At 64.6% G+C, this 55,644-nt stretch carries 59 protein-coding genes (1 of these 59 cut by a window edge); 32 read left to right on the top strand and 27 right to left on the bottom strand.

Features of this window, described 5'->3' with window-relative positions; translation table 11 throughout:
• Positions 1-10: 10 nt before the first annotated feature.
• The 12 genes from ACWKSV_RS18550 (at position 11) to ACWKSV_RS18605 (ending at position 9,107) form a co-directional block, all read left to right on the top strand.
• Positions 11-529 (top strand): hypothetical protein, encoded by a 519-nt coding sequence (locus ACWKSV_RS18550; RefSeq protein WP_483666928.1) that lies wholly within the window; start codon positions 11-13, stop codon positions 527-529.
• Between the two features lie 113 nt (positions 530-642).
• Positions 643-1,170, top strand: a complete 528-nt coding sequence (locus ACWKSV_RS18555) for a hypothetical protein (RefSeq protein ID WP_033967159.1) — start codon at positions 643-645, stop codon at positions 1,168-1,170.
• A gap of 165 nt (positions 1,171-1,335) precedes the next feature.
• Positions 1,336-1,857 carry a DUF736 domain-containing protein gene (locus tag ACWKSV_RS18560; RefSeq protein ID WP_033967161.1) on the top strand — a complete coding sequence of 174 codons (522 nt, stop codon included), beginning with the start codon at positions 1,336-1,338 and terminating at the stop codon, positions 1,855-1,857.
• Between the two features lie 321 nt (positions 1,858-2,178).
• A complete protein-coding gene (locus tag ACWKSV_RS18565; protein ID WP_052192542.1) occupies positions 2,179-2,637 on the top strand; it encodes a hypothetical protein in 459 nt (152 codons plus the stop codon).
• A 187-nt stretch (positions 2,638-2,824) separates the two neighbouring features.
• Complete coding sequence (locus tag ACWKSV_RS18570) at positions 2,825-3,301, top strand: DUF736 domain-containing protein (protein ID WP_024310589.1); 477 nt, start codon at positions 2,825-2,827, stop codon at positions 3,299-3,301.
• 268 nt (positions 3,302-3,569) lie between these two features.
• Entirely contained in the window at positions 3,570-3,836 is a 267-nt protein-coding gene (locus ACWKSV_RS18575; protein WP_010409116.1) for a type II toxin-antitoxin system Phd/YefM family antitoxin, read from the top strand.
• A 136-nt stretch (positions 3,837-3,972) separates the two neighbouring features.
• Entirely contained in the window at positions 3,973-4,230 is a 258-nt protein-coding gene (locus ACWKSV_RS18580; protein ID WP_062126514.1) for a hypothetical protein, read from the top strand.
• A 690-nt stretch (positions 4,231-4,920) separates the two neighbouring features.
• Positions 4,921-5,259 (top strand): single-stranded DNA-binding protein, encoded by a 339-nt coding sequence (locus ACWKSV_RS18585; protein WP_010409121.1) that lies wholly within the window; start codon positions 4,921-4,923, stop codon positions 5,257-5,259.
• 137 nt (positions 5,260-5,396) lie between these two features.
• Complete coding sequence (locus ACWKSV_RS18590) at positions 5,397-5,870, top strand: hypothetical protein (RefSeq protein WP_231472237.1); 474 nt, start codon at positions 5,397-5,399, stop codon at positions 5,868-5,870.
• Between the two features lie 561 nt (positions 5,871-6,431).
• A complete protein-coding gene (locus ACWKSV_RS18595) occupies positions 6,432-7,436 on the top strand; it encodes an SLOG family protein (protein ID WP_010409124.1) in 1,005 nt (334 codons plus the stop codon).
• A gap of 161 nt (positions 7,437-7,597) precedes the next feature.
• Positions 7,598-8,215: a hypothetical protein gene (locus ACWKSV_RS18600; RefSeq protein ID WP_483666929.1), complete on the top strand. Its 618-nt coding sequence runs from the start codon at positions 7,598-7,600 to the stop codon at positions 8,213-8,215.
• 337 nt (positions 8,216-8,552) lie between these two features.
• Entirely contained in the window at positions 8,553-9,107 is a 555-nt protein-coding gene (locus ACWKSV_RS18605) for a hypothetical protein (RefSeq protein WP_010409130.1), read from the top strand.
• A gap of 180 nt (positions 9,108-9,287) precedes the next feature.
• Here ACWKSV_RS18605 and ACWKSV_RS18610 read toward each other — a convergent pair whose 3' ends face one another.
• Complete coding sequence (locus ACWKSV_RS18610) at positions 9,288-9,506, bottom strand: hypothetical protein (RefSeq protein ID WP_010409132.1); 219 nt, start codon at positions 9,504-9,506, stop codon at positions 9,288-9,290.
• A gap of 635 nt (positions 9,507-10,141) precedes the next feature.
• On the opposite strand from ACWKSV_RS18610, the gene ACWKSV_RS18615 reads away from it, so the two are divergent.
• From ACWKSV_RS18615 to ACWKSV_RS18675, 13 genes are all read left to right on the top strand, one after another.
• The gene (locus ACWKSV_RS18615; protein ID WP_154651477.1) at positions 10,142-10,315 is read left to right on the top strand and encodes a hypothetical protein; all 174 of its coding nucleotides are present in this window, start codon (positions 10,142-10,144) and stop codon (positions 10,313-10,315) included.
• A complete protein-coding gene (locus ACWKSV_RS18620) occupies positions 10,308-12,827 on the top strand; it encodes a type IV secretion system DNA-binding domain-containing protein (RefSeq protein ID WP_483666930.1) in 2,520 nt (839 codons plus the stop codon). Before ACWKSV_RS18615 ends, ACWKSV_RS18620 begins: the two co-directional genes overlap by 8 nt.
• A 3-nt stretch (positions 12,828-12,830) precedes the next feature.
• Positions 12,831-15,905 carry a MobF family relaxase gene (gene mobF / locus ACWKSV_RS18625; RefSeq protein ID WP_483666931.1) on the top strand — a complete coding sequence of 1,025 codons (3,075 nt, stop codon included), beginning with the start codon at positions 12,831-12,833 and terminating at the stop codon, positions 15,903-15,905.
• Complete coding sequence (locus ACWKSV_RS18630; RefSeq protein WP_010409139.1) at positions 15,902-16,144, top strand: hypothetical protein; 243 nt, start codon at positions 15,902-15,904, stop codon at positions 16,142-16,144. Before mobF ends, ACWKSV_RS18630 begins: the two co-directional genes overlap by 4 nt.
• 270 nt (positions 16,145-16,414) lie before the next feature.
• On the top strand, positions 16,415-17,188 hold the full coding sequence (locus ACWKSV_RS18635) for a type IV secretion protein (RefSeq protein WP_241762958.1): 774 nt from the start codon (positions 16,415-16,417) through the stop codon (positions 17,186-17,188).
• A complete protein-coding gene (locus tag ACWKSV_RS18640; RefSeq protein WP_010409145.1) occupies positions 17,175-17,936 on the top strand; it encodes a hypothetical protein in 762 nt (253 codons plus the stop codon). Before ACWKSV_RS18635 ends, ACWKSV_RS18640 begins: the two co-directional genes overlap by 14 nt.
• 91 nt (positions 17,937-18,027) lie before the next feature.
• Positions 18,028-18,237 (top strand): hypothetical protein, encoded by a 210-nt coding sequence (locus ACWKSV_RS18645; protein WP_010409146.1) that lies wholly within the window; start codon positions 18,028-18,030, stop codon positions 18,235-18,237.
• Between the two features lie 26 nt (positions 18,238-18,263).
• Entirely contained in the window at positions 18,264-18,593 is a 330-nt protein-coding gene (locus tag ACWKSV_RS18650) for a hypothetical protein (RefSeq protein WP_010409148.1), read from the top strand.
• Between the two features lie 10 nt (positions 18,594-18,603).
• Positions 18,604-19,443 carry a CsgG/HfaB family protein gene (locus ACWKSV_RS18655; RefSeq protein WP_016509815.1) on the top strand — a complete coding sequence of 280 codons (840 nt, stop codon included), beginning with the start codon at positions 18,604-18,606 and terminating at the stop codon, positions 19,441-19,443.
• Positions 19,440-20,594 carry a nuclease-related domain-containing protein gene (locus tag ACWKSV_RS18660; RefSeq protein ID WP_010409151.1) on the top strand — a complete coding sequence of 385 codons (1,155 nt, stop codon included), beginning with the start codon at positions 19,440-19,442 and terminating at the stop codon, positions 20,592-20,594. Before ACWKSV_RS18655 ends, ACWKSV_RS18660 begins: the two co-directional genes overlap by 4 nt.
• Complete coding sequence (locus tag ACWKSV_RS18665) at positions 20,591-21,088, top strand: hypothetical protein (RefSeq protein ID WP_483666932.1); 498 nt, start codon at positions 20,591-20,593, stop codon at positions 21,086-21,088. Before ACWKSV_RS18660 ends, ACWKSV_RS18665 begins: the two co-directional genes overlap by 4 nt.
• Positions 21,085-21,576: an SGNH/GDSL hydrolase family protein gene (locus ACWKSV_RS18670; protein ID WP_010409155.1), complete on the top strand. Its 492-nt coding sequence runs from the start codon at positions 21,085-21,087 to the stop codon at positions 21,574-21,576. Before ACWKSV_RS18665 ends, ACWKSV_RS18670 begins: the two co-directional genes overlap by 4 nt.
• Before the next feature lie 96 nt (positions 21,577-21,672).
• Complete coding sequence (locus ACWKSV_RS18675) at positions 21,673-22,077, top strand: hypothetical protein (RefSeq protein ID WP_010409157.1); 405 nt, start codon at positions 21,673-21,675, stop codon at positions 22,075-22,077.
• Here ACWKSV_RS18675 and ACWKSV_RS18680 read toward each other — a convergent pair.
• On the bottom strand, positions 22,062-22,493 hold the full coding sequence (locus ACWKSV_RS18680) for a response regulator (RefSeq protein ID WP_483666933.1): 432 nt from the start codon (positions 22,491-22,493) through the stop codon (positions 22,062-22,064). The genes ACWKSV_RS18675 and ACWKSV_RS18680 overlap by 16 nt on opposite strands.
• Positions 22,494-22,868: 375 nt before the next feature.
• Here ACWKSV_RS18680 and ACWKSV_RS18685 point away from each other — a divergent pair, with 375 nt between their 5' ends.
• Complete coding sequence (locus ACWKSV_RS18685; protein ID WP_021320008.1) at positions 22,869-23,129, top strand: hypothetical protein; 261 nt, start codon at positions 22,869-22,871, stop codon at positions 23,127-23,129.
• 108 nt (positions 23,130-23,237) lie between these two features.
• On the opposite strand, the gene ACWKSV_RS18690 is transcribed toward ACWKSV_RS18685, so the two are convergent.
• The 5 genes from ACWKSV_RS18690 to ACWKSV_RS18710 all read right to left on the bottom strand — a co-directional run bounded on the left by ACWKSV_RS18690 (position 23,238) and on the right by ACWKSV_RS18710 (position 29,990).
• Entirely contained in the window at positions 23,238-23,912 is a 675-nt protein-coding gene (locus ACWKSV_RS18690) for a tyrosine-type recombinase/integrase (RefSeq protein WP_483666934.1), read from the bottom strand.
• Between the two features lie 207 nt (positions 23,913-24,119).
• Entirely contained in the window at positions 24,120-25,253 is a 1,134-nt protein-coding gene (locus ACWKSV_RS18695; RefSeq protein WP_053556533.1) for a hybrid sensor histidine kinase/response regulator, read from the bottom strand.
• Positions 25,250-25,774, bottom strand: coding sequence for a chemotaxis protein CheB (locus ACWKSV_RS18700; RefSeq protein ID WP_236727401.1), 525 nt, complete (start codon positions 25,772-25,774; stop codon positions 25,250-25,252). The genes ACWKSV_RS18695 and ACWKSV_RS18700 overlap by 4 nt, the downstream gene beginning before the upstream one ends.
• Positions 25,775-25,812: 38 nt before the next feature.
• Entirely contained in the window at positions 25,813-26,682 is an 870-nt protein-coding gene (locus ACWKSV_RS18705; RefSeq protein WP_081799108.1) for a CheR family methyltransferase, read from the bottom strand.
• Positions 26,667-29,990, bottom strand: a complete 3,324-nt coding sequence (locus ACWKSV_RS18710) for a response regulator (protein WP_231733310.1) — start codon at positions 29,988-29,990, stop codon at positions 26,667-26,669. Before ACWKSV_RS18710 ends, ACWKSV_RS18705 begins: the two co-directional genes overlap by 16 nt.
• Positions 29,991-30,362: 372 nt before the next feature.
• On the opposite strand from ACWKSV_RS18710, the gene ACWKSV_RS18715 reads away from it, so the two are divergent.
• From ACWKSV_RS18715 to ACWKSV_RS18735, 5 genes are all read left to right on the top strand, one after another.
• Positions 30,363-31,534 (top strand): IS3 family transposase gene (locus ACWKSV_RS18715; RefSeq protein WP_156458509.1). Its coding sequence is split into 2 segments (ribosomal slippage): positions 30,363-30,615 and positions 30,615-31,534, totalling 1,173 coding nucleotides; the frame shifts between segments, so codons are not numbered across the junction.
• A 420-nt stretch (positions 31,535-31,954) separates the two neighbouring features.
• Positions 31,955-34,219, top strand: a complete 2,265-nt coding sequence (locus ACWKSV_RS18720; protein ID WP_081799113.1) for a catalase — start codon at positions 31,955-31,957, stop codon at positions 34,217-34,219.
• Positions 34,220-34,239: 20 nt separating this feature from the next.
• Complete coding sequence (locus ACWKSV_RS18725; protein ID WP_036527633.1) at positions 34,240-34,701, top strand: BLUF domain-containing protein; 462 nt, start codon at positions 34,240-34,242, stop codon at positions 34,699-34,701.
• Positions 34,702-34,730: 29 nt separating this feature from the next.
• Complete coding sequence (locus ACWKSV_RS18730; RefSeq protein WP_051586985.1) at positions 34,731-36,443, top strand: FAD/NAD(P)-binding protein; 1,713 nt, start codon at positions 34,731-34,733, stop codon at positions 36,441-36,443.
• A gap of 598 nt (positions 36,444-37,041) precedes the next feature.
• Positions 37,042-37,854: a hypothetical protein gene (locus ACWKSV_RS18735; RefSeq protein ID WP_053556528.1), complete on the top strand. Its 813-nt coding sequence runs from the start codon at positions 37,042-37,044 to the stop codon at positions 37,852-37,854.
• 84 nt (positions 37,855-37,938) lie between these two features.
• Here the strand turns inward: ACWKSV_RS18735 and ACWKSV_RS18740 are convergent, their stop codons facing one another.
• From ACWKSV_RS18740 to ACWKSV_RS18760, 5 genes are all read right to left on the bottom strand, one after another.
• Positions 37,939-38,133 carry a hypothetical protein gene (locus ACWKSV_RS18740; RefSeq protein ID WP_483666935.1) on the bottom strand — a complete coding sequence of 65 codons (195 nt, stop codon included), beginning with the start codon at positions 38,131-38,133 and terminating at the stop codon, positions 37,939-37,941.
• Complete coding sequence (locus ACWKSV_RS18745) at positions 38,108-38,260, bottom strand: hypothetical protein (RefSeq protein ID WP_310106994.1); 153 nt, start codon at positions 38,258-38,260, stop codon at positions 38,108-38,110. The genes ACWKSV_RS18740 and ACWKSV_RS18745 overlap by 26 nt, the downstream gene beginning before the upstream one ends.
• A 47-nt stretch (positions 38,261-38,307) precedes the next feature.
• Positions 38,308-38,589 (bottom strand): HU family DNA-binding protein, encoded by a 282-nt coding sequence (locus ACWKSV_RS18750; protein ID WP_126014085.1) that lies wholly within the window; start codon positions 38,587-38,589, stop codon positions 38,308-38,310.
• A 43-nt stretch (positions 38,590-38,632) separates the two neighbouring features.
• Positions 38,633-39,256, bottom strand: coding sequence for an SOS response-associated peptidase family protein (locus tag ACWKSV_RS18755; RefSeq protein WP_066760145.1), 624 nt, complete (start codon positions 39,254-39,256; stop codon positions 38,633-38,635).
• A gap of 68 nt (positions 39,257-39,324) precedes the next feature.
• A complete protein-coding gene (locus ACWKSV_RS18760) occupies positions 39,325-39,690 on the bottom strand; it encodes a hypothetical protein (protein ID WP_483666936.1) in 366 nt (121 codons plus the stop codon).
• Between the two features lie 107 nt (positions 39,691-39,797).
• Here ACWKSV_RS18760 and ACWKSV_RS18765 point away from each other — a divergent pair, with 107 nt between their 5' ends.
• Entirely contained in the window at positions 39,798-40,076 is a 279-nt protein-coding gene (locus ACWKSV_RS18765; RefSeq protein WP_483666937.1) for a hypothetical protein, read from the top strand.
• Here the strand turns inward: ACWKSV_RS18765 and ACWKSV_RS18770 are convergent.
• The 15 genes in view from ACWKSV_RS18770 to ACWKSV_RS18840 are tightly spaced (at most 24 nt apart) and all read right to left on the bottom strand, a layout consistent with a single transcriptional unit that may run on beyond the window.
• Positions 40,057-43,314, bottom strand: a complete 3,258-nt coding sequence (locus tag ACWKSV_RS18770; RefSeq protein WP_483666938.1) for a conjugal transfer protein TraG N-terminal domain-containing protein — start codon at positions 43,312-43,314, stop codon at positions 40,057-40,059. The two genes, ACWKSV_RS18765 and ACWKSV_RS18770, sit on opposite strands and share 20 nt — an antisense overlap.
• Positions 43,315-43,338: 24 nt before the next feature.
• Positions 43,339-44,781 (bottom strand): conjugal transfer protein TraH, encoded by a 1,443-nt coding sequence (locus tag ACWKSV_RS18775; protein ID WP_007406347.1) that lies wholly within the window; start codon positions 44,779-44,781, stop codon positions 43,339-43,341.
• The gene (traF, locus tag ACWKSV_RS18780; protein WP_066282994.1) at positions 44,781-45,689 is read right to left on the bottom strand and encodes a conjugal transfer protein TraF; all 909 of its coding nucleotides are present in this window, start codon (positions 45,687-45,689) and stop codon (positions 44,781-44,783) included. The genes ACWKSV_RS18775 and traF overlap by 1 nt, the downstream gene beginning before the upstream one ends.
• A gap of 1 nt (position 45,690) precedes the next feature.
• Complete coding sequence (locus ACWKSV_RS18785) at positions 45,691-46,098, bottom strand: hypothetical protein (protein WP_007406345.1); 408 nt, start codon at positions 46,096-46,098, stop codon at positions 45,691-45,693.
• Positions 46,095-48,230, bottom strand: a complete 2,136-nt coding sequence (locus tag ACWKSV_RS18790) for a conjugal transfer protein TraN (protein ID WP_126027388.1) — start codon at positions 48,228-48,230, stop codon at positions 46,095-46,097. The genes ACWKSV_RS18785 and ACWKSV_RS18790 overlap by 4 nt, the downstream gene beginning before the upstream one ends.
• A gap of 3 nt (positions 48,231-48,233) precedes the next feature.
• On the bottom strand, positions 48,234-48,977 hold the full coding sequence (trbC, locus tag ACWKSV_RS18795) for a type-F conjugative transfer system pilin assembly protein TrbC (RefSeq protein ID WP_066674860.1): 744 nt from the start codon (positions 48,975-48,977) through the stop codon (positions 48,234-48,236).
• Positions 48,978-48,986: 9 nt separating this feature from the next.
• Positions 48,987-50,000 carry a conjugal transfer pilus assembly protein TraU gene (gene traU / locus ACWKSV_RS18800; RefSeq protein WP_066282719.1) on the bottom strand — a complete coding sequence of 338 codons (1,014 nt, stop codon included), beginning with the start codon at positions 49,998-50,000 and terminating at the stop codon, positions 48,987-48,989.
• A complete protein-coding gene (locus ACWKSV_RS18805) occupies positions 49,997-50,443 on the bottom strand; it encodes a hypothetical protein (RefSeq protein WP_007406338.1) in 447 nt (148 codons plus the stop codon). Before ACWKSV_RS18805 ends, traU begins: the two co-directional genes overlap by 4 nt.
• Positions 50,440-50,727: a hypothetical protein gene (locus tag ACWKSV_RS18810; protein ID WP_007406328.1), complete on the bottom strand. Its 288-nt coding sequence runs from the start codon at positions 50,725-50,727 to the stop codon at positions 50,440-50,442. Before ACWKSV_RS18810 ends, ACWKSV_RS18805 begins: the two co-directional genes overlap by 4 nt.
• Positions 50,724-51,383, bottom strand: coding sequence for a type-F conjugative transfer system protein TraW (traW, locus tag ACWKSV_RS18815; RefSeq protein WP_024310619.1), 660 nt, complete (start codon positions 51,381-51,383; stop codon positions 50,724-50,726). The genes ACWKSV_RS18810 and traW overlap by 4 nt, the downstream gene beginning before the upstream one ends.
• On the bottom strand, positions 51,380-51,973 hold the full coding sequence (locus ACWKSV_RS18820; protein ID WP_024310620.1) for a S26 family signal peptidase: 594 nt from the start codon (positions 51,971-51,973) through the stop codon (positions 51,380-51,382). The genes traW and ACWKSV_RS18820 overlap by 4 nt, the downstream gene beginning before the upstream one ends.
• Complete coding sequence (locus ACWKSV_RS18825; protein WP_024310621.1) at positions 51,957-52,637, bottom strand: TrbI F-type domain-containing protein; 681 nt, start codon at positions 52,635-52,637, stop codon at positions 51,957-51,959. The genes ACWKSV_RS18820 and ACWKSV_RS18825 overlap by 17 nt, the downstream gene beginning before the upstream one ends.
• Positions 52,630-53,004, bottom strand: a complete 375-nt coding sequence (locus ACWKSV_RS18830; RefSeq protein WP_024310622.1) for a hypothetical protein — start codon at positions 53,002-53,004, stop codon at positions 52,630-52,632. Before ACWKSV_RS18830 ends, ACWKSV_RS18825 begins: the two co-directional genes overlap by 8 nt.
• The gene (gene traC, locus ACWKSV_RS18835) at positions 53,001-55,565 is read right to left on the bottom strand and encodes a type IV secretion system protein TraC (protein WP_007406319.1); all 2,565 of its coding nucleotides are present in this window, start codon (positions 55,563-55,565) and stop codon (positions 53,001-53,003) included. Before traC ends, ACWKSV_RS18830 begins: the two co-directional genes overlap by 4 nt.
• 5 nt (positions 55,566-55,570) lie before the next feature.
• Positions 55,571-55,644, bottom strand: the 3' portion of a protein-coding gene (locus tag ACWKSV_RS18840) for a conjugation transfer protein (RefSeq protein WP_010409254.1). It continues 712 nt past the right edge of the window; 74 of the gene's 786 nt are visible here — the last part of the coding sequence; the start codon falls outside the window, past its right edge — the gene reads right to left on this strand; its stop codon occupies positions 55,571-55,573.

Consider the following 55,644-nt stretch of genomic DNA (forward strand, 5'->3'; position numbering starts at 1 on the left):
GGACCAGCCCATGTATCGCGTCCATTATTTCGACACCAGCGAAGCCGCGCATGACGCCTGTCTCGATGACGGTCCCTGCATCGAGGAAGGCGACGCTCTCGCCATCCTGTCGGAGGGCGTCATCGGTCTCGCCTCGACCGATCCGATCGCCGTCACCCTCGACCCCGGCGCACTGCGCATCGTCCGCCCGATGGCGATGGACGTGCTGCTAGCAGAACTCGTCCACGGCGCCTCCCAGATCCGCCGCGCGGTCGCGACCGCCCTCCTGCACCATTTGCCCGTGCAGCCCCATTTCCTCGCCTTCGTCGCGCCGGCGCTGCCCTATCCCTATCCGCAGACCGTCGTCGCGCTCTCGTTCGACGATATCATGCTGACGATCGATGCGATCCACCACCGTATCACGGCGCTCGAACGCCGGTTGGGGACACTCGAATCCGACAGCGCGCACGCCTTCTTCCTGCAACGCTCGATCGATCATCTGTCGGCCGCCCGGAAGCGCCTCATGCGACATCCGCGACCGCCTCGCTGAACGGCACGGCATCGCCTCGCGACGATGCCGGCACCGGCTGCGCCGGAAGGAGAGAGGGACCGGATCGGCATCCTGGACATGGGGTCCGGGCATTTTGCCGAAAGGTCACGATCATGTGCATCGATCCCAACGCCGAGCCCGTCGCCTTCGCGCTCGACACCAAACTCTGCCACCTCCTGCCCACGCTGACCGAGCCGCACCGCGAAGCCATCGCCCAGGATCTCGCGCGCACCGCCATCTTCATGGCGACCGCAATGGCGGCCGACATGGCGCAGGACGCGGTGAACGGCCTCGTGCCGATCCCGAAGATGCCGACGCTCGGCAAGCCGCCCGCACCCGCGCTGGTCCCACAGGCGCAAACGCCGCGCGATACCGTGCTGCTGACCCCCGCGGTCGCGCCCGTCGTCACGATCAAGGCCAAAACGACCGACGTCACCGTCGCCGGCTTCGACCAGCGTCAAGGCTACACGTTCGGGATCGACAACAAGTCCGACCGGCTGATCGACATCCGCCACGCCGGCAAATGCTGGTGCATCGATCCGAGCGACGAGGCGACCGACGTCGTCAGCCGCGCGATCGGCGCGCTCGCCGCGGCGCACGCCGATATCGGCACCGCGCTCACCGACCAGCTCGCCCACTGAGCACCGACATCGTCCGCCTGCCGCACGATCCACCGTCCGCGTGAAGACGCGGTCGGTGAGGGGCGCTCATCGCGCCCTGCCCGGCCGAAGGGCCGGGGAGGGGAGGAGGATTGAAGATCGGTGTCGAGGACATGGGGTCCAGCACGACATCACAGGAGACACGTCATGAACATCGGTCAGATCAAGCAGAACGACGCGGGCATTTTCATGGGCCGCATTTCCACCCTCGCCGTCGCGATGACGATCGCGCTCAAGCCGGTCCAGTCGTCCAACCCGCGCGCGCCGCGCTACGAGATCCACGCGCTCACCCCGGGCCGGACGTGGGTGCAGGTCGGGGCGTTCTTCGAACTCACCTCGAACAACACCGGCGAGGCGTTCCTGAACGGCCGCATCGACGATCCGTCGCTCGCCGCGCCGCTGCAGGTCTCGGCCTTCCGCCAGGACGACGGCTCGTACAACGTCGTGTGGCAGCGCGCCCAGAAGCGCCGCGATGTCGGTGCCGCGCTCGGCGTCAAGGCGGATGACGATCTGTCGCCGCCGTTCGGCGCCGATGGCGGCCCGGTCGGCAACGGCCCCGATCACGATGCGGGCACCACCGACAACGGCCTGGGCGAAACCACCGCCCCGGTCGAGGAGCCGGTCGGCAAGGGCCGCGGTCGCCGCCAGCGCGTCGCCGAGGACGCCTGATCCACCCCCGGTGCCGTGCACTCCCTCACGGCACCGCATGGCGCACGGGCGCGCCCCCTTTCGCTCCCGCACGCCGAAACTCGGGGCGACGCCGGCACACGGCGTCGCCCTTTTTTTGCTTCATGGGCTCCAGTCCCGATTCAACACCGTATCGGATCGATAATTTAGCTATTCCTTCGCTTTATCGCCGTATAAGCACAGGATATCGCAGTTCGAACCTGGGCCACGCTCAAGGGAAGGGGGTGATGAATGGATAGCCGGGCGAATGGTGATGACACCGCTCGCGGGACCGGCACGTCCACTTCATCACGAGGTCCCGACATGGCCGACCGCGTCTCCGTCTCCATTACGATCGGGGGGAAACTTCCCGCCGATCGACTGCCCGAACTGTACAAACTCGCCGATTTCTACGGCCTCTCGACCGAATGGGGGGGAGAACCGCTTGAATCCGTTACATCCGGCGAACCCCTGCGCCTCCATGCTCACGAGGTCCAGAACGGCAATATCGAGGATATCGAGGACTTCTGCTGCACCAACGACCTTCCGTTCAGGACGTGGTCGGGAGGCTCGCCCGGGTCGTTCTCGCCCGAGGTTCGGGTCTGGCCAGGTCATGGTCCGCGCGCGATATTCTCGGCCGACGACAACGAAAGCGTCGTGCTGACGCTTCAGGAATACAATGCTCTAGGTGACCTCGCCGCGATCGGTGAGCACTTCCGGTTGGGTGGCTTCAAACCGCCTGCGCTCTCCATCGTCCCGGGAAAGCCTGAGACCGATAGCTAACAGCGCCATCGGCACATCCTCCTGACCTAGCCCGATCCGCGTCCCGCACGCACCACCGTCCGCGTGAAGAACGCGGTCGGTGAGGGGCGCTCATCGCGCCCTGCCCGGCCGAAGGGCCGGGGAGGGGAGGAGGATTGAAGATCGGTGTCGAGGACATGGGGTCCAGCACGACATCAGGAGACACGTCATGAACATCGGTCAGATCAAGCAGAACGACGCGGGCATCTTCATGGGCCGCATTTCCACCCTCGCGGTCGCGATGACGATCGCGCTGAAGCCGGTCCAGTCGTCCAATCCGCGCGCCCCGCGCTACGAGATCCATGCGCTCACCCCGGGCCGGACGTGGGTGCAGGTCGGCGCGTTCTTTGAACTCACCTCCAACAACACCGGCGAGGCGTTCCTCAACGGCCGCATCGACGATCCGTCGCTCGCCGCGCCGCTCCAGGTCTCGGCCTTCCGCCAGGACGACGGCTCGTACAACGTCGTGTGGCAGCGCGCCCAGAAGCGCCGCGACGTCGGTGCCGCGCTCGGGGTCAAGGCGGACGATGGCGAACCCGCGCTGCCTTTCACCGCCGATGGCCGTGACGTGGCGACCTCGGGCGCAGGCGATGACACCGGAGACGGGCTGGGTGCCAGCACCGCGCCGGTCGACGAGAGGGTCTGACCGGCATCGGGCGGCGCTGACGCGTCGCCCGTATCGCCACCTCGACGGGGATCGCTTCATCGCCGAAGCGGTCCCTGTTGCCGTTAGTGCCTGTTGCAGCCGCGCGGTCCGTGGTGTACGGATTGTCTTCCGTTTTACGGAAGATACGGATTCCCATGTAACAGAAAGATGGCCGTTACAACATTGGCAGGACCAGATGAGGGTCCCATCCTGGAGGGACGCAGGGCTTAATCGATCCCCGGCCGCGTAACGAAAGATGAGGGAAACCATGACCCCTACAATCGAAAAGGCCAGATCGACCGACGTGTCGAAGCGGTTCGGCTTCTATTACGACGAGGCGATGACGCATCCGATCGCAATCGAGCGCAACGGCGCTGCCCGCGTGGTCATGCTACCCGCCTCCGAGTTCGAACGCTTGTCCCGCCTCGATCACCTCGCGCTCTCGCCGCAGGAGTTGAGCGATGAAGCCATCCACGCCATCAGGACCGCGACGCCCAGCGCCGGGTCCGTCCAGAACGATCAGTACGTCGATTGAACCGCAAGCCGGTGACCTGATCTGGTATTTCTACCTCTGGCGGCATGAACATAACCGGGGCGACGAGGACGGCTCGAAACTCCGCCCCTGCATGGTGGTTGGCAGCTATCGCTCAGCCGGAAGGCTCCGTGTCCTGATGGTGCCACTGACGACGCGCGATTATTCACCGGCTGCATCCATCCCTCTGCCGCCGCGATTCATTGAGGCCTTCGGCCTCGATGACCGATCACGCATCGTGTGGGACGACGTGAACGATTTCGCATGGGTCGGACCCGACGTTCGCGCCGGTAACGACGGTAGCACCATCATCGCCGAGGTGCCGAGCCGCATCGTACAACGTGTCGCGGCGCTGATCGTCGAGCATCGGATCACCCCCACCCGGCGAACCGAGTAGGCGATCGATCCTCGCCAACCCGAAGGGCGGCGCCCGCAGACACAGCCCGGTTCGCTGGCCGAGTGGAAAGATCATCACGATCGGCGATGATCCCGCAGCCGGGCGGCGCGTAAAGCCGTCGCTGTTCTGCCAGCGGGTATCGGCAGGCGTTTGCCCCCTATGGCGATGAGGACGCCCAGGTCCGATGCGGTTGCCGGCGATCGCCCTGGCGAGGGTCGGCCGTCGGGCGACCTTGCGGCATCCGGTCTCCTTGCCGGTGCGTCGTCGCCCGGGCGCGGCCGTCCTTGTCGAGCTTCGGAGCGGCACCACGTCGGTCAGCGAGCGACGCTGGCGGCACGCCTGCCTTCGCGCCGGGTCGTTCGGGGGTACGGGTCAGGCGACCGACATGAGCGGTTCACGAGGTTTGTCCATGGCAATGCCTGCGGGAACCTTGGGCTGATCGACGGCCCATCCGCCGTTTCGTGTCACCTGCGCCGCGCCCCGGGGCCTCGCAACCCCTTTGGCAGGGCCGTGTTGCCGCGCTTCGCGCGGCTGCCCGCACCACCCCTGCAAAAGGGGTTCCCCTCCGGTCGACCAGGCCCGCCGCCTGCGCGCCGGCCCAGCTCGCCCTCCGGTGCGACGCCCCGAACCGCGACGCCCTTCAGGTGACACCGGCGGACGGACCGCCGACCAACCCAAGGAGGCAATGCCATGAACAACGTGAACCTCGTCGGCCGCCTGACCCGCACCCCCGAACTGCGCGAAGTCAATCGCGCCACCAGCGTCGCGACCATCTTCGTGGCGACCGATCGCCCGAAGCTCAACAAGGACGGCCACACCTACAAAGGCGACGACGGCTTCACCGTCAAGGAGACCGAATACCACAAGGTCACCTGCTTCAACGGCCTCGCCAAGGCGATCGCCGGCAACCGCAAGAAGGGCGACCTCATCGCCATCGAGGGACGCCTGCACTACACCCGCTGGCAGGACAGCGACGGCAACGACCGCTACGGCTGCGAGATCATCGCCGATCGCGCCGAGTTCTACTGACCGGCCAGCGAACCGGGCGGCGCCTGCGGGCGTCGCCCTTCGCGCATGCTTCTTCATCGCCAGCTCGGACGCTTCGGCCACGTTGCTTCGCACCGCGGCCTTGCGCCCGCGCGCGCTCACCTGAAAGGTCCGGCACCATGACCGTCCAGCGCGACATGTTCGACGGCGACCCGTTCGCGCCCGAGCCGATACCTACGGCACCGGACCCGGTCGCTCGGGTCGACGAGCCGGCACCCGCCGGCGGCGACCACGACGGCAATGCCGTCGCGCTCGCCCCGCTGGCGGTGCCGTGCGGCTTCCGCAACCGTCGCAATGAACCCTGCCGGCGTCTCGCCGAGCGACCCATCCTGATGAACGGCCAGCCCTTCGTCCATCGTGGTCACCAGCTGCTCCAGTGTCCGCGTTCCTGCTGGCTAGACGATGACAGCGCGGTCGAGCCGGACATTGCTGACCGGATCGGTGAAGATATCCGGTTCGCAACCGAACCGGATATCCAGACCGACCCGCACGGCGAGGACCCCGATGCCAACCGCGATCCAGACGACCCGGGAATCCAGGAGATGCCGGATTACGATGCCGGGGATGACGGTGGCGAGTATGAATGGGACTGATCCTGCTGATCCTGCTGTGCTGGCTGTGGGACGGCCGTAGAGGGGCAGGGCGGGGCGTCCCGCCTTGTGGGCGGGACCGGGCTCTATTCGGCCCTGGCGGGCCTCACGGAGCCCCCTGGCGGGGTCTCCGCCCTGCGGGTGACGATCCCTATGCCGGCGCCGGGCGTCCTGCGCGCGGGCGGCGGCAGCTGGCTCGCCCTCCCGGGCTCACTGGCGCTGCCTTTGCGGCGCTGCGCCGTGCCGGCGCATCACCGCCGCCCGTGCTCGGTCCGACCCGGCGTGCCCACCACAACATAATATTTTCTCTCTCTGTGATGAGGAAGTCTGGCATGCGGGGTTGGCGGGCCGTCAAGGACGCGCGGTCCCCCCAATTTTCACGCACCCTTCCGTCTCCGCTTCGCTCCGCCTCCAGGGCACGAGAAAATCGGCTCCCCCGCGCGCGAGCGTTAACCGGGGTCCGCGACCCTGCGGGCCGCGGCTTCCCGGTTAACGTCCCTGACCGCCCTGACCGCCGCATGCCGGATGAGATTCCTCACCGAGAGAAGGTGAGATTTTCAACTCATGGAGGCTATCATGACCAAGTACAGCAACTTCAACGACATGGGCCGCGCGATCAACGAGCGCCGCGCCGACGAGCACACCACCGAGACCTATCAGGGGGCGTTCATCGAGGCGAGCGAGATGGCGAAGCTTTCCATCGTCAGCGAAGCCGAGAAGCTGGACATGCCCGACCCGGAGCAGGCCGCACACGCCGTCGAGCAGATGCTGGCGACGATGTTCGACGTGTTCCGCGACACTCGCATGGAGGAGTTCGCCGCCGACCTCGCATGGGGCTTCGTCAACAGCTTCCACATGGTGGCCAAGCGCATCGAGGGCCGTGAGGATGACGCCGCCAAGAAACTTGGCGACCTGGTGCGCAGCTACGACCCCTCGGAGATCTACGCGGTGGAGCTCGAAGAGACCCAGCTGCTCTGCCAGACCCTCGAGAATTGCGCCGAGGCGATGCGCTGCATGCGGGACCACGCCGGGAACGTGTATCGCGTCGAGACCGGACGGCCCTTCTCGACCGTCCGCGGCAGCAGGGTGTCGTCCAAGCTGACCGCCTCGATGATCGACGGTGCCGACTATCTGGCGGCACGCGCGGCAAAGCGTCGGGACGAGCACAACCCGAGCGGCCCGATTGTCGCCTTCTCGGGCGGCATGGAATGGCACGACCACGAGCAGCTCTTCGAACGCCTCGACCAGATCAAGCGTCGCATCCCGTCGATGGTCCTGATGACCACCGCCATGAACAAGGGTGCCGACGCCATCGCAGCGTCGTGGGCGGCCTCGCGCGAGGTCAAGCTGGTGCGCATGTTCCTCGACAAGCGCCACGGCAACCGGGGCGGGTTCCTCCGCAACGACCGCATCGCCTCGCTGCGTCCCGTCGAAGCGATCGTCTGCGAAGGATCGGGCGTCCAGATCGACTTCGCTCGCAAGTTGCGTACCGCCGGCGTACCGCTCCACGTCTTCCGCAAGGACGGACAGGCACCGGTGCAGCCGAGCCAGCGCAGCCGCCGCGCCTGACGCACCCACGGAAGGGCTCCGGGCAACCGGAGTCCTTCCCCTTTTTTACGTCGCCCTGGGCGGCGCTCCGGGGCATCGAGCCCCATCGCGCCGCGTGGGACTGACCTATCGGTCGATCACGCCACGTTGCCCGCTCGGCACGGCTCGCTCGCGGCAGGGCAATGCCGTCGCATTGCCACTGCCAGCTACGCCTCGCCGGTGCCGGGGTCGATACCGACACCCGTCGCATCGCCTCGCTCGCTTTGCGGTCATCGCTGAATGCGATGACCAGCGCGCTACGCCTCGGCCGATACGACTGGCGATCGTCGTTGAACACCAATCGGCACGCCTCGCTTGCTTCACGGCGATCCCTTCGGATCGCCGGTTCGCTACGCATCGCCGTGCCGATCGCGTTGGCTTATCGACCGCGCCGTCTCGCTCGCATCGCGGCCACGCCTGCGCGTGTCACGCTCGCTACGCATCGACCGGCGCGGTTCAACCGGCGTCACGCTTGCGGCATCAGCACGGCTCGCTGGCGGGCGCGGCGATGCCGTCGCATCGCCTGCACTGCCGCTGCGCATCGCGCCGTGCCGATCGCACCCATTGATCGGCCACGCCGTCTCGCTCGCATCGCGGCCACGCCTGCGCATGTCGCGCTCGCTACGCATCGACCGGCGCGTCTCACCCGGCATGTCGCTTGCCGCATCGGCACGGCTCGCTGGCGGGCGCGGCGATGCCGTCGCATCGCCTGCGCTGCCGCTGCGCATCGCACCGTGCCGATGCCATCGCGCAGGAGCTGACCGGCACGGCTCGCTCGCTTCACGGCGATCCCTTCGGATCGCCGGTTCGCTACGCCTCGCTCGTGCCGATCGCACCCGCTTATCGACCGCGCCCGTCTCGCTCGCATCGCGGCCACGCCTGCGCGTGTCGCGCTCGCTACGCATCGACCGGCGCAGTCCGACCGAAGCCCGGCTCGCTCGCGGTGCCGCAATGCCTGCGCATTGCGAGCACCAGCTACGCATCGCTCGGGCACCCGGTCCTGCGGACCGACCCATGACCCCGTGATCGGCCATGCCGATCCTGACGGATCGGAAGGGGAGGGGAACCGGAGATGATGGTTCCAATGGGAGACAGACCATGTCGATCACCTTCTTCCTCAGCGTCGATCGCAAAGCCGACGCCGCGCCCGCCGTCATCACCGCCCGCCAGCTTGCCGCGTTCCGCGCCTTCGCCCGCGAACGTGGCCAGCTGCTCGAAGACGAGGATGATGACCCGCTCGTGTCGTGCTCGTTCGAAGCTCGCGTCTGCCCCTGGTCGCTCGCGTCGATCTGCGCGATCTTCGATCACGATGTGGGTGTCATCGCCGTGGTCGAGGAAGCCCAGTTCCGTGGCCTCAACGTGCGCTTCTGGCACGATGACGCGACCCGCACGATCACGATGCGCGTCGCCAGCACCCCGGACGGCGCAGCGGAGATCAATCTCGCGAACGGCAACGCCTTCCACGTCCTCGACGCGCTACGACTTTCGGACGATAATTGCGGCAGCATGCCCATCGGGCAACTACGCGAAACACTCGGCCAGCCCTATGTTCGCCGCGACCTTGGTCGCCTCGATGGTCGTTACCTCGAACGCTTCGACACCCTCGCTGCTCAGGCCGACACCAGTGAAGGGATACGCATGGTCTGGGGATAGCCTCCCTCCAGTCGCCATCGCGTCGGGGAGCATCGGGCTTCGCCTCGATGCTCCCCATTCTTATGCCTGAATGGACCGAAGCTTCGCCAACTCGGCCCAAGCATTGAAAAGGGGAGCGCCTAACGGCAGCTCCCCTTCTATTTGCATGATGGGCTTGAGCCCGCTTTCGCGCTGACCCGCTTACGCGGTCAGGCGCTTCACGGTCTCGGCGATCCCGAGTTTCTTGATCGCTCCAATGATCGCGCTGAACTGGGCAGGATCGGCCTTCATCAACCCCGACCGTTCCACCTCCTTCAGCAGCTCCGAACGCTCACGATCGGCCAGTTGCTTGCGGCGTTCGTTGAGCCGCTGTTCGTCCGCCTCAAGCTGTGCCCGTTCCTGCTCGATACTCCGTGCCATATGACCTGCCTTTTCTGATCGTGGATCGGCCTCCATTTCCCACGATGCCAGCACCGCTCCACCGGCACAATAGCGACACTCATAATCGCTCGCTGGTCCGGCTTTACCGGACCAGCATGAGGCGACGGACACTGACCTTCGGCCAGGTCCGTCGTCGGGCGGGATTGCTCCGCCCAATACCCTTCGGTCCAGTCCGGTGGTCGCCTGCCTGCGGCGCTTACTCTCCCGGAACCCAGTCCAATGATCGGACATCCAGCCATGATGCCACCACCACCGCGACAGTCCCTAAGGATTTGCACACCGTACGCGGCACGCCGCAGGTTAAGTGTCTGTAATTGCCGGTGTTTGCAGGGGCAAACATGTTTGCCCCTGCAAACGCCTTGGTGGTTCTCCCCTAAGCGCTTGAGAACGCGCGAAAATCCCTGTTTGCAGAGTGAATGCGTTTTCACTCTATACCTCGGGACCAGGCTGTAGTATTTTCCACTCTCCGAAAACCCCACCAGCCACTTTCAAGTGGGTGGTGAATGTCTAACTCGACGATAGCCTTCAGACTTTCGTCTGAAGAGATTGCGGCACTTGATCGTGTAGCCGCGAAACGGTCGTGCTCCCGGTCTGAGGCCGCGCGCACTGCGCTCATGTTCGGTATCCGTTTCGCTGAGGCCGAGCATACTTTCAACATCACCCGTGCGGTCCTCGTTCTCGAGTACATGCAGGCGGCGATCGACGTGATTATCACACGCGATCACGGCGACGTCGTACCCCAGCTTCGCGAAGCCGCGAAGGAGCGCCTGGCGACGTTCCATGCGTAGCGGCGACATCCGGTTCAACGGTCAGGCGGCGACCGTAAAGCACCATTCCGCGCGGGGGCGAATCACCCGCAACTCGGGCAATTTCACCCGCGGTTCGCAGCTTCTCGCCAGTCAGTACAAGATGACCTGGGCAGGCCTCCAGGTGCCCATCTGGATATGGCTGGGGACGTTCATCGTCCTGTTCAATATCTTCGTCTGGCTGGGCCTCGCCGAGCATGAGTTCCAGCTCGACCTGATGAAGCTCTATTCCGCCATCTGGACGTGGGTCGGCGGGGACAAATTCCACCTCATCAACCTGACCTTGCGAAACGGCATCGTGACCAAGGTTCCGATCGGCTACGTCCCCTACGAACCCCATGTCGTTCATGCCTGGGCGAAGACGGTCAAGATCTTCCTGACGACACTCGTCATGTCGGCCTTCATCGCAGCACCGATCATCATGTGGTTCATCATGTGGGCAAACAAGCGCGGCAGCGACATGCTCCAGGAACGCCACAACCGCGGCGCCCTGTTGGTCGAGCGTGACATGCTCGTCAAAACTGTCAGTGGCCACAACCGGCGCAAGTTCCGCACCGAGTGCGCCGAACACGATCCGCCGTACGTCCCCGAACTCGTCGCCAAGGCTCCGATCCTCGATCGGATCGACCGGGGCATCCACGTTCCATACACGATCGCCGGCATCCCCTATCCGTGGCGGCTCGAACAGAGCCATACCATGCTCATCGGCACCACCGGCACCGGCAAGACGACCCAGCTGCGCAGCCACGTCTCGCAGCTTCGCGCGCGCGGTCATCGCGCGGTCATCTTTGACCTGACCGGCGTGTTCGTGGAGACGTTCTACAACCCAGAAACCGACGTCATTCTCAACCCTATGGACGAGCGTTGCGCGCCGTGGACGCTGTTCGACGAATGCCGCAACTATGCCGACTTCGTTTCGGCCGCATCGGCCCTCATTCCCTCGCATCCCGACGACAAGGAACCGTTCTGGCAGAACGCCGCGCGGATGCTCTTCATCGAGATGTGCCTGAAGCTTCAAGAGATGGGTGAGGCGAACAACGCCGCGATCGCGCACCACCTGATGCAGGCCGATCTGAAGTCGATCAACGCCAAGCTCGATGACACCATCGCCGCCCCGCTGACGACCGAGAAAGCCGCCCGCATGGCGGAATCGATCCGCTCGGTTCTGAACGTCAACGGACAGGCGCTACGCTTCATGCCGGACCCTGTCCCGGGCGGCCCGCCCGCCTTCTCGATCCGCGACTGGATCGCGACCGACAATCGCGACGGCTCGATCATGTTCATCACCGGCTCGTACAACGACCTCGAGATGACCCGCGGTCTGTTCACGCTGTGGATCGACCTGGCCGTCAACAACCTCATGCGCCTGCCCAAGACCCGTGACCTGCGGACCTGGTATCTGTTTGACGAAGTCCATGCGCTTCACGCGCTTCCTGGTATCGAGCATGGCCTCCAGTCGGCCCGCAACTTCGGCGGTGCGTTCGTCCTTGGGATCCACTCGTTCGACAAGCTGGTCGCGACCTATGGCTTGCAGAACGCGACCGCGCTCACCGGACTTGCGCGCACCAAGCTGATCCTCGCCACCGCCGATCGAACCACAGCCGAAAAGTGCTCCGAGTTCATCGGCAGCCGCGAGGTTCGCCAGATGGATGAGGCCTACAGCTACGGCTACAACAACACCCGCGACGCCTCGACCCTCACGCCTCGCACGGCGATCGAGCCGCTGGTCATCCCCGACGACATCAACAACCTGCCGTCGCTCCACGGCTTCGTGAAGTTTCCCGATGGATTTCCTGCTGCGCGGATCGAACTCAAATACCGCTCCTATGCCGAGGTCGCGCCGGGGGCGGTGCCCCGCAAGAACTTCAAGCCTACCGAATACGTCTCGCCGGAAGACCGGCGTCGTCAGAACACCCGGAACAATGGCGCGGATGAGGGGGGTGAGGGTGGCCGCGAGCATACCCCCACACGGCCTGTGGGGGGCGTGGAGGCGAAGGAAAGGCAAGAGCCGGACCTGACCGCCTCGCAGCCCGAGAAGCCGCGTAGCGAGGCTGAAAAGGCGGCTGCGGCGATGGAGGTCACCGGGTCGCTGCCGGTGGTGATCGATCAGATAACCGGCAAGGGCGTCGCCAGCAGCCCGACCGGCGTCGATGCCGTCCGCGCGTCGGATGCCGCAACGAGGGTCGGGGGCGAACCTTCCAAGCCTGTGACGGGAGGTTCATCCAGTCTGGATGCCCAACTCGGCGGCATGGGCATGTCCCTGATCGAGAACCGTGCGGGTCCGCAGAGCGGGGTGGATCCGACGCGCGGCGAGGCGTCACGCCATGCCCCGGAAAGCCGGTCCGATCGCGGTGATGCCGATCGCCACGAGGACCAGGCGACCCGCGAATTGCGCGATGGGTTTGCGACGCAGCGCGACCCCGATCACCACCATCGTCATCACGGCCCGGATCATTCGCCGGAGATCGATGACGACATGGACATGGGGATGTAGCCGATGCTGTCGGTCGCTTCCGTCAAGTCCGCCTCCGGCGCGGCGCAGTATTTCGCCAAGGACGATTACTACACCGCCGAGCATTCGTCCGAGGCGACCGCCTGGGGCGGGGTGGGCGCGGCCGACCTTGGCCTCAAGGGCGAGGTGACCAAGGAAGACTTCGAGAAGATCCTCAACGGCGAGATGCCCGATGGCGAAAAGGTCGGGCAGGTCGAGGGTCGCAGGCTCGGTGTCGACCTGACCTTCTCGATGCCGAAGTCCGCCAGCGTAATGGCCTATGTCGCTGGCGACACCCGTGTCCTCACCGCGCATATGAACGCCGTAAAGGCGACGATGGGATGGGTCGAGAAGACCTTCGCCGAAGGCCGCACCTACGATCAGTCCAGGTCAGGGGATGCGGTGCGTACCGGCAACCTCGTCTATGCGCTGTTCCAGCACGACACGAGTCGCGCGCTCGATCCACAGGGCCACATCCATGTCCTGATCGCCAACATGACCAAGATGGCGAACGGGGCATGGCAGGCGCTCCACAACCAGCAGCTGTGGAAGAACAACACGACCATCGGCGCGGCCTACCACGCGCAGTTTCGCGCCGAGCTGGCGAAGATCGGCTACGAGACCAGCGTCACCGGCAAGCACGGCCAGTTCGAGATCGCCGGCGTGCCCAAGCAGGTGATCGACACCTTCAGCCAGCGGCGCGCCGATATCCTGGCGAAAGCCGGCGAACTCGGTGTCACCTCCGCCGAGGCGTTGCGCAAGGTGACCAACAATACCCGCGACGCCAAGCTGGACGTCGAGGATCGCGATGCCCTGCGTCAGAAGTGGCGCGACCGGGCGGCCGCGCTCGGGTTCGACGGCAAGGCGCTGGTCGATGCCGCGCGCGAGCGTGCTGGCGCCAGCGGCCTCGATGCCCAGCCACGACCGATGGAGCGCCTCGGTGACGTCCTGGCCAATCTCCGCGAAAGCCTGGGCGAGTTATTCCGACCCGCCGATCCGCTCGTCGCCAGCGGCCTCGACCGGCTGCGCATCGCGCCGGTGGATCTGCGCGCCCAGCACGCCGTCGCCTCCGCGATCCGCATCCATGCCCAACGCGAAGCCGCGTTCGCGGTGCCGGACATCACCAGGACCGCGCTCGACCTCGGGCTGAAGGGTGTCACCGCCGCGCATGTCGACGCGCGCGTCTCCGAGCTCATCCGCAACGAGAAGCTGATTCCGGGCAAGGATGACCGGATCGACAGCGTCGTCACCCATGTCACGACGCCCGAGGCGCTCGCGACGGAGCGCGGCATCCTTGCAGAGATCGAGCGCGGCAAGGGGGAGGGGCGGGTGATCGTCTCCGCCGACACCGTTATCGAGCGGATCAACGCCGCATCGGGCGACAAGGAACTCAATGCAGGGCAGATGGCGGCCGCGACGATGGCGCTCACTTCCGCCGATCGCATCGTCGCGGTCCAGGGCGTCTCGGGCGCCGGCAAGTCGACCATGCTGGCGAGCGTCGCGCGCAATGTCGAGCAGGAAGGCGGCAAGGTGGTCGGTCTCGCGCTCATGAAGGCGACCGCCGATCGTCTCGGCGCCGAAGCCGGCATCGAGAGCCGCACCGTGTCCTCGTTCGTCCACAGCTATGCCCGCCACGCGCTCGCTGGGAAGGGCGCGGGCTATGACGGCGCGCGAGACGCGCTCGCCGGCACCACGCTCATCCTCGACGAAGCCTCGATGGTCGGCTCGGAGCAGATGAAGCACCTGGTCGGCATCGCCAATGCGCTCGGCGTCGATCGCTTCCTGATGATCGGCGATCGCCAGCAGATCACCGCGGTCGACGCCGGCAAGGCGTTCGCGCTCGCGCAGGCCGGCGGGATCACGCTGGCGCGGATGGACGAGAATCTGCGCCAGCGCACCGAGCAGCTGCGCACCGTCGCCGCGCTGACCAACCGCGGCGAGGTGCGCGAGGCGATGGCGATGCTCGGCGACAAGGTCACCGCCAACCCCGAGCATGTGAAGGCCGCGGCCGAACACTGGCTGGGCCTAACCCCCGAACAGCGCGAGACCACCGCGATGTTCTCGTCGGGCCGCGTCGCGCGCGCAGAGCTCAACGTGCGCATCCAGGACGGCCTCGCCGCGGAGGGCACGTTGAAAGGGGACGGCGTCGTCACCCCGGTCCTCGACAAGGTCAACGTCACGCGCGAGGAACTCCGCTACGCGCATACCTATAAGCCCGGCCAGGTGATCGACCTGCGCCATGCCATGCGCGAGCTCGGCCTCAGCCCCGGCACCTATGACGTGCTCGGCGTCGACGCGAAGGGGCGCGTTCAGGTCCAGATCGGCAACCGGGTACGGACCTTCGATCCGCAGAAGATATCGCCGGTCGACAAGACCGACGCGATGCAGCTCGCCCAGCGCGAGCAGATCAAGCTGCATGAGGGCGACAAGATCCGCTGGACCCAGAACGACAAGGACCGCGGCCTCAACAACAACGATATCGCCCGCGTCGTCTCGGCCGACCCGTCGGGGATCAAGGTGGAGGCGAGCGACGGCACCCTCCACGAGCTGAAGGCGGGCGATCCGATGATGGAGCGGATCAGCCTCGCCTACGCGCTCAACATGCACGCGGCGCAGGGCATCACCACCGACACCGCGATCGCGGTGATGAGCCACAAGGAATCGAACCTCTCCAACCAGCGGCTGTTCAACGTCACCGTCACGCGCGTCCGCGACGACATCCAGCTGTTCACCGACGACCGCGAGAAGCTGACCGCCGCGATCGAGCGCAACGAGGGCAACAAGACCTCGGCGCTCGAGACCACCGGCGCGCTGTCGATCGACCCCGATCGCGGCGCTGCCGGCGCAGCCACGAAAGCCGGCGCGGGCGAGACGTTCAACCCTTCGCTGCCGCCCGACCTCGATCGCGGACCGGAGAAAGTCGGAGGCGAGCCGAGCGCAGATACAGCCCGCCCCTCGACCGGCGGCAAGATCGACATCCGTACCGATCCCTCGCTCGACCTCTCCCGGTTCAGCGTCCCGGTCGAGCCCAAAGGGCCTGAACTTCCCTACCCCGAAAAGGACATCGGACTGGAGCTATGAGCATGACCACATCACCACCGACCTGGGACCAGGTGATCGCCACCAAGCACTGGCACGCCTGCGACCTCGACACTCATACGCTCACGCAATGCAGCCAGCTCGCGCGGCGCGACGATGCGCTCGACTGGGGCGGCGAAACGCTTGCGATGGCCGCGATTTTCGGCCTGACCTACGTCTTACTCCTGCCGCTCACCCGCGCGCTGCGTGCCCTCCGGGTCCGGTCCGAGCCAGCACGATGAGCCTCGCCGACCGCGACTATATGCACGGGCCTCCCCGCATCGGTCGGACCTCGCGGCTCGACACGCCGCCCTGCGACGCGATCGAGGGAACGGCCGAGTATGGCCATCAGGCCCGCAGGAAGCCCGTGGAGCCACGGTCAACCGCACCACGCATGATCGTCCCGCTGACGCGCCGGTTGCGTCAGGCGGGACTCCTGGCGGCCGCGGTGGCGGCTTTCACCTTCGCCTGGGCGGTCGGATGCGGAATCGTCAGCGCGTCGCTTCACACCGATGGTGGAATTTTCGTTCCGCCCGCAACCCAAGGTACGCCCGGTGGACGGTAGTTTCCCTTTTCGCTTCCGGCGCCAACCCGAGCCGACGCACGCGACCCTCACGATCGCCGAAACCGCGGATCTGACGGCAGCGGCGCTTGAAGCGGTCCGCGCCGGTGACGGGGGCCGGCTCGCGGTATTCGGCGATGGCGACGCGATCGCCGAACTCGCCGACCAGGTCCGCGACCAGCTGATCGACCCCGCGCGCGGCAACTGGGACTTCTTCGCAGACCATCCGAGCGACTATGCACGCTCGTCCGCGATCGAAGCGTTCCTTCCCGACGATCCTGACGTTTGCTCGGGCTACACCTGCGCTTCGCGCTATGTGCTGCTCCGCGCGATCCAGCATGCCGGCGATGAACCTGGTGCGACCCTTTCGGCCGTCCGCGATCTGATACGGGATCTCCCGCCGGAAGCCGTCGCAGAGGCGGCGGGACACGATTCTGGAAACGGTCACGCCCTGCGTTGGGGAATGACCGTGCTGGCCGGCGTGCGACGAGCGACCCACGCTTTCGCCGACCACGACCGGCTGATGCCCAGGATCTCCATCGCGCGCTGGCTGGCAGGATCGGCGTCGACCATCCTGTTCGTACGACGCGAACCTGGACTGACTTCGAGCGAGGTTGTCGCCGTCGAGGCCTCGCTGCGCGATCACGCGATGCTGTCCAGAATGGACGTGTTTCCCCTGGCTCTCCCCTCGCAGTCGATGGAGGTGGTCGATGGGCATCGATGATCGCGACTATATGCGCGATCGCTACCGCAAGCGGCAGGGGCTCGATCCCGGTGCGACGCAATGGAACGATCGCAAGGCACGGGTCGAGCTGAACCGCTTCGGGTTCAGGAAATCGGTGCCGCTGGGGAGCGCGAGCTGGATATCTGGCGGATCGAAAGGGTCGTGGTTCGAAGCCAGGAACAGGGGCCACGATTATCAGCGCGGTCGATGGCGGCCCCGCCCGCGCTTCACGCCGGCCCCTTACTGGCAGGCGCTGGGCGTCGGTGTTGCCATCGCACTGGTCCTTGCGGCCTGGGCCGGGCAGGGCCAGATCAAGCGCGCAACCTCCAGCCTGTTCGCGTCAATCGTGGGGACGAACACCGGTTTTCCGGAATCGGGAACGGTCGCCGTCTCCTCCAGCGTCGACCTGCGAACCGTCAGAAGCCACCTGACCATTCAGGGTGCGGCAGACAATAGCATCGTCCAGCTGCTCGATCCGGCGACGGCGAAGAACCGGCTGTCGGTCTATGTCCGCGCCTTCGAGCGTGTCACCGTGCCAGCCCCGCTCGGCCAATATCGCGTCCGCTTCATCCACGGCCGCGAATGGGCAGATTCTCGGACCTTCTTCGGCAAGGGCACGCTGCACGACGAGGTTGCCGGCGTGATGCTGTTCACGCGACGGGTCGGGCACACGCTCGATCTTCGTCTGGGGGCCGACAGCAATCTCGTGGTCCGGCGCATCGCCGCCAAACCGGCCTCGATCCAGTGACACTGTCCTTCATCCACGCGCGGGGATTTCGCATCGCACCGCCAGGACCGGCCCCCGCGCGCCGGCACGGCGATCAACCGGGACAGGAGACATGAGCAACTGGGATTTCGAGGAAATGGGCGAGTTCGGCTCGGATGCCGACGCAGACCGCTGGGCGAAGCGCAACAACATCGCCCCGCAGGATGTCCGCATTCGCCGCAAGGGGGACGGGGTTGAGCTGGAGGTCCGGCGCTCGGCGCTGGGCGACAGCAGCGCCCGCCACGATGACCGTCGCGACGGCCGACGCAACGGTTTCTTCTGAAAACGGCCAGGGAAGGAGTACACACGATGAAACTGAAGATGATCGCCGCGCTGGGGCTTGCCGCCCTCTCCGTGGCCTTGCCGTCGGCCGCCAGCGCGCAGTCGTCGGCGCCGGTCCTGCTCGCGATGGCGAGCTTCGCCGGAAGTCATGCCGGCACCGATGCCGCGCGCGAGGTCGAGGCGAAGAAGGCGCGCTATCGCGCGCACGCGCTTCACAACGGCAAATGCAAGGACTGCGCGGACTGTCCCGACTGCAAGGACTGTGACGAAGCCGCGAAGAAAGTTGCGGCGGACGAGGAGCGTGCCGGGATCTGCGATCCCGCAGCGCATGCGAAGAAGGCGGGCGCCGGTGCTTGATCGCACCCGCATGCTCGTCGTGACGGCCGCGCTCGCGGCCGTCACACCTTCAATGGCCCACGCCCAGAAGCTGGGGCAGGGCGGCACCGGCGTCGACGAGACGACCGCCGTGCCGCAATGCCAGGTGCCGCTCGGCGTTGCCGCGCTGGTTGAGGAGAAGGCCGCCAACCCGGCCGATGGCCTGTCGCCGCAACTGCAGGCGCTCATGCGCATGGCGGAGATGCAGAACGGCGGTTCGACCGCGCGCGTCGACGCGCTGCCACTGGTCAAGCTGATGATCGCGCGATCCAATTGCTTCCGCGTCGCCGATCGCGGCGAGGCGTTCAGCGCGCTCGAACGCGAACGCGCGATCAATGGCGGGACTGCCACAACCCGGCCTGTCACCAAGGCGGATTATCTGATCGAGGTGAAGGTGGTCTATTCCGACGCCAAGTCGCGTGAGAGCGGGGGCGGGGTCGGCGGTGTGTTCGGCGGGGCGGTCGGGCTCAAGTCGAAGACACTCGAAAGCCAGGTGCTGATGACGCTGGTCGACGTGAACACCGGCATCCAGGAAGCGGTCGCCAGCGGGTCGGCGCGCAAGAAGGATATCGGCGTCGTGGGCGGTGGGCTGTTGCTCGGCCTTGGCGTGGGTGCGCTCGGTGGAAGCTACGCCTCGACCGACATCGGCAAGATCACCACGCTGGCGACGCTCGATGCGTTCCGCAAGCTGATCGAGGATGCACGGCCACGGCTCGAGGCGAGGCTGGTGCCGGCCAAGCCGCCCGCAATGGTGCCTCCCGCCTCCGCGCCGCTACCGGCGCAGGCGGTTCAACCGCTGCCGCAGCCAAATCCGGGAACGCCGAAACGATGATCCGCAAGAAATCGACCCGCGCGGCCGAGATCGCATTTGCCGACGAAGTGATGGCGTCCGACGAGTTCGCGGCTCTCCCCGAGCGCGTGCGATCGACGGTGCGGAACCATCGCCAGGGGATGCGGGGCGAGCGCGAGACCGCCTATATGCTCGATCACCAATTCGGGCCTGACAACGACCGCAACCTGCTTATCCACGATCTGCGCCTGCCGGACGGGCAGGGCGGGTTCGCGCAGTTCGATCATATCCTGCTGTCGCGGGCGTCGCGCACCGCCTCGATCTTCGAATCCAAGAACTACTCTGGCCGGATCTCGAAGAACGAGCATGGCGAATGGATGGTCTGGTATCGCTCGCAACGTCAGCCGCAGAACATCCCCAATCCGGTCGAACAGGCCAAACGACAACGCAAGGTGCTGCAGGCGTGGCTGAAGCGAAAAGGGCATGACAGGGCGTTCGCGGAGGTCGGCGTATTCGTGTCCGTTCCGCCCACCGCGATGATCGACCGTTCCAAAATCGGCAGCGACGAGCCGATCTACAAATGCGACAACCTTTACAAAGCCTGGGTGCCGTTCGGCGGGTCATCGCCCCTGGGACGAATGTTTTCGACCGGCGTCACCGCCGCGCAGATGGTCGAGATCGCCGACCAGCTCATCGCCGACCATGTCCAGGAGGGCGATATCTATACCCGCCTCGGCATCGTTCCTGACAGCACGGACGCCGCCGATACGTCTCATACCGGCGACCCGTCTGGGCCGATCAACATGCCCATCGTCCAGGCCGCGTCTGTGCCGGAATTGCCGCCGTACGTCGAGGCAGAGCCTGTCACTGTTCATCCGGCGCAAAGTCCCTCCACATCGGTAGCGGTTGAATGCACCGTTTTGGAGGTATCGCCCCCTGCCAAGGCGGTTCCCGTCAAGGCGGGCGCACCTATCGAGGTATGCGCCGGGATCGTCGAGCGGACACTGCCAGATGGCCGCATCGCATTCCGGGCCGCGCGCGACGATGAGATCGGCAGGGAGGTTCTTTCCGCGTTGTGCAAGGGCAAGGCGATCTGGAACCCGAGATTCTCCAACTGGATCTGCGTGCCCGACGTCGCCGACGTGATCCGGGCTGCACTTCCCGATGCGATCAGGGTCGGCCACGTCGCATGAATATGATCAGCCTGCCCCGGCCCGAATGCCCGTATTGCCATGAGGCGATGCGCCGCTGGCCGCTGGGGCAGCACATGCTGGTCTGCGACACCTGCCGCCGTCCGATCGTGCGCTACCTCGCTGCGCCCTCGCGTCGGATCTTTCGGCTGCGCCCGCTCTACAGCGTCATCAACGCCATCGCGCTGTTCATTCTGGTCGCGACCTTTCTCGCCATCGTGATCGCCCGCGCCGACATCCGGCATATCATGCTGGCCGTCACGATCCCCATCGCGATGTTCGGCGCGAGCGATATCGGCGATGGCTGGCTGTCCTGGCGTACCTCGCTCGATCGAGGGTGGAACCACCTTCGCAAGGGTCGCAAGGCGCGGCTGATCGGGCTGGCACGCGCAGCGTTCGGCATCGCCGGCTGTGCTGTCGCCATCTTCGGGCTACTTGCCTACGGCGACATGACCACTCCACGAAAACCGCTTGCCCATCAGGCTGGTCGGCCATGATTCCCTTCTGCCTGATCCTGGGCGACAGCACCGCGGTCGGCACGGCGCAGGCATTGGCAGCACAGGGCATACGCTGCGAGGTTCATGCGCGCGTGGGTGCCGGTTCGGCCGAGATCGAGCGGCGGGTGAGGGGCGCTTCGGCCGCCACCGTCGCCCTCATCGCACTCGGGTCGAACGATGCCGCCAGTCCGGCGCTCCCAACCAACCTTCTTGCGCTCAGGCGGCGAACCACCGCCGTCAAGGTGGCCTGGCTTGCCCCCTACGACCTGCGCGCGTCATCCATTGTCACGTCGATCGCGGCACGTTTCGGCGACACCGTCATCCCGCTGCGGGCGCAACCGAGCCGGGATGGCATCCATCCGGTCAGCTATCGCCCCGTCGCCAAGTCGCTGCGGTGGGGGGCGGTCGCCCCCTTCAGAGCCGGCGTAGCGCCGGCGCCGATCGCGCGCGCGACCGTGCTGGTGATGAGCAGCCCACTCGGGTCGTGATCGCCATCTTCATGCCGCGAGCATCGGTCGCCGGAACCGAACGGCTCGACTCAATCCCGCTGGAACAAATCCGGCCCATATGACAGGCTGAACGTCATGGACCATCGCATCACCCACACCTGCGGCCATGAGCAAACCCATTTCATTGCCGGGTTCGCGTCGCAGCAGGAGCGCAAGGCCACCTGGCTGCGCACGACGGTCTGCGGCGCGTGCTACCGCAAGCAGCGCCAGGAAGAGAACGAGCGCGACGCCGCGGCCTCGCAACAAGCCGTTGCCCATCTGTCGCTGGCGCCGCTCAACGGCTCGGAACGACAGGTCAGCTGGGCAACGACCATTCGCGCGAAACGGATCGCCTTGCTGCGCAAGGATCAACCTCTCGATAGCGTCGAAACCGGCGCGGCGCTGCTCGGCATCGCGGACGCCAAATGGTGGATCGACAACCGCGACGCGACCGACGCGCAGTTGCTCGCCTCGGCAGGGGTGGCTCAGGCTCCCGGCTGAACCGGCGTCGTCACCGCATTCTTCAGCGGCGCGGGCTTCTTGCCGTCAGGCAGCGTCCTGCGGAGGTGCTCGTGGACGATCGCAGCCGAGAAGGGCTTCGGGATGAACGTCGCCTTCTCGGGCATGTCACCCGGATTGGGACGGATATTGCCGCTGGCGATCACGATCTCGATCCAGGGCCAGTGCTGTGCGACATGACGCGCCAGCGCAAAGCCGTTGATCGATCCCGGCATCTCGACATCGGAGAACAGCAGGATGGTGTTGTCGGCCTGCTCCTCCAGCAGCACGATCGCGGTATCGCCGTCCATCGCCTCATGACAGCGAAAGCCGGCGTCCTCCAGGATCAGCGTCATGTCCATCAGGATGATCGGGACGTCATCGACCACGAGCGCGAAAGGTACGGTCGAAGTGTTCATCACCTCTACAACCGCCTGTATCTGTAGGCGCTTGCAATCGTAGCGGCGTGTGCTCGCAAACAGCCTGATTTCCTGCTCACGCTTTCTGCCACTGGCGGGGAGCGTCCTGCTCGAATTATCTGCCAGTGTGCTCGCCATCATCCGGCGCTGCTTGCAAACGGGGCGTTGTGCTCACGCTCCGTGCCAATGGGCTCTCCAAACCCGTAGCCGGCAAGCGCTTTTGCGAAGCAGGTTTCCAGAACAGTTCTGACAAGCGGCGGGCCGCAGAAATGCGTTGTCGTCATGGCCCGCCCGCGAGGTCGTCAGAAAGGAAGGTTTTCGCGAACAGGGCCAGCGCATAATAGGCGATGACACCACGCAAGCGGAAAGGGTGCGATGACCAAAACCGAAATGCTGGAGACGATGAAACGCCTCGACGCCCATGCGAATGCCCTGCTGCTGATCGGTGCTTCCGATATCGATCTGCTCGGCGGCATGTTCGACGTGATGCCGGACTTCAAGGCGCTGCTCGATGCCGGATACGGCGAAGAGATCGAGAGAAACGCCGGTCGCTTCCCCGGCCTGCACCGCTACGCCGTCATGCTCTCAAATATCGCCGAAGGGATCGCGGACGGCTCCATCCGGGTGCCACGCTGACGCCACTCCCGCTGGCAGATAATGTGAGCAGGCGACCATGACTGCGAGCAGCGCCGGATGATGGCGAGCACATTGGCAATTAGCGTGAGCAGACTGCTCCGCCCATTGTCAGATAATCCGAGCAGAAAATCGCTCCGTTTGCGAGCACACGCCGCTACGATTGCAAGCGCCTACAAGTAAGGCATCCTCGAGGTCGACACCAAGGTACCGAACCGTGTTTTCGATCTTGGTGTGGCCGAGCAGAATTTGGATAGCTCGGATATTGCCGGTGGCACGGTAGATCATCGCAGCTTTCGTTCGCCGCAGCGAGTGAGTGCCGTACTCAGCCTTACGCAAACCGATGGCGGTCACCCACTCATCGACGAGGCGGGCATACTGGCGTGTGCTCATATGGCCATGGAGATCGACGCGGCTCGGAAATAGATAATCGTGAGCCGAACCGCCGCGTCGCTCTAGCCAGGCGATCAGAGTCGCGCGAACATCCGCTGTCAGTTCGAATTGGACGGGACGGTTGGTCTTTTGCTGGATGACAATGGCGCGATTGCGAATGTCCGCGCCAGCAACGACATCGCCAATCTTGACCTTGACGAGATCACAGCCACGCAGTTTGCTGTCGATCGCGAGATCGAAGAGAGCCTTGTCCCGGAGACGGCCTTCGCGATCTAGGTGGAAGCGTATCGCCCAGATTTGCTTCTGCGTCAGAGGTCGCTTGGTGCCAACGGTCTTGCCGGCGTTCCAGGCTGCACGGGCTTGTATTGCGGGGTCAAATCGAGAGTATCCCATGGTTCATCTCCTCGGCCGTCATTGGCCAAGCGGGGAACGCTGAAAGAGGAGGCTTTTGGGCCGCAAGCGGACTGGCGGCTTATAGGCGCTGCGACCTTGAAATCCGACAATCAACTGCCATCCGACGGGATCCCTCCTGACTATTTGGGTTCCTGGATTAGTGTTGCGAGCTTCAAGTACGAAAGTTCAGCGGTAAGCTTAATCGCGCTAGTGGTTTCCGGTCGGAAGCTGGATCTCGAAAGTACTTCCTTCGCCAGGTACGCTGCTTACCAGCCGGATTGTCCCGCCATGCAGTTCGGCAAGTTGCTTGACGAGGGCCAGCCCGATTCCCAGCCCGTCGCCTATCACGACCATTCCTGCATTGGATTGCTCGAAGAGCTCGAAAATGCGCGACTGCTGGTCGGCTGGGATGCCGACACCGTTGTCGGAAACGACAATGCTGGCGCTGTTTCCGCTGCCACTTGCGGTGACCTCGATGCGCCCGCCCTTCGGCGTGTACCGTGCCGCATTGCCAACGACATTGCTGACCATCTGAATGAAGCGCGCCTTGTCGACGTCGAGTAGTATCGGCTGTTCCGGAACGTTCACTGCGAGCGTGTGATTCCCTGACTCGATTGCCGGAACCGCGACTTCCAGCGCGGAGGGAAGGATGTCGGCCAGCAGCACTTTCTCCCGGCGCAGCGAGATTTTTCCGTGCTCGATGCGGTTGATGTCGAGCAGGTCGTCGACGAGACGGGTCATGTGCCCGAGATGCTGCCGCATCGACGTGCGGACGTTTCCAATGACCTCCGGATCCCTTTTCCTCTCCAGAATGCTGAGACCGGCGGCAAGGACCGCCAACGGATTGCGCAACTCGTGCGCCAGCACCGCGAGAAACCGGTTTTTCTGCTGATCGGCAGCCTGTAGCGCAGCGCTGAGCGTTGCGAGTTCGTCGCGCTGGGCGGTGATCTGCTGCCGCTGGGCATACAGGTCCAGGAAGACATTCGATTTGGAGCGCAGGATGTCGGCTTCGATCGGCTTTTGGATGAAATCGACCGCTCCCGCCTCGTAACCTCGAAAGCGGCGTGCGGCATCGCCGCTTCCCGCCGTCACGAAAATGATCGGGATATGCCGCGATCGCTCGTTCGCGCGCATTATCTCGGCCAGTTCGAACCCGTCCATGCCGGGCATCTGCACGTCGAGCAGCGCCAGCGCATAATCGTTCGCCAGCATCAGTTCGAGCGCATCTTCGCCGCTGCGCGCCAAATGCAGCTCCAGCCCTTCGCGCGCAAGCAAGGCTTCGAGCGCGACGAGGTTTTCCTCGAGATCGTCGACCAACAGGAATTTGACGTTGTTGGTCATAGCGCGATCATGGCCTCCAGCGCAGGGTGGATGTCTTCCAACCGCATCGCTTGCGAACCCGGGGCCGCGGCAAGCGCAGCGTGGGGCATTGTCGCCACTTCCGCCGAGGCCGGATCCTGTACGATACCTTTCCCGCCTGCCGCACATATAGCGCGCAATCCCGCTGCGCCATCGCTGTTCGCTCCCGTCAGGACAATCCCGGCCAGCTCGCTTCCGAACGCGTCTGCCGCGCTTTCGAACAGCACGTCGATTGCGGGTCGCGAGTGATTGACCGGCTCGTCCGAGGATAGAGCGAGCGAGCCGCCCGCCTCGACGAGAAGATGATAATCGGACGGCGCGAAATAGATCGTTCCCGGTTCCAGCGGCTCCTTATCCTCCGCTTCCTTTACAGGGATGCGGCATTTGTCGGCGAACAGATCGACCAAGGCGTTATCGCGCCGTGGCGGGATATGGACGACGACGATGACGGGAATGGGAAAGTCCACGGGCAAGGCCGGCAGCACCTGCGAAAGGGCCTGCACGCCGCCCGCCGACGCGCCGATGACGACTGCCTGAAGGCTCACCGAGTGTTCCTTCGATAGATCTTTTCCTCGCGCACGAACTCCGAGAACATGTCGGCGTGGGCCGAGAAGCGCAGGCTTTCCTTCGACCCGACGCCTAGGAATCCGCCGCGCGCGAGCGATTCGCCGAACAGTCCCACGACCCGGTCCTGCAATTCGCGGTCGAAGTAGATCAGCACGTTGCGGCATGAAACGAGGTGCATCTCGCCGAACGCGGCGTCGGTCACCAGGCTATGATCGGAGAAAACGGCTCGTTCGCGCAGGGCCTTGTCAAACACGGCCCTGTCGTAGTCCGCGGTATAGTATTCAGATAAAGATGAATGACCGCCGGACTGGCGATGGTTTTCCGTGAACTGGCGGATCCGGTCCAGCGGATAAATGCCCGCCTGCGCCGCGCGCAGCGCCGCCGGGTTGATGTCCGTTGCGTAGAAGATGGTACGGTCGGCCAGCCCTTCCTCGGCGAAGAGGATCGCCAGCGAATAAAGCTCCTCGCCATGGCTGCATCCCGCGACCCATACCTTGAGCGAGGGGTAGGTCCTGAGGTGAGGCACGACGCTTTCGCGCAGGGCGCGAAAATACGAAGGGTCGCGAAACATCTCGCTCACCTGAACGGTGAGGAAGTTTAGCAAACGCGGCAGGATCGTCTCGTCGTGCAGGACGGCCGACTGGATGTCGGAAATGCTGTCGTAGCCCAACTGTGTCCGCGCCTGCAGCAGCCGCCGCTTGATTGAGGCGCGGGCATAGTGCCGAAAATCGTAGTGATAATGCCGATAGAGTGCGTCCAGCAGAAGCTGGATCTCGATGTCCTCGATGCTCTCGTTCGCAGCACCGGCGTCCGTCATTCTGGTGCGCATCACCTGGGCATCCATACCCGTACCAGTGAAAGCAACTTGTCCACGTCGATCGGCTTTGACATGTAATCGTTGGCGCCCGCATCGATGCATTTCTGCTGGTCGTCGGGCATGGCCTTGGCGGTGAGCATGACAATGGGCAGCTTCTTCCAGCGCGCATCGGCACGGATGGCGCGAGCGGCGGTGAGGCCGTCCATCACCGGCATCATGACGTCCATCAGCACCAAGTCGATCGTGTTGTCAGGATCGCCCGCCGCTTCCTCCAGCGCATCGATCGCCTCCTGCCCGTTGCGCGCGATCCGCGTCAGTGCGCCGCGGGGCTCCAGAACGCTGGTGAGCGAGTAGACGTTGCGCACGTCATCCTCGACGATGAGGATGCGGCGGCCTTCGAGCGCCGCATCACGGTGACGCGCTTTCTCGATCATCTGGCGCTGTTCGGCAGGCAAGTCGGAAACGACCTGGTGCAGGAACAGCGAAACCTCGTCCAGCAGGCGCTCGGGCGACTTGGCGCCCTTGATGATGATGGAACTGGAATAACGACGCAGGCGCTGCTCCTCGTCGGCCGAAAGGTCCCGCCCGGTGTAGACGATTACCGGAGGAAGCGGACCCTCGCCTTCCTCGCTTAGCGTCTCGAGCAGGGAAAAGCCGGTGGCATCGGGCAGCGCGAGGTCGAGGACCATGCAATCGTACTGGCCGCCGCGCAGTTCCTCCAGACATTCGGCGACCGTGCCGACGCCGACAGTCTCGACATCCTGCGATCCGAGCAGCTGACTGACCGCCTCACGCTGGACCGCGTCGTCCTCGACGATGAGCACACGCCGAACGCGCGATGCCAGTTTCTGCTGCAGCATGGCCAGCACCTCTGCCAGCCGTTCGCGGGGGGCGGGCTTTTCAAGGAAGCCGATCGCACCCAATGCCATCGCTGTCTGGGCCTGGTCCGAACCGGAGATAACGTGGATCGGTATGTGCCGTGTCCTGTCTTCATGCTTGAGCCGGTCCAGAACGGTAAGGCCCGACTGATCGGGCAGACCGATGTCGAGCACGATGGCGCTGGGCCGGTACTCGCGGGCAAGGTCGATCGCTTCCTGCGCGGTGCCGGCCACGAGGCATTCGAAACCCATTTCGCGTGACAGGTCGCACACGATACCGGCAAATCTGCTGTCGTCCTCGATCACGAGCAATACGCGCTTGTCACCGGACAGGACCGCCCGGTCGTCGTCGATGACCGGCCCCTTGGGTGTCGTATTGGTCCGGCCCTTCGGCCTGGTCGCGGCTTGTACAGTTGCCGGGGCTGTTGCCGGCGGTTCCTTACCCGCCGGCGCGGCAGCGCGCGGCGCGACGGTGGCGGGATCGTAAGTGGCAGGCACGTCCACGATGAACGTGCTTCCCTTGCCTTCTTCGCTCGTGACCCGGATCGTTCCGCCCAGCAGGCGGACCAGTTCGCGCGAAATCGAGAGGCCGAGCCCGGTGCCGCCGAACTTGCGGCTGATTGTGCCGTCGGCCTGGCGGAAGGCGTCGAATATCGCGTCGCGCTGCTCCGGTGCGATGCCGATCCCGGTGTCGGCGACCGCGAATTCGATCTGGTCGTCATCCTTGCTGGAGATCGACAGGGTAACGCTGCCCCGTTCGGTGAACTTGATCGCGTTCGAAAGCAGGTTCTTGAGTACCTGTTCCAGCCGCTGTCGATCGGTCTCGATGGAACGCGGCGCATCGTCGGCAAGCGCGATGTCGAGTTCCAGCCCACGCTGCTGCGCCAGCGGCTCGAACATCTTTCGCAGGTCCGAAGCGAGCCGCTCCGTGGAGACCTGGGTCGCCTGGATCTCGACGTGACCCGCCTCGATTTTCGACAGATCGAGGATGTCGTTGATAAGGGTCAGGAGGTCGTTGCCCGAAGATTCGATCGTGCGGGCAAACTTGACCTGTTCGGCCGAAAGGTTGCCGTCGGCATTGTCGCCCAGCAGCTTGGAAAGGATCAGCAGCGAATTGAGCGGCGTGCGCAGCTCGTGGCTCATGTTGGCAAGGAAGTCAGACTTGTACTGGCTGGCCTGCTCAAGCTCGCGAGCCTTAAGCTGCAGCGAGGCAGCGGCGCGCGAAAGCTCGTCACGCTGGCCCTCCAGAGCCTGCGCTTGTTCTTCAAGCTGGCTGTTGGTCTGTTCCAGTTCGACCTGCTGCAGTTCCAGCCGGGCTTGCGTTTCCTTCAACGCATTCCCCTGCTCCTCCAGTTCCTCGTTGGAGACCCGCAATTCCTCGCTTTGCGCCTGCAGTTCGCTAGCCTGGCGCTGCGTTTCCTCCAGCGCGTCCTGCAGGCGCTCGCGGAAACGCGCCGAGCGCAGGGCGACGCCGATCGAGCCTGAAACGGTATCGAGTAGTTCTCGTACCCGGTCATCCACCGCATCGAAAAATCCGAGTTCGATGACGGCATTGACCGAACCTTCATTGAAAGCCGGGGCGACCACGAGATGGCGCGGCGTATCGCTGCCAAGTGCGGAACCGATCTTGAGATAACCGTCCGGGATATCCGCAAGCTCGGTCGGGTGTCCGTCTGCCGCCACCTTGCCGAGCAAGCCTTCGTTGAAGGCAAACGTTTCGGGCACCGCTGCCGCGTCGGTCACCCCGAGCATGGCTGCACGGTTGAACGTGCCTCCTTCTCCCTTGAAGATCGCGCCTGCGTTAGCCCCGGTCCTCTCGGCGAGGAAGGCAAGCACCGCGGCGCCCAGCTGCGGGACAGTCTTCTCGCCGCGCATCGCTTCGCTAAGCTCCACCTGCGCGGTTTGCAGCCAACGCTGACGTTCGCGCAGGCGGTTTCCGCGCATGAGCAGCAGGAATATCGCGATGGTCAAGGCGATGCCAATAAGGCTAGTGACCATGGCGCTGACGAGCGTTGCACTGGACGCCGCAGCCAGTTCGGCGATGCGCTGCTGGCGCTCTGTCGTCTCCGCGCGGTTTCTCTGCGCCATCTCCAAACGGATCGCATCCATCGCGATCTTGCCCTGGTCGCTGTCGATCATCGCGATCGCCGGATCGAAGCCCTGATCGCGACGAGTCTCGATGGCCAACCGGGAGAAACGGAGTTTTTCGTCGATCAGGGTCCGGAGCCGGTCGAGGTCCTCATCCTCGGCGGCATTGTCATTTGCAAAAGCTTCCAACTTCCCCAGGTTTTGTCGCGCGCTGGCAGCTCCGGTTCGATAAGCTTCAAGATATTGGTCTTTGCCGGTCAGGACATAGCCTCTGCTACCAGTTTCCACGCCGAGCACCGCTATCATGAGCTCATCGAGCGACGTCAGCACCTCGTGCGTAACGCGGATCCGTTCCTCGTTCTCGCGCATGCTGAGGACGTTCGAATACGAAAGGATCGCGCTGACCAGGAAGAAGCCGATCCCGGCAACGAGGCCGACGATAGACCACCAGGAATTCGTGTCGCGGAATTTCCGCTTGGAGGCAGCATCTTGCAAGAGTTTGAAATCCTTTAGTCGTGCCAAGGCCATAACGGCGGACGATAATTCGAAGCAACCTCTTCCTCAGTCTCTAATGGCATGTAGCGTCAGTTTGCACCTTTTTGATGAGCGTCGCGATTGTATCGAGCCTCTGGATGCCGAGCCGTGATCAGATCGCTGTGTGCCGCCCTTGGAATAGTGACGTGACCCCCGATTTTCCTCCACGCTGGATTAGAGTCCGCCCCTGAGAGAAGGACGGACGAGATGAAGCGAACGAGGTTTTCTGAAGAGCAGATCATTGGCGTGCTGAAGGAAGCGGAGGCGGGGGCGAAGACCGCGGACCTGGCCCGCCGACACGGTGTGTCGGAAGCGACGATCTACAACTGGAAGGCGAAGTACGGCGGACTGGAGGTGTCCGAGGCAAAGCGGCTGCGCTCGCTCGAGGATGAGAACGGCAGGCTCAAGCGCTTGTTGGCCGATGCGATGCTGAACAACGCTGCGCTGAAGGATCTTCTGACAAAAAAGTTCTGACGCCCGCCGCGAAGCGGGAAGCTGTTGCTCATCTCCAGGATTGTCACGGGATGAGCGAGCGGCGGGCGTGTCATGTGATCGGAGCCGACCGTAAGAGCGTGCGATATCGCTCCCAGCGGGCTGACGATGCCGAGCTTCGCGAGAAGCTGCGCGAGCTGGCGAACCAGCGACGCCGGTTCGGCTATCGTCGCCTGCATATCCTGCTGCGCCGGGAGGGGGTGATGATCAACCGCAAGAAAACCCAGCGTCTTTACCGTGAGGAGGGATTGGCGGTCAGGCGACGCCGGAGCCGCAAGCGTGCTGTTGGAACACGGGCGCCTGCTCCGGTGCTGGCCCTACCGAACCAGCGCTGGAGCCTCGACTTCGTGCACGACCAAATGGCGTCAGGACGACGGTTCCGCGTGCTGAACGTGGTCGATGACGTGACCCGGGAGTGCCTTGCGGCGGTGCCCGACACATCGATCTCAGGCGGCCGTGTCGTGCGCGAGTTGACGGAGCTGATCGCACAGCGCGGCAAACCGGGGATGATCGTCAGCGACAACGGGACCGAACTCACGAGCAATGCGGTGCTGGCATGGTGCGGGGAGATCGGCGTTGAGCGGCACTACATCGCGCCGGGCAAGCCGATGCAGAACGGCTACGTCGAGAGCTTCAACGGCCGCATGCGCGACGAACTGCTCAACGAGACGCTGTTCCTCAGCCTTGCCCACGCCCGGGTCGAGATCGCCGCCTGGGTCGAGGACTACAATCGGGAGAGACCACACTCATCCCTTGGATACGCAACACCGGCGGCGTTCGCCGCCGAACTGGATAAGCAATGGACTGATTCGCTACGCCCTCCGGGCTCCGCTACGCAGCCCATTGCTTCAACCGCGCTCAAGCGCAAAACAACCGCGCGGCTCTAATCCCAGTTGGGGGAAAGCCGGGGGTCACGTCACGAACTGCCAGACAATTGACAGCGCTAACTAACAGATAATTCCGACTGCGGCACCTTTTCCTATCCGCCGAAAGCAAAGGCTCGAGATCGGTCGCTAGGAAACCGAATAGCAAGGAGCCGGGAAGGCCTTCTACAATGCGACATTCCAATTCCCTCGCGATGGCAAGTTTGGCGTCACCGCATGGAGCGGGAGCGTTCTGATCGGCGGGCGGTATGGCATCGCACTCCTTTTTTCCGTTATGGCCGAAAAGATGAGTCGCTCCATGTGCGAAGGCCGCTAAGATCTTTGCAGCTAGCGTATCTTGATCGACGATCGCTGGATATCGGGACCCCTGCGGGCACTTTATCGATGTTGCCCCGACCCGGGGCAAAAATTAGAGGATGAACGATGGCTAAAAAAGTTCAGACGACCGCCCATGACATCAACCCCGACCCGATCATCGTGAAGCCAGTTCCCAACGTGGACAAAACCGGTCCTTTCGGTGGCCGCGCGATCGACAAGGGGGAGCGGCCACGCGGCCCGGCGGGCGACAATTCGCTGCACCACCACAACCCGGGTCTGGGCGAGACCGATTTCGACACCGAGCTGGGCAATGCTGGCGAAGTGCATCAGCAGGTGCCCGATAGCGGCGATCATAGCGATACGGTGGCGCATCTCACCGACAACCACGGCCATCGCATTGCGGACAACCAGAACAGCCTCAAAGCCGGCGCGCGCGGGCCGACACTGCTGGAAGACTTCGTTCTGCGCGAGAAGATCTTTCACTTCGATCACGAACGTATCCCCGAGCGTATCGTCCACGCCCGCGGTTCCGGCGCGCACGGCGTGTTCGAAGTCACCAAGGCGATCCCCGAACTGACCAAGGCCAAGCTATTCTCCAAGGCCGGCAACAGCTGCCCCGTGTTCACCCGTTTCTCCACCGTCGCGGGCGGCGCTGGATCGGTCGACACCCCGCGCGACGTGCGCGGCTTTGCGGTCAAGCTCTACACCGAAGACGGCAACTGGGACCTGGTCGGCAACAACATCCCGGTGTTCTTCATCCAGGACGCGATCAAGTTCCCCGACCTCGTCCATTCGGTGAAGATGGAGGCCGATCGCGGCTATCCGCAAGCGGCCAGCGCGCATGACACGTTCTGGGATTTCATCAGCCTGATGCCCGAGTCCATGCACATGATCATGTGGGCGATGTCCGACCGCGCGATCCCGCGCACGCTGCGCAACATGGAAGGGTTCGGCGTCCACACCTTCCGGCTCGTCAATGCCGAGGGCAAGGGCAGCTTCGTCAAGTTCCACTGGAAGCCGGTGCTGGGCCTTGCCTCCACCACTTGGGATGAGGCAGTGAAGCTGGCCGGGGCCGACCCCGATTTCCACCGCCGCGATCTCCACGAAGCGATCGATGGCGGGCACTATCCGGCATGGGACCTGGGCATCCAGGTGTTCGACGAGGCGTGGGCCGCCAAGCAGCCCTATGACGTGCTCGATGCGACCAAGCTGATTCCCGAAGAGGAAATCCCGGTCGACATCATCGGGCGCATGACGCTGAACCGTAATGTCGACAATTTCTTTGCCGAGACCGAGCAGGTCGCCTTCCTGCCCACCAATGTGGTGCCGGGGATCGATTTCTCGAACGATCCGCTGCTGCAAGGGCGGCTGTTCAGCTATCTCGACACGCAGAAATCGCGGCTGGGCACGACCAATTTCCACCAGATCCCGATCAACGCGCCCAAGTGCCCGTTCCACAATTTCCAGCGCGACGGGATGATGCAGACGCTGGTGCCCACGGGCCGCGCCAATTACGAGCCCAACAGCCTTGCCGAAGCGGGCGAGGACGGCGGCCCGCGCGAATGCCCGGAAACCGGCTTCACCAGCTTTGCCGCCAATGACGAACGCAACGATGGCGGCGAGAAGCTGCGCATCCGTGCGGAAACCTTCGCCGACCACTACAGCCAGGCACGGCTGTTCTATCGTTCGCAGACCGATAACGAACAGGCGCACATCTGCTCGGCTATCGTGTTCGAGCTGTCGAAGGTGACGCTGGAGCATGTCCGCAACCGGGTGATGAGCCGTCTTCGCAATATCGACGAGGATCTGGCCAAGCGCGTGGCCGCCGGTCTGGCGATGGACCTCCCGGAAAAGGCCAAGGCCGCGAAGGAACCGATCGATATGGCGCTGTCCGATGCACTGTCGATCCAGAAGCAGGAAAAGCCCGTGTTCGAGGGCCGCTGCGTGGGCATTCTCTACGCCGAGGGTTCGGACAAGGCGATGATCGACGAGATCAAGGCGGGCGTCGAAAAGGACGGCGGTACGGTTAAGCTGGTCGCGCCCAAGGTGGGCGAGATCAAGGTCAAGGGCGGCACACTCAAGGCCGATGGCCAGCTCGCGGGCACGCCTTCGGTGGTGTTCGATGCGGTGGTCGCCATCCTGATGCCCGACCAGGCGCAGGAACTGGCCAAGGATGTGGGCGCGGTCGCCTGGTTTGCCGACGCCTGGTATCACTGCAAGACCATCGGCGCCTGTGGCGGCACGCGCGAGCATATCCTGCCCAAGGCGAATATCGAGCCTGACGCGGGCGTGCCCAAGCCGGAGGACTTCCTCAAGGTCGGCACCAAGCGCCACTGGGATCGCGAACCCAAAGTCCGCGACCTGGCCTGACCCACGCGCGGTGCCGGATCATGGAGGACAACGATCCCGTCATGGCCGGCACCGCCGATGTCTGCACGCTGTCCGAGGCACCGCTGCGCGTGCTGATCTATCTCAGCACCGCCGGCGCGCAGGAAAACGCGCAGGCCGACACCGCGCTTGCGCTCGCTCACGAAGTGCAGGCGGGCAATCGGCGCAAGGGCCTCACCGGCCTGCTGCTGGGCAACGGCAATAGCTACATGCAGGTGCTCGAAGGCAGCCCGGAGGCGGTTGGCCAGATGTTTGCCACGGTCAACCGCGATCCGCGTCACCGCGCGCTCGATGTCGTGCTTGATCAACCTGCGACGGAGCGGACATTCCCCGACACCGCCATGCTCGGGCTCGATCTCGACGCCAGCCCGCTGGACCGCCGCGCCGCGATCGAGGCGCTGATCCCGGCCGGGGCGGATCGCGATGTGCGCGAAAAGCTGCTCGCCTTCAGCGTGTTCGATTGAGGAATACGAACAAGCCAACGCGGCCGCGCGTGGCGATCATCGGGGCCGGGCCGAGCGCGGTCTATGCCCTGAAGCGGTTGATCACGTCAGAGGCACCGCTGGCGATATTGATCTTTGAATCCGGGGCGCGGCCCGGTGTGGGTACGCCCTACGATCGCCAGCAGAACTCACCGGCCATGCTGTCCAACATCGCCAGCATCGAACTGCCGCCGGTGTGCGAGACCCTGCTCGACTGGTTGCAGCGGATCCCGCCCGAAACCCGCCATGGCTGGGGCATCGGGGATGCCGACCTGCACGAACGACACTTTTTTCCGCGCGTGGTTCTGGGCGATTATTACGCCGACCAGTTTGGCGCGCTGGTGAATGAAGGCGCGGCGCGCGGCCACCGCATCACGCTGCACACGCGCACCCGCGTCAGCGATATTGTCGCGCATGAGGGCGGGGTCTGGGTGACGAGCGATGCTGTCACTCAGCAGGCCGCGCTCGCGTTCGATCATGCGATTCTGGCCACCGGGCACTCGGTGCCCAAGACACACGGGGCCGACCCGGCGGCCCTGGGGCGCAGCGTCGAGCCAAATCTTTCGGCGGACGCGATTCGGCTCGGTATCCTTGGCACCTCTCTGAGCGGAATCGACGTGGCGATCGATCATGCAATGCGGATCGGCCGTTTCAAGTCCGTGGACGGGCGCCTGACCTTTGCGCCGACCGACCAATGCGACCGGGCGCAGGGTCCGCTCATCACCATGATGTCGCGCGGCGGGCTGCTGCCCGAAGCCGATTTCTTCTGCCCGATCCCCTATCAGCCGCTGGATCTGTTTACCGACGACCGGCTGGCTGCAATCGTCATGGGCAAGGATGGCGATCTGGACCGGGCATTCGGCCTCTTCCTCGACCAGCTCGAGCGGCTCGACCCGGCGTTCCTACGATCGCTCGGGCCGGGATGCACGACGCCGGAGGGCTTTTCCAAGTGCTATGCGCAGCGCCGCAGCGACTTCGATCCGTTGGAATGGGCGCGCGGCAATCTGCTGGAAGTGCACTACAACGCGCGGCATCACCGCACCGTGCCTTGGCGTTATGCGCTGCTGCGCATGCACGAGCCGTTCGGCGCCATTGTGAAGGACTTGTCGGACGGCGACCGCGCCCGCTTCAACCGCTCGCTGAAGCGCGTGTTCGTGGACAATTATGCGGCTGTTCCGCCGCTCTCGATCGAACGGCTGATCGCGTTGCACGATGCCGGTATCCTTGCAATCCATGCGCTCGGTTCCGACTATACGATGGAGCGGGACGACAAAGGCGCCGGCTGGCACATCGCTGCGCGCGGAGTGACGCACCACTTCGATTCCATCGTCGACGCACGCGGGCAGGCCGTTCTGGGGCAGGAGGAATTTCCCTTTCCAACGCTGCGCATGCAGATCCGCGCCCTGGCCATCGCGCGGTCGGCAAGCCTCGATGAAATCGTCACCGGGAAGGGCTTCAAGCTCGGGCAACCCGGCAACCCGCTGGAACGCGTGCATTGCCTGTCGTTGCCATTTCTGCTGGGGCGCAACCCCTTCGTACAGGGGCTGACCGCTGCAGAGGAGCTGGGAACCGCGGCTGCGCATGCCATCCTGAGCGCGCTCGCCGCGAACAGCGAGCGGGGCCTGCCGATTGATATCGAAGGGGCCCTGGCATCGCTTGGCGGGCATGTGGTTTACCTGTTCGCAAGCCAAGGCCAAGCTGTCCTCGAAGCGCCGCGCAGTTAGTTGCCTTGGTGTGCTATGTAGAAAGCTGGCTCCATCGATTGAAAAACTAGCCGGCTTACCTGTCAACGAAAAATTCAATAAATCTTGCAGTAAGAGCTTAGGCCTGAAAAGGATAAGGGCCATTTAATTGCACGAAAATTCGTGACAGGTGTGCGCATACTGCCCTATGCTTATTATAGTGCGGCATTCCTACAGGTTTTTTCGCGTGAATAAGGCCGTCTGTGGGCCAGAAACACGAACGGCTGATTGCGGCGCGCAACGATGCCATGTTGGCCCGCCAGAAAGTGTGGCTGATTGAGCTAATCGATGGAACGCGCAGACAGTCGGCAAGCAAGCTATGAACCGCGCCGCCTCGTTTTGATGCGCGAACGAATGGCGGCTTTCGGTTTAAATCCGAAGGGTTCGGAATGACCGATATTGGGGCGCAAAGCGGTCGTCGCCGGCTATCGCAACACCTCGACCTTCAGCCCTTTCACCTTCACAGCCCGCCACGACTTATCGGCGGTGAGGGCAGGGCGCTCCAGCTCCCGTGCCTGCGCGAGGCACGCCCGATCGCCGAGCGACAGCCCGAGGCTGGCGGTCGACGCCCGCAGCCGGCATGACGCTCGGCTACCAGCTATTTATTGCTCTGTTGCTTCTCCTGCCCGGCATCGTCGGGTGGGTATGCGTTCGAGCCGGTTCAACCGATGACCTCCTGAGCCCCATGCCCGACCGGCAAGGCTCAACCACCACATTGGCTGCGATCGTGCTCTTCGCATGCCTCGGGCATCTGTTGGCGGCCATGGCCATCGACCTCAACAGTCGGGTCGCCGCCACCTGGACGTTGCTGTCATATGATCCCGACTTCTACCGGGTGATCCTGAGCCCGACTACCGAAGCGCGTAACGCCCACGACATCTGGACGGCGCTTTCAGGCCTGTTGTGGACCAGCTTCGTAACGGGTGCGCTTTGCTATTGGCTCGGTCGCAAAGGAGCGCTTCAGAACCTCGTGAAGCCTTCTGCGGCTGGATGGCTTCAGCGCGTTGTCGATGCGTCCGCTGCATCGGACAAGGTCGCTCTCGCCTACGTGATGACAAAAGCCGAGCACGAGGGGAATTTCGTGGCCTACGAGGGCGTGGTCGAGGCCATCAGCCTCGACGAGGATCAGTGCGTCGGCATGATCACGATGTCGAAGGTGGACCGCTTCTTGGTCACGGTTGATGCTAAAGGAGTGCATCGGCAAGCACCAGCGGCGAAAGATGTGATCGCGATCTTGCGCCTCAGGAAAGACGAGATCGCCAATATCGCGTTCGATACACTTGACGTAGCAAGTGACACAGTTGAGACCTTTTTTAAGCTTCGGTGGACAGAGCGCGTAAAGCGCGCATGGAAAACCTACGGTGAGACCGAACTCCATTCTGATTTAACATAAGATATATTATCGAACAAAACAGGAACGTGGCTTGTGCCGGCTTGGCAACAGCGGCTTAACCAGCGGCCGAACTCTTAACTTGGCTCAATAGTCGAGGTTGCGTTTTTCCATCTGTGCGGCCGCGAGGTCCGCGACCGGACCAGCGCCTTCGGCCAGCTCGTAGATCGCTATCACAGCCCTGTCGTCGAGACGCTCGACCATTGCCTGGACCGCTGACCAGTTAGCCACGTCGAGCGCGACCGTCGTGCTTTCGTTACCGGACACGGCGATCGACCGCATCAGCCATCTTCGACCAGCGATCGGCCGAATACAGCATACGATCCCGAGCATGTGGCAGATCGAGCCGCTGCGCCTCGGCAAGATCGGCCGCAGCCCTCGCGCGGTAGTCGGCTGCGGTATCGGCCATGACGTCCCCTCAGCTTAGGCCAGCGTTTTTATACGCTGGCCCGTATATCACTTGCCATTCAACCGATCGCGGACCGCCTTGGCGGGCGCGAACGTCAGCTTGCGCGACGCCGCGATCGTGATCGCCTCGCCCGTCGATGGGTTGCGCCCCTGACGCTCGGGGGTGTCCTTCAGCTTGAACTTGCCGAACCCGTTGAGGCTGACTTCCTCGCCGGTCGCGACGGCCGCGGTGATGTTCGCAAGGATCGCATCGATGACTTTCCTGGCGTCGGCCTTTGCGAGGCCATGGGTGTTGGAGATCTGCTCGGCCAGATCGGATGTAGTCGTCATGAACACGTCCCGGTGGTGAATGATTGTACCGGCCTAGCCCGGTTCATGCCGAACCGCCATCGGGAGTTGCCTCCTGCGCGCTCATCTCACCCTCGTAGGGGCGGACGAGCTTCAGGGCATCTTCATGGCTCCCGTCGAGCCATGTCGTAAAATCGCGGGGGTGGAGGATCGCCGGCATCGCCTTGGGATGCCAGGGCGCGACGGCGGGGTTGGGAGAGGTGGTGCAGAAGGCATAGGCATCGCCGCGCTCGGTCGGCCGCCACAGACCGGCGAAGAAGGCGATGGGCTGGTCAGGCAGCGAGAACCACATCTGGCGGGGTTTGCCGTCATCGCCCTTCCCGCCCTCGGGATGTGGTTCGGCGAAATGCGTGAACGGGACCAGGCAGCGGCGATCGGGACTGGCGATCGACGGCTTCCACATCGACGATGAGAGATTCCGCGCATTGGTGACGAACTTGTCCAGCTTGACCGCCGGGTCGCGCTTGCTCGCTACCTTGGTCGGGAAGCCCCATTCCATCGCGATCGGCTCAAGCGGGCGGTTACGCTCCCCTGCCCGCCTGACGACCAGGCCATAGCGCGCGGTCTTCTTGCCGGTCGGGAAGATCTCGCGCGGCACCGGGTAGGTCTCGTCCTCGGGATACGGCGGCTCGAACCCGACCGACCGCATCACCGCGGCCTGTTTGGCGCTCAGGCGATATCGGTTGCAGATCGGTCCACTCCTTTAATCTGTTTGGCTCAGAAGAACTCCCGGCCACCACGATACTCGCGCCAGGCATTATCCCATTTCGTGCCGACGTCGCCACTCACCGGCCGCGCCCCGAGGTCGTACCCGGCCATCACGTCGTCGATATGCGGTGCCGGCGCCGGGGTGTTGAAAGGCGCGATCCTACGCGCCTTCAGGTGCCAAACATAGGCGAGCTCGTGATCGGTTACCGGCGGGGCCTTGCCCCACGCCACGTCCTGGAACTGGCGCTGCGCCGCGCTCCTCGGCCGGCGCTCGCGCAGACGCAGCGCATCGTAGAACAGCAGATGCTCGCGCAGCAGCGCCTCGTAGCGTTCGATCGTGCGCGGGTTTTCGCCGTCCTGCTCCACCGTGCCCACTCCGTCAGTGCGGGTGAAAATCCTCGCCAAACTCAATCCGATATGCTAGGCTTTGCAAGCCTAATTCTGACCAGCACGGTCGGCTATGGATTGAGGAAGGAGCGGCCGTGTTTAACAATGTTACTGGCCAATATGAGTACGACGCTCCTAGCCGGGATTGGGACAGGCAGAACGACGTTCCGCCCATTGGCGCGAATATCTATTTCAATCCTAACAATGTACTCGATCCAATGACGCAACGAGGCATTGAACTTGCCTCTGAGCGAACCAATTTTATCGAGTACACCCAAAAACCGATAACGTCAGCGCGAGGTAACAAAATCCTCTTCGCTGTCATTATCGGACTTATGATCGTCGGCAATTTCCTTATTCCCGGCCATTCCTAAGCTGGAACCTCCTCGGATCGACCGGAGCGCCATCCTTCCATAATTCATAATGAAGGTGCGACCCGGTCGATTTTCCGGTGCTGCCAACGCGGCCAATCACAGCCCCGGCCTCGACCGTACTTCCTACCTGGAAGCCAGACCGATCCTGCATGTGGAAGTATTTGCTCTGTGAGCCGTCGCCGTGTTGCAGGACCACATAGTTCCCGGCACCGTTGGCTTGGAAGTCGTTCCGAATGACCTGACCCGAAGCTGGCGCGCGGATCTCCGTCCCGGCTGGCGCTGCGATATCCACCCCTCGGTGATGCCGCCCGGGCTCGCCAGTGACCGGGTCGATCCGACCACCCATTCCCGAACTCAGCCGCCCCGAAATCGGCAGCATCGCACGTTCACCGCGCGGGACTTCGTAAACATGGCTGGTGCCAGCTCCGATCCCGAGATTGTCACGGACCCAGTTGCGCGCGCCCTCAACACCGGGAAGTGTCGTCGTGATCCACGCATCATTGCGCTCTTGGACATGGTCACCTAGCTGACCCGCCGTCCCTCTCGCCTCGTCGACACCGTTCCCGACCTCGAATGCACCACGCGTGATGCGCGCTGACGCGTTCGGGATCGCGTCAGCGACATTGCCGGCCAAATCGAGATCGCGCGAGCTTTCCCGGATCGACACGTCAGGCCCTTGCGCCCTGACGCCGGCTGCGCGCTGGTTGCCCCATTGTTGTACCGCACCCGGGGTCGCCGAAGCAGGGCCATGCAACTGCCCTGACAGACGCTCAGGCACGCTTACACCCAGTTCGTCGCGGACCGATGAGACGCGACGCTCCATGAATTCGCCAAGCAGGATATCGCGCACCTGTTCCTGTTGCGGCGTGCGGGGCATAACCATGCCCGGCGTCCACCCGAACTGCGACAGCGTGTCGTCGCCGAGCAGTCGCTCCTGGGCATACACGACAAACTCCTGGCTCTCGTTCCGGTTGAGGGACCAGCCCCGCGCCGAGGCCTCTCTGACATCGTTGCTGACCCGCTGGAACGTCTCTTCGGCTCGAGTTGCTTCCAACGACGCCGACCGCGATTCCCCGACGCTGACGCCCAGCTTCTGCGACAGCGACCGAACTTCACTATCTCCGCTTGTGCTGGTTTCGCGCATAAATTCGTCGCGAGCCGCACGCGCTTGAGTAGTGTTTGTTTCTCTAGTCAGATAATCACGAGTTTCACTGTAGGCTTGATCTCCCGATATGTTACGACCTGTGTTCTCGTTGATAATTGAAGCTAGGCGCAAGCCGATCCCTGCCCTTCCGGTAACTCCCCACATCTTTCCAAGGGCCTCTAGACCCGCATTGGCATCACCAGTAGTTTGCGTAACTCTGGAAACATTCTGGCTGTCAGATACGCTTAGTCCAAATTTGTCCGTCAAACCTGTCGAAAGGCTCCGGGACGCCTCTGTCATCCGCGCGACGCTATTATTGAACCCGGACCCCGTCTCGGTCGAACTCCCGCGACGATGCTCAGCGGCCGTCAACAGATCCGTCGCCGTCGTCGCTGTCGCGTTCCAGGATTGCGATGCCGCGCTGCGGAGCGACTGGGTGTGCGTCTGCCCGTCCGAGAGCGCGCGGCTCATGCTGCTGTCGAATCCGGCGGTCCGCGTCGGCGTGAACGCGAGGTTCGAGATGCCCTGGCGGGTATCGAACGCGTTGGTCCCGTCCGCGAAGCCGTATGTCACCCCGCCATCGGCATTGGTGAACGTGCCGACCGAATAGCCCGAATTGAACTTTGGCTGATCGTCGAACTTGTTCGCCTGGGTCATGCCAGACGTCAGGTTCTGGAACGAGGTGTTGCCATACGAATAGTTGCCGGTCGTGCGCTCGGTCGCCGCCTGCTCGGCCGCGCTGTGCGCCGGCTGCAGCATCGAGGTGGCGTGTCCCGCAATCGCCATCGCGCCGCGCGCCATGCCGCCCGCGATGAACGGCACGCTCATCATCAGGAAGCCCGCGAGCGTCGAGATCGATTCATTGACGCTCGCCATGCCGTCCGAGACCAGCAGCGTCGGCCCGATCGGCGCCGCCGCATGGTAGAGGCTCGCCGCCCTGCTCATCACGAACATGTGCAGGATGACGTAGAGCGGCCCCCAGGAGGCGAGGTAGAAGAACCCGGTCGCATAGCCCTTCAGCGTCTGCAGGCCGGTCCTGGGGAACAGGAACAGCGGGAAGAGCACCGGGAACATCGCGTAGAATACGACCGTCAGGACGATGCCGAGGAGCGGCACCCAGGTCATCGCCTGCGTCGCGATTGAGGTATAGGTGTTCTTGGCCTGCGCGTCCGCGCGCTGCGACGCATAGGCATCCCAACCGGCATCCGAGAAACTCTCGCGCGCGGCCAGGAACGCGTCGATCATCGAGATCTGCTTCAGGTAGGAATAGGCGTCGGTCGGCGACCCGTGCATCTGCGCCGCCACGATCGGCAGGTCATCGCGGATGCGCTGGGCCGCGACCGTATCGGCGATCCCGGGATATGCACTCTTCGCGAACGGCAGCAGATCCTTGTCGTAGGCAGCCTGCCACTGACCATCCATCCGCGAATAGGCTTCGTTGCACGGGATGATCGAGTTTTCGGTGGTGCCCGGACCGGTCGAGGTAATCCACCGCTGGCTGCGCGCCGGCGACCCAGGTCCGATCGATTGCCACAGATTGTTCGTCTTGGTGAGATCGTCCATCGCCTTGAAGCCGAGCAGCACATCATAGAAAGTGCACTGCTTCAGGTGCTCGTCGAGGTTCGCGCGGAACACGCTGTCGGTAATCTGGAACGTGCGCGCCTTGTCCATCAACCGCGCGCCGTAGATCATGCCGTTGTTGGTCAGCGCGAGCGCGTTCGGCATCACGAACACGGTCTCGGCCGAGCGCGTCATCCAGTCGCCGACCTGGCTGGTGAAGGAGGCCATCACTCCCAGACCCAGCGGCACATTGTCCACCACCGCCGGCGCGAGCGCGGGGTTGATCCGGTCGGTCACCTTCACCGTGACGGTCGGGACCATCAGCATCATGTAGATGAGCGTCGACTGCAGGAACCAGTTGAACCACGCCCGCCAGTCGAGCGAGAAGGCGACGACGAACAGCGAGTAGATGAAGCCCATCACCATCACAACCTGGAGCATCGAGCGATAGCCCCCGCCCCCGGTCCATGCCGCGACCGCGTTGAAGACGTTGACGATATATTCGCCCCCGCCGATCGTGAAGACTTCGAGCATCGCCGTCGCTCCCTTGCCGCCGCGTTACCGCAAGCCCTGAGCGCTGAGCCCGCGTCCGAACCGGAGCGATGCCGACAGCTGCGGGCTCATGGTGTTCTTGAGGGTGGATTCCATGAACTGGGTGTATTGGATCACCCGGTAGGTATTGGAGATCTGCCCGGCCATCTTCTCGCTGCGCCGCGACAGCTCGGTCTTCACGCTGTCGACCTGGGCGCGCCACGCCTTGAATTCGTCGGTCGAGACGAACTTCGCGCCCGCCTGCGCCTGCGAGATCGTGTCCAGCATCCGGTCGAGCATCGACATCAGCATGTCGATCGCGACCATCTCGGCGAGCGTCGCGCGATCGCCGCCCGACAGGCCCATGTGCGCCGCCTCGTTGACGACAAGGATCTTGTAGAGCGGGATCGAGGTCATGCCCAACAGCGCGATCTCATCGCCCGACAGCGCGGCATTTGACCGGATCTTGCCCGACATGCTGTCCATCGCCTTGAGGACGCGCGTACGCAGCGCCTCGTTGGTCGAGATGCTCAGCTTGGTAGGCGTGGGCTTCAGACACCCCTTGTCGTCAGTGGTGTCGCACTGCCACACGTCAGTCGGCGCCGAGGCGGTGCCGTCGAGCAGCGCCTGATAGGTGTCCCAGCTGGCCGGCGCGATGAACTGGAACGCGCCCATGCTGTCCTTGGCCTTGGTCGCATCGTAGATGATCGTACCGACCATCGTCATGAGGAACTCGGCATATTCGCGGGACGGCTTGGTCGCGCTCTTGGCGTTCAGCGCATACCAGGTGTAGTTCTTCGACTGGACCAGCTCGGCATCGTCACCGGCCTTGGCGATCGTCGACTCCCGCTCGCCCTTGTTGGTGCAGCCGTGACGCGCCGCGGCCGCGTCGGAGAAGAAGCCCTTCGCCCCGCCGACCTGCTGACAGATCGTCGAGGACGCCCCGTCCATCGCCGGCCACAGCGAGCCGATCGCCTGCTGCGCCGCCTCGCAAGAGGACATGTTGAACGCGTTCAGCTGCTGCACGCGCTGGCTCATGTCCTTCATCACCCCGCCGATCTGCGCGGAGATGCTGTCGATCGCGAGCTGGAACGCGAAGCCGATCGCGTTGTTGGCGGTCGCCTTCAGCATCGCCACGATCTCATCGGCGTTGATGAACGAGAACGACCCCGCGAACAGGTCGATGCCGCCACAGCCGCCACGCGCGCTGGGAAGCGCGACGCTGACCGGGTTGATCGACTTCTGCGGAAAGCGGCTCCACAGCGAACCACCCGAATAATAGCCCGCCGACTGACCCTGGAAAGCGGTCGGGCCGGTCACGTTCGCGGCCGCGCCCGACTTGTTGAAATAGCTGTTCATCTCGCCCTGGACGTCGGCCATCGCCGGCGTAGCGACGAGACCTCCAATCGCGAGGATCATGCTGGCCTGCGCGAGAACCGCGGCGCAGAAGCGGACGATCGAGCGGACCATCAGAAGTCACTCCCGGGCTTGACGCTGGTCAGTGTGAAGATGCGGTTCATCACTTCGTCGGCCGCCATCACGCCGTAGCCGATCGGCATGGGCTGCTTGGTGACAGTGTCGAACAGCACAAGCGCGGGCACCTGCTGGCCGCGCATGCCCATCGCCTTGTACTGGCCGGTGTCGACCGTATAGTTCGGGAAGGCGCGGGTCGGCCCGCCATCGAGCGAGATTGCCATGACGGTCAGGCCGAAGCGATCCGACACACTGCGCATGATCGGCCCGAAGGTTTCGCACGCAGCACAGGCCGACGAGTAGAAATAGAACACGCCGTACCGCTGCGAGATCCGCGACAGCACGCGCTCTCGATCCGCATTACGGCTATCGAGCCAGGTCCGCTTGCCCAGCTGGTTGACCGGGCGCTGGAGCGTGTAGTCGAGGTCCGGGTTCTGCCAGATCGTACGCTGCCACATGTCCGCGAAAGAGGAGGCACGATCAAGCTGCTCGCGCTGGAAAGCGATATAATGGCTGATGTTCTCGGGCGTCGGCTCGAGGATCGCCCGCGCCTTCAGCTCCTCCAGCTGCTTCGAGATCGCCGCAAGCTGCTCGGCCGAGGACCGCGCGGGCTGCGCCGATCGCTGCTCGGCGGGCCTGGCCTTCGGCTTGTCGCAATAGAACCAGGTGCCGAGCCGCCGCTCGCGGCAGTAGAAGTCGTCCCCGGTCTGCGCCGCGACGCGGTCGGCCGATCCCAGATCGTCCGCGCTGCCATAGCTGTCCTGGCCGCCATCGCGGCCGTCGTCACCGGCATCGCGGGTGGAGGACACCGAATCCGGCAGCGGCGTCAGGTCCTGCGCCGTCGCCGGCGTCAGCACGGGCGACGCGACCGAGAGGATGAGAGCGAGGGTCAGGGCCTTGCGCATGTCAGTCGTCCTTCTGTTTCTGCTTTTCGCGATCTTCCTGTTCGCGGCGGGTGAGGTAGGATTTGAGCGTCCCGAGGAGCGACGGCTCCTGAAGCGACACGAGCTGCGCCATGTCGTCTGCGAGGATGCGGAACAGGTTGCCGTACACCCCGATGATGAGGTTGCGGGCGTGCCGGCGCGGGTAGAGCGTCTCGCCCCGGCGCAGGATGAGGTTGGCGCGGATCAGCCGCGCGATCGTCGGTTCGAGATCGGCCACGCACAGCTTCGTATCGAACCAGCTGTCGAGCGTCGGGATAAGGAACCCGGCCGGGTGCGGTCCGGCGCGCAGGAGCGCGATCAGGACCGCAAATTCCGCGACCGACAGGTCGGGAAAGGGACGATGGTCCGACAGTTGCGTCACGCCGGTCATTTGCTCTTCTTCGCGTCGTAATAGGCCTTGATCCGCTCCTGGATCTGGCGCGAGGTTTCGATCTCGTCGGGCAGCTTCGCGGCGTCGACGAACTCGGCATAGACCTCGGTGAAATCCATCACCGACAGGTCGAGCCGCGAGAATTCGTCGAGCGTGAACCCCTTGCAGGTTTCCTTCTTGGCGCTGCCCCACGGCTTGTTGATCTGCGGGCGTCCCTGTTCCTGCAGGATGCGCGACAGCTTGCTTTCGAAGCAGCAATAGGCCGTCGATTTCGATGTGCAGATGCCCAGCACCTTGTCCGAGCAATAGTCGCCCAGCTTGTGGCACATCCCCATGCGGTCCTGCACGTCGAGAAGCTTCTCGTCGTTCGAGCACATAAACATGGTGAGGAATGGCGTCGCGAGCGCGGCGATCGCCACCGGCCCGCCCGCGATCGCGGCCGCGCCGGCAGCCGTGGTGATGAGGCCCGACGCCTTGCCAGCGCAGCAGTTGACCAGCCCGAACACCGGCTTGTGGCAGGTCTGCCGCTTGCCCGAAAACAGCGTCAGCGTATCAGGGTCGAATTCGGCATTGGCCTGGCCCAGCGCGTGCAGCCCGACCACGGCGTCCTTGAACTCGGTCGATGCCTCGCGCTCGACCGGCTCACACTCACCGTCGATGCAGTAGACGTCGTCACCACAGATATATTGCTTTGGATCGTTCGTCGGAGGCGACGGAACCGGACATTTGTAGACCTTCGTGGTTACCTGGCACGCACCAACCTGCGGATCGTCGAGGCACTCGTCACGCAGGAACGTGCATTTTCCGCCGTTCTCCAGATCGCTGCAATCGGACGCCTGGGTGATGCGCTGGCAGGTGAACGGGCGCGACCACGCCCAGCACGATGCCGTGACCGACACACCGTCAATGATCCGCGTCTCAGGCCCCTCGGTGCAGACCTCCGGTCCCGTCGCGGTGCAGGCGGTGTCGGCCACCAGCGCCGGACAGCTTCCCTCGTTGCGCTTTAGCGTGATCTCGCGCGTACCTTCCTTCCTGAGATACACTGTGCCGGTCGCGTAATTCTGGTGCGCCGGGATCTCCGCCTGGGGGATTTCGGCCGAGCACGAATAAAGCTGCGCGGTGGTGCGCATTGAGGACAGGCTCTTGCACCAGCGACGATAGTCTTCGACGTTGCCGCCGCCCGCCCCCAATTCGATCTGCGCATCGCAGATATGCGGCGTCCCCGCCTCGACCCGGCAAATGCCGGCACTGACCTTGGCCTGCATCACGCTGTTGCGGGCGAACCCGTTGCCCTCGTTCTGGTCGCGCACGCCGTAGTAGAAGTACCGCAATGTATCGACGATTACCGGGTCCATCCTGCCCGTGCAGGTCGCCGGGGTTTCCTCGAGCTTCGCGCCTTTGTTGCAGGTCGCCTCGTAATAATCGGTGGTGCCATTGGGTGGCAGCGGCTTGCAGCTGCTTTCCGTGCCGCCCACCGACTGACCGGCGAGATAGCTGTTCGGGTCCTTCTCGACGTCCTGCGCGCGCGTGAGATCGCCGGCAGGCACAGTCACGACTTTGCGGCCCGGATCGGTGACGAGCTGCCACGCCTCGTTCGCGCCTGCAGCCGACCCGCCCGCGGCGATCAGCGCATCGGGATCGTCGGCATAGGCTTCGCCGGGCTGCGGGCCGCTGCTGAAGCCCGGGATGGTGGAGGGCAAATCGGTCGAGGAGATGATGCCGCCCGAAGCCTGACGCGCCGGCGTCGCGAGGGCCTTCGCCTCGGCGCGTGCACCCGCCATATCCCCCTTGGGGTAAGTGTAGGTTGAACTGCTCGACTGCGCGCTCGGCTCGGCCGCTGCCGCATTGCTCGATGCCGCGGGCTGCGCCGTGCGGGCCGAGCTGGCGGTTGTCCGCGCGACAGCCGCGCTCGGCTCGGGGACGCTGGTCACCGTCGTCTTGGCGACCGGCGCGGATGTGGGTGTGGGGGTCGGGGTGGGCTTGGGGGTCGTGTCGCTGAAGTAGGTGTAATCGCCCAGGCCGTAGAAGTCGCCGACGCCCTGCTGGGCCTGCTGGGTGGACTGGACCTGGGCGAGCGCCTGCGCTGCCAGAACCGGCGCCAGAAGACCGATCAGGATGCGGCCCCCCCGCATGGTTCAGGGATTCCGGCCGAGGTTGGCGAGCGCGGTCCGCGCGACCAGCGCGCCGGGACCGTTCTCGCCCGCGAACGTCTCCAGCGCGTAGCGCACCGTGACATTGCCCTCGATGCGATCGAACGGAGGCGGCGTCGTCTTGCATGTGAGGCCGTCGCACGGCGTGAAATCGCTCGACGAGACCACCATCGTCGGGACCGCGGTCACGTCGAACGCGCGGAACAGGCGCGGGTCGATCCCGATCGAGGCGAACTGCTGGTCCTTCTCGACCACCCTGGAGAGCGCGGCGATGAACGCCTTCCCCGAATTACCGGGGAAGCCCCGGAACACCACGACACCGCCAGCGGCCGAGGTATCGGCGATGATCCGCTTCAGCGCCTGTTCGGGCATCGAGGTGGACACGAACACCATGAACTGCGGCGCAGTGCCCTGGTTCTCCTTGAGGTTGGCGGACGCGGCGTGGATCATCTCGTCGAAGTCGACCGCACCCGCCGGCCCCCTGGGCAGGCTCGCCTTGTCGATCGTGCGCATCTGCTCCAGCGCGACCGCCTGCACGGTCTGCGCATCCTTGCGGAACGCGTCGCCGCGCCGCTCCACCTCGTTCACTAGCGCGGTCGCGTCCTGTTCGGACTTGGCCGATCGCGCGCGGATCGCGTCGAGATCGAGCCCCTCGACGGTCTGGGCGAGAACGGCGCAGCCGGTGCCGATCGAGGCGATGGCCAGCGCGGAAAGGAGGAGCTTCTTCATGTCAGGTCCTCACAGCATGCAGCAGTTGCGCTTGCGCCAGAGCAGGTAGCCGAAGTCCTCGCCCTTGACGGGGAAGGCCCGGCCCGCGTCGGGCGGGAGCGTCGTCGCGCCGATCGGCGAGCAGGCATATTTGCCGCTCACCGTGGGCGTCGGGTTGGTCATCTGGATGCGGTATTGCGACTTCTTCAGGATCGGCATGACGTACTTGTTGCAGAGCGCCTTCGATCCAGCGGTGCCCCAGGCCAGCCCCTGCCGGTGCATCTTGAACAGGAGCCGCTCGGCCGCGAGGCGCGAGGACTGGACCGGCGAATTATGCGCCGCGATATTGCCGTTCATCGGGAACATCGAGCCGTTGCAGCCCGAGCACCAGAACATCGGGTCGATCGGCAGCTTCGCGCTCGCCGCGACGCAGTCGGCCGCACAGGCGGCGACCGCGATCGGATTGTTGAACAGCGCGACCTCGGGATTGATGAGCGTGGTCAGCACGTCGTCGTTCCAGAGCGGATCGATCTCGGTCATATAGGCGACGTCGAACGAGGCTTGCTCGAAACACAGGAAGTCGGTCAGGATCTCCATCCAGTAGAGCAGCGGGTAGACGTAATAATGCGCCTGCCAGTTGGCGCTGTTCTGGGTCGTACCGCCCGCGATCTTCGGCCCGGTATACTGGCCCTGCCCGATATCGAGCCCCGGATTGAGGCGAAGTCCGCCGAGATTCGGGAAGCACCACGGCTTGGTGGTCACATCGACGAGCCGCGCCGGTTCCCAGAAGCCGATCGAGATGCCGATGCGCGGGATCGGCGAACCGCACGCACAGACCGGCAGGCTTGGGTTCTTGGTATCGGGTCGGCTCCCCGGCCAGATGTGCGCGCCGCCCACCGACAGCGGGAACAGGCACGACCAGCAGACGTCGGTGATCGGGTTGACGAACTTGCCGGTGCAGTTGGCCGGGAGCGCGCTCGCCGGCGCCGGCAGCAGCGCGAACGCGGCGATCATGCCGAGCAGGGTGAGCAGGCGGCGGATCATGCGCCGGGCTCCTCGGAGAAAGCGATGACCAGGGGCACCATCCGGGCGCGGTCGCGTCCATCGAAGCTTATCGACTGATCGGCCAGCGCGCGCACCAGCGCACGGCGTTTGCCAACCGATATCGTCCGCCCGCTTTCGGCAAGGACGACATCGATTTCGTTTCCGATCGACGCGGCGGTCACCGGATCGGCACGGCCCCCGAGAAGCCTTCGTACGAGGGACTCGATCTCGCAATGCACGCGGGACAGGAACAGCAGCGCAGGGACGCTCGAGAGCAACGCCACGGTCGCGATCGATACGACCATCGACAAGGCGACGACGGGAAAGAACATCCAGGCCGGGAACAGCGCGAATATGGCGAGAACATATGTCCACCCGAAGCCGACTGCCGCGACACACAGAAGCGCGTAGCGCGCGATCAGGCTGATGCGCTCAGTCGTCATGCCCTGCCCTCCCCGTCCGGCTGCGCCGCGAGGCTTGCGTCAAGGAAAGCGTTATCGGCCCGGTTCTTGGCGATCACATACACCGGCACCAGCACGACCAGCGCCAGCACCAGTCCGGCAAGCGCGCCCCCTGCCCCGGCGCCGAGCACCGCGCGCAGCGGCTGCAACGCGCAGATGGCGATCGCCAGCCCGATCGCCGACCACAGGATCGCGAGCCGCATCGCCTTGAGGGCCGGCGTCTCGGGCGCGGCCATCGGCGTCCTGAGAATATCGAGCCACATCATGCGCCCGCTCCCGACATCTCGATCTCGCTGATCTTGAGCACCTGGCCCGCCGGTTCGACCACGGCGGGGACGCGCGCGATCCCGAAATGGCTGGTGAGCTTGCCCTGCTGGTCGAAGAAGAAGCGGCGCTTCTTCTCGCCCATGCGGTTGAACGGCGAGCCGGCGACGAAGATGATCTTGGCATTCTGCGCGGTCCACCGCTTCAGCGCCCAGTCGACCTGCGCATCGTCGCGGCCGTCGATAAACACGAGGTCGGTCTTCATCGCGACGAACGACAGCGGATTGACCCGCTGCCCGGCGCGCGCGACGAGCCGGCCCTTCTGGTCCTGGATGTCCTGATCGAGCACGATCGTCGGGTCGAACGTCCAGCTGCGGCTCTCGCGCACCGCGCCGATGCCGGCGACGGGGATCGGGTTGCGGACACGTTCCTCGGTTTTTTCACGCAGCGCCGTCTGCATGCGCTCGATGCCGCCATTGGCCTGCAGCGTCTTCAGCCGGGTATCGATCGTCGCCAGCAGATCCGGCTCGGCGATCGCCCAGGTCTGGCCCATCACGCCGTGATCCTTTGCGAGCGCGCCCTGCACGATCGGCCAGGACGACGAGGCGACCAGCGCCACGCCCAGGGTTCCGCCGAAAAGGCCCGCGCGCCGGATCACAGGATCGGCGTCCCGGTGCCGATGATCTGCTTCGCGCAGGCAAAGCCGATCTCGCCGTAGCGGCTGTCGAACCCGTCGGGGTGTGCGGTGCCGACATAATAGCAGCCCTCGGGAACGCGCCCGACCGGTCCCGGCGTCAGCACCTCGCCGAAGCGCGAGCGCGGCTTCATGTGCGCGACGCGGACGCCGTCGACATAGACCCATTTCCCGCGATGCTCGACCAGCGCCCCGGCCTCGCCGATCACGCGCTTGCCGAACGGTCCCGAATCCGGTCCGAAGTGGCGGCGCACCAGCTCGCCCTCGGGCGGCGCGAAGAACACATAGTCGCCCTTGGCGGGCACGCGGCCGCGCTGGATGAAGAACGCCCAGTTGGGGAGGCTCTCGCTCGCGTTTATCATGAAGGCGTGCGTCTCGCGCCACGCGGCGATCGAGTTGTAGCCGCCCCACACGATCCCGAGCAGCGCGACCGCGCTCCACTGGCGGACCCGCTTGACGATCAGCGCCTTGCGGGCCGCGCGGTCCCCGGCGACGTCAACCGCCGTGGGAGCCGCATGACCGACCCGCGCCAGCGCCTCAGTTGCCGCTGCCATCGACCCCTCCCGGCGCGGACTGGGTGACCGTCGCCTCGACCGGCGAGACCGGCGCAGGCCCGAACGGCGAAGCGGTCGGGACCGCCGCCCCTGGCGCGGCCGGCGCGACGTTCCCGGAGGCTTGGGGAAGCATCGCACCGACCGCGGGACCGGCCGGGGTGTTCGGCGCGGCCGCGGGGAGCGGCACGCGCGCGAAGACCGCGCGGCGGATCTGGTCGGTGATATCGGGGACGTTCTTCGAGAGGACCGCCTCGCCGACGAGGACGGTGGTGCCGCTCGCGCCGACCTTCTTCATCTCGTCGTCGAGCGCGGACATGAAGGCCTGGGTCTGCGCGGCCACCTGTTGGGGCTGGCCGTTACTGTGGCTCTGCGCCTGGACATATTCCGAGACGATGCCTTCGAGCCGGACGCTCGCCATCGGCACGGTCGCGGGCGGGGCAAGGAGATGCTTGGTCACCCACGCCCCCCAGAGCAGTACCGCGACCGCCAGCGCGACCGCGACATAGGCGATGACGGGCAGGCCCTGCGGCTTGCGGCGATCCACCTTGTCCGCGACCGGACGGCGCGGTGCCGCACCGGCAGCGTCATCACGGGGTGCCGGGGCCGGAGCGGACGGTTGCACCGCCGCGGACGCGACCTCGGGACGATCGAGAACATCAACCATGACGGGGGCCTTTCGTGGAAGTGATGATCGCGCCGAGCAGGCGCACGCGGGTCACGGCGACGATGCCGAACGCGACCAGCCACACGACGAACAGCTGGTCGCCGAACGCCGCGCGGCGTGCCTGGTCGGCCGCGACGAAGCGCGTGCCGAGGTTGGCGACCTGCGAGAAGAAGCCGAGCGCGGTGAAGTCGCCTAGCATCAGGAAGAACAGGATCGCGACGCCGAAGGTCGCGAGCAGCGTCATCGCCATCCAGCCCGACACCCGCAACAGGATGTAGCAGGCGTCGCCGATCGCGCGCGTGCCCGTGCGTTTCCAGTCGGTCGCGGTCGGCGTACGCCAGTCGCGCTCGTGCGTGAAGGCGTTCATTCCGCCGCCTCCACCCAGGGCTCGCCCGGAGGATTGTCGCGATATTCCTCGGGGAAGGCGACGCGTTCGATCGCCTCGTCCATCGAACAGCCGAGGTCGATCAGATGCTCGATATCGGCGAAGGTCTGCGGGCTGGAGGAATAGAGCGTCGCCGAATATTTATCGAGGACGAGCCGCCCGACCGCCATCGATTCCGGCCCCTTGATGAGGATGTCGGAATATTCCGCGCCGTTGCGCTTCAGCGAACGCAGCAGGCTTTCGGTGTAGGGGTCCATGTCGAAGCGGCCGTGCTTCTGGAAGTCCGAGATCGTGTCGGGCTTCTGCATCAGGATGACCGACCAGTCGGAGTTCTCCAGCGCCGCGAGGCTCCCTTCCGACTTGTAATAGTCGTTGAGGCTCTGCGTCGCGGTGATGAGCGAGGCGCCATATTTGCGGCAGGTTCGGCTGTAGGTCTCGACGAAATCGGCCATCGACCCACCGCGCAGCATCTGCCACGCCTCGTCGATCAGCAGCGCCTTGGGGATCTGGCGGTCCATCCGGCGCATCGTCTGCGACGACATGAACATGATCGCGGTCAGCACGACCGAGCGCAGTTCCTCGCGGCTCGACAGGTCCGAGAGTTCGAACACCGTTAGCGCGTTCGACATGTCCACCGACGCCTCACCGGTGAAGAAGCTGCCGTAGGTGCCCTTTCCCGAGAACGGGAACATCGCGATCGCGAGATCCGTCCCCTGCACAGAGCCGTCGGAGCCGAGCGCCTCGATCACGTCGTCGACGCACCCTCCCCTGCCCTTGGCCTCCCACACCTGGTTGACCGCACGATCGATCAGACCGCGCTCGGTGTCGTTGAGCTTGTCGATGTGACGGCCCATCTGCCCGATGATCGACTTGAGCATCGCCAGCGCGTCGACGAGATAATCCTCGTCCTGCGCCACCAGCGTCTCGTCGATCATCGAGAACGGATTGAGGCTGAACCCGTCGCGCAGGCGAAACTCGACGAAGTTGCCGCCCAGGCTCTTGGCCATATGCTCGAACGAGCGGCCGTCATCGATCACGATGATCTTGGCGCCCACGCCGGCGAACGCCGCGCACAGCTCCTGCAGCGCGACCGACTTGCCCGAGCCGGACTTGCCGAACACCGCGACATTGTGGTTGCCGGCCTTGTTCTCGAACGGCGACCAGAAGAAGGGCTGGCCGCGCCGCCCGATGAACATCAGGTGCGGCAGATGCCCGCCGAGATACTCGCCCTGGATCGGCAGCATATTCGCCGCGGTCGAGGTCAGCATCGTGCGCAGCCGCTTCATGCGCTTCAGGTCGCTGTCGAGCCCGTTGCCGAGCGTCATCGGCAGACACGACATGAACGCCATGATCTGGAGGAACCGCTCGTCGAGCAGGTCCCACCCGGCCGCCTTGTACATCGACTTGACGGTGCGCTCGTTAGCGTCCCCCTGCCCCTTCGGGCTGATGATGCCTACCGCATAATAGGCCTGCACCAGCTTCTTGCCGAGACGCAGCTCCTGGGTGACATGCTCCCATTCGCGGCTCTGGTCCTTCAGCTGCGGGAGCAGCCGCGCCGACTTCGAGTCCGCCAGGCTCGACGTACGCATGAACTTGTAACCGGCCTTAGACGAGGCGGCCTGTTCGTCCTGGTAGCACAGGCATAGCGACGTGAGAGTCGGGCACCCCGGGCGCAGCTTGTCGGAGAACATGTCGCCGATCAGCTTCTGCACGTCCCACGGCGCCCAGCGGTTCGGCAGGTTCCTGACCGAGAAGAAGCGATAGTCGAACGTGTCGGGCCGGATCTCCTGATACTGCGTCTCGCCCGACAGGTTCGTCACCGCGCGCAGCGGCTCGACCGATACCAGCAGGCGGTCGGCCTGGACGACGGTCTGGACGTCGCGCCGCACGCATTGGTCGGCGATCGGATCGAGTTCTGAATATTCCGAGACGTGGTCGGAGACGTCGAACGCCGGCGCGGTGATGTCGTCGATCAGCGCGATCAGATCGACCGGCTTCAGCCGGGTTGCCGGCATGTCGATCGACTGCAGCGTCGAGACGATGCTGTCGCGGACGCCGGTCAGCTCCTCCGGTGTCGCCTTCCCGCTACGGATCGAGACCGACAGGAAGATGCGATGGTTGCGGACGTGGAACGGTCCGTCCTTCGACATCGATACCCATGCGCCGTGACGCAGGAACGCCGACCGCCGCTCGGCGATCTTGCGATGGATGCCGCCCGCCTTGTAGCGCGGCAGCGCATATTGCGCGATCAGCGCGCCCACACGCGGGCTCTGGAATGCGAGCAGCTGGACCCGCGCGCTGGGCGGGACGCTCTCGGACAGCATCTGCGCGATGATCTCCCCGGTGCGCTCGTCCGCACCCATGAGCGGCGCGAGTTCCAGCGCGAACGCGATGCTGTCGGTCTGGTAGAACAGGTCGTGCCGCGCGTCGTAGCTGCGATACGGCAGCCACTGCGACAGCATCGGCGCGCCATGCGAGGGTGTTCCCTGGTCGGGTGCGCGCGTATCGCCGAGCAGGCGGGCTATGAAGCCGGTCTTCGCCATGACGATCAGTCCTCCACGCGCGGCGAGAAGGTCGCTGGGCGGTTACCCGGCGTGCTCGACGCGAGTTCGGGCGAAGCCG

This window comes from Sphingomonas sp. SphC10, assembly GCF_057004845.1.

Coding starts and splice junctions, on each gene's coding strand:
- ACWKSV_RS18595 (WP_010409124.1), top strand. CDS start 6,432: ATGGAGGCTATCATGACCAAGTACAGCAACTTCAACGACATGGGCCGC.
- ACWKSV_RS18790 (WP_126027388.1), bottom strand. CDS start 48,230: ATGCGGGGGGGCCGCATCCTGATCGGTCTTCTGGCGCCGGTTCTGGCA.
- traF (WP_066282994.1), bottom strand. CDS start 45,689: ATGCGCAAGGCCCTGACCCTCGCTCTCATCCTCTCGGTCGCGTCGCCC.
- ACWKSV_RS18725 (WP_036527633.1), top strand. CDS start 34,240: ATGGAGGACAACGATCCCGTCATGGCCGGCACCGCCGATGTCTGCACG.
- ACWKSV_RS18570 (WP_024310589.1), top strand. CDS start 2,825: ATGAACATCGGTCAGATCAAGCAGAACGACGCGGGCATCTTCATGGGC.
- ACWKSV_RS18805 (WP_007406338.1), bottom strand. CDS start 50,443: ATGACGACTGAGCGCATCAGCCTGATCGCGCGCTACGCGCTTCTGTGT.
- ACWKSV_RS18690 (WP_483666934.1), bottom strand. CDS start 23,912: ATGGGATACTCTCGATTTGACCCCGCAATACAAGCCCGTGCAGCCTGG.
- ACWKSV_RS18695 (WP_053556533.1), bottom strand. CDS start 25,253: ATGACCAACAACGTCAAATTCCTGTTGGTCGACGATCTCGAGGAAAAC.
- ACWKSV_RS18635 (WP_241762958.1), top strand. CDS start 16,415: ATGGTGGAATTTTCGTTCCGCCCGCAACCCAAGGTACGCCCGGTGGAC.
- ACWKSV_RS18740 (WP_483666935.1), bottom strand. CDS start 38,133: ATGCGGTCGATCGCCGTGTCCGGTAACGAAAGCACGACGGTCGCGCTC.
- ACWKSV_RS18610 (WP_010409132.1), bottom strand. CDS start 9,506: ATGGCACGGAGTATCGAGCAGGAACGGGCACAGCTTGAGGCGGACGAA.
- ACWKSV_RS18680 (WP_483666933.1), bottom strand. CDS start 22,493: ATGAACACTTCGACCGTACCTTTCGCGCTCGTGGTCGATGACGTCCCG.
- ACWKSV_RS18580 (WP_062126514.1), top strand. CDS start 3,973: ATGGTGCCACTGACGACGCGCGATTATTCACCGGCTGCATCCATCCCT.
- ACWKSV_RS18685 (WP_021320008.1), top strand. CDS start 22,869: ATGACCAAAACCGAAATGCTGGAGACGATGAAACGCCTCGACGCCCAT.
- ACWKSV_RS18665 (WP_483666932.1), top strand. CDS start 20,591: ATGAATATGATCAGCCTGCCCCGGCCCGAATGCCCGTATTGCCATGAG.
- ACWKSV_RS18650 (WP_010409148.1), top strand. CDS start 18,264: ATGAAACTGAAGATGATCGCCGCGCTGGGGCTTGCCGCCCTCTCCGTG.
- ACWKSV_RS18825 (WP_024310621.1), bottom strand. CDS start 52,637: ATGGTTGATGTTCTCGATCGTCCCGAGGTCGCGTCCGCGGCGGTGCAA.
- ACWKSV_RS18710 (WP_231733310.1), bottom strand. CDS start 29,990: ATGCGCGAGAACGAGGAACGGATCCGCGTTACGCACGAGGTGCTGACG.
- ACWKSV_RS18775 (WP_007406347.1), bottom strand. CDS start 44,781: ATGGTCCGCTCGATCGTCCGCTTCTGCGCCGCGGTTCTCGCGCAGGCC.
- mobF (WP_483666931.1), top strand. CDS start 12,831: ATGCTGTCGGTCGCTTCCGTCAAGTCCGCCTCCGGCGCGGCGCAGTAT.
- ACWKSV_RS18560 (WP_033967161.1), top strand. CDS start 1,336: ATGAACATCGGTCAGATCAAGCAGAACGACGCGGGCATTTTCATGGGC.
- ACWKSV_RS18645 (WP_010409146.1), top strand. CDS start 18,028: ATGAGCAACTGGGATTTCGAGGAAATGGGCGAGTTCGGCTCGGATGCC.
- traU (WP_066282719.1), bottom strand. CDS start 50,000: ATGATCCGCCGCCTGCTCACCCTGCTCGGCATGATCGCCGCGTTCGCG.
- ACWKSV_RS18555 (WP_033967159.1), top strand. CDS start 643: ATGTGCATCGATCCCAACGCCGAGCCCGTCGCCTTCGCGCTCGACACC.
- ACWKSV_RS18600 (WP_483666929.1), top strand. CDS start 7,598: ATGCCGTCGCATTGCCACTGCCAGCTACGCCTCGCCGGTGCCGGGGTC.
- ACWKSV_RS18550 (WP_483666928.1), top strand. CDS start 11: ATGTATCGCGTCCATTATTTCGACACCAGCGAAGCCGCGCATGACGCC.
- ACWKSV_RS18615 (WP_154651477.1), top strand. CDS start 10,142: ATGTTCGGTATCCGTTTCGCTGAGGCCGAGCATACTTTCAACATCACC.
- ACWKSV_RS18575 (WP_010409116.1), top strand. CDS start 3,570: ATGACCCCTACAATCGAAAAGGCCAGATCGACCGACGTGTCGAAGCGG.
- ACWKSV_RS18770 (WP_483666938.1), bottom strand. CDS start 43,314: ATGCTCGAAGTCTTCACGATCGGCGGGGGCGAATATATCGTCAACGTC.
- ACWKSV_RS18810 (WP_007406328.1), bottom strand. CDS start 50,727: ATGATGTGGCTCGATATTCTCAGGACGCCGATGGCCGCGCCCGAGACG.
- ACWKSV_RS18820 (WP_024310620.1), bottom strand. CDS start 51,973: ATGGCAGCGGCAACTGAGGCGCTGGCGCGGGTCGGTCATGCGGCTCCC.
- ACWKSV_RS18745 (WP_310106994.1), bottom strand. CDS start 38,260: ATGGCCGATACCGCAGCCGACTACCGCGCGAGGGCTGCGGCCGATCTT.
- ACWKSV_RS18675 (WP_010409157.1), top strand. CDS start 21,673: ATGGACCATCGCATCACCCACACCTGCGGCCATGAGCAAACCCATTTC.
- ACWKSV_RS18755 (WP_066760145.1), bottom strand. CDS start 39,256: ATGCGGTCGGTCGGGTTCGAGCCGCCGTATCCCGAGGACGAGACCTAC.
- ACWKSV_RS18720 (WP_081799113.1), top strand. CDS start 31,955: ATGGCTAAAAAAGTTCAGACGACCGCCCATGACATCAACCCCGACCCG.
- ACWKSV_RS18660 (WP_010409151.1), top strand. CDS start 19,440: ATGATCCGCAAGAAATCGACCCGCGCGGCCGAGATCGCATTTGCCGAC.
- ACWKSV_RS18640 (WP_010409145.1), top strand. CDS start 17,175: ATGGGCATCGATGATCGCGACTATATGCGCGATCGCTACCGCAAGCGG.
- trbC (WP_066674860.1), bottom strand. CDS start 48,977: ATGAAGAAGCTCCTCCTTTCCGCGCTGGCCATCGCCTCGATCGGCACC.
- ACWKSV_RS18630 (WP_010409139.1), top strand. CDS start 15,902: ATGAGCATGACCACATCACCACCGACCTGGGACCAGGTGATCGCCACC.
- ACWKSV_RS18705 (WP_081799108.1), bottom strand. CDS start 26,682: ATGGATGCCCAGGTGATGCGCACCAGAATGACGGACGCCGGTGCTGCG.
- ACWKSV_RS18735 (WP_053556528.1), top strand. CDS start 37,042: ATGACGCTCGGCTACCAGCTATTTATTGCTCTGTTGCTTCTCCTGCCC.
- ACWKSV_RS18830 (WP_024310622.1), bottom strand. CDS start 53,004: ATGAACGCCTTCACGCACGAGCGCGACTGGCGTACGCCGACCGCGACC.
- ACWKSV_RS18750 (WP_126014085.1), bottom strand. CDS start 38,589: ATGACGACTACATCCGATCTGGCCGAGCAGATCTCCAACACCCATGGC.
- ACWKSV_RS18785 (WP_007406345.1), bottom strand. CDS start 46,098: ATGACCGGCGTGACGCAACTGTCGGACCATCGTCCCTTTCCCGACCTG.
- ACWKSV_RS18655 (WP_016509815.1), top strand. CDS start 18,604: ATGCTCGTCGTGACGGCCGCGCTCGCGGCCGTCACACCTTCAATGGCC.
- ACWKSV_RS18670 (WP_010409155.1), top strand. CDS start 21,085: ATGATTCCCTTCTGCCTGATCCTGGGCGACAGCACCGCGGTCGGCACG.
- ACWKSV_RS18605 (WP_010409130.1), top strand. CDS start 8,553: ATGTCGATCACCTTCTTCCTCAGCGTCGATCGCAAAGCCGACGCCGCG.
- ACWKSV_RS18585 (WP_010409121.1), top strand. CDS start 4,921: ATGAACAACGTGAACCTCGTCGGCCGCCTGACCCGCACCCCCGAACTG.
- ACWKSV_RS18590 (WP_231472237.1), top strand. CDS start 5,397: ATGACCGTCCAGCGCGACATGTTCGACGGCGACCCGTTCGCGCCCGAG.
- traC (WP_007406319.1), bottom strand. CDS start 55,565: ATGGCGAAGACCGGCTTCATAGCCCGCCTGCTCGGCGATACGCGCGCA.
- ACWKSV_RS18565 (WP_052192542.1), top strand. CDS start 2,179: ATGGCCGACCGCGTCTCCGTCTCCATTACGATCGGGGGGAAACTTCCC.
- ACWKSV_RS18620 (WP_483666930.1), top strand. CDS start 10,308: ATGCGTAGCGGCGACATCCGGTTCAACGGTCAGGCGGCGACCGTAAAG.